33 protein-coding genes and 1 tRNA gene are annotated in these 47154 nt (G+C 69.6%); 12 read left to right on the top strand and 22 right to left on the bottom strand.

What is annotated here, in order from left to right; translation table 11 throughout:
* The first annotated feature begins 403 nt into the window (after window positions 1-403).
* On the top strand, window positions 404-1747 hold the full coding sequence (gabT, locus tag ACFXKA_RS14960; protein ID WP_379427617.1) for a 4-aminobutyrate--2-oxoglutarate transaminase: 1344 nt from the start codon (window positions 404-406) through the stop codon (window positions 1745-1747).
* Window positions 1748-1765: 18 nt separating this feature from the next.
* On the opposite strand, the gene ACFXKA_RS14965 is transcribed toward gabT, so the two are convergent.
* Window positions 1766-2743 (bottom strand): zinc-binding dehydrogenase, encoded by a 978-nt coding sequence (locus ACFXKA_RS14965; RefSeq protein WP_379427618.1) that lies wholly within the window; start codon window positions 2741-2743, stop codon window positions 1766-1768.
* A gap of 90 nt (window positions 2744-2833) precedes the next feature.
* The gene (locus tag ACFXKA_RS14970; RefSeq protein WP_379427619.1) at window positions 2834-3424 is read right to left on the bottom strand and encodes a TetR/AcrR family transcriptional regulator; all 591 of its coding nucleotides are present in this window, start codon (window positions 3422-3424) and stop codon (window positions 2834-2836) included.
* Between the two features lie 171 nt (window positions 3425-3595).
* Between ACFXKA_RS14970 and ACFXKA_RS14975 the strand changes: the two genes are divergently transcribed.
* Complete coding sequence (locus tag ACFXKA_RS14975; RefSeq protein ID WP_379427620.1) at window positions 3596-5092, top strand: cytochrome P450; 1497 nt, start codon at window positions 3596-3598, stop codon at window positions 5090-5092.
* A gap of 157 nt (window positions 5093-5249) precedes the next feature.
* Here the strand turns inward: ACFXKA_RS14975 and ACFXKA_RS14980 are convergent, their stop codons facing one another.
* The 3 genes from ACFXKA_RS14980 to ACFXKA_RS14990 form a co-directional block, all read right to left on the bottom strand.
* Window positions 5250-6185, bottom strand: a complete 936-nt coding sequence (locus ACFXKA_RS14980; protein WP_379427621.1) for a ParB N-terminal domain-containing protein — start codon at window positions 6183-6185, stop codon at window positions 5250-5252.
* A gap of 308 nt (window positions 6186-6493) precedes the next feature.
* Complete coding sequence (locus ACFXKA_RS14985) at window positions 6494-7510, bottom strand: GAF domain-containing protein (RefSeq protein WP_354835379.1); 1017 nt, start codon at window positions 7508-7510, stop codon at window positions 6494-6496.
* Window positions 7511-7524: 14 nt separating this feature from the next.
* On the bottom strand, window positions 7525-8484 hold the full coding sequence (locus ACFXKA_RS14990; protein WP_379427622.1) for an SDR family NAD(P)-dependent oxidoreductase: 960 nt from the start codon (window positions 8482-8484) through the stop codon (window positions 7525-7527).
* A 46-nt stretch (window positions 8485-8530) separates the two neighbouring features.
* Between ACFXKA_RS14990 and ACFXKA_RS14995 the strand changes: the two genes are divergently transcribed.
* Together ACFXKA_RS14995 and ACFXKA_RS15000 are read left to right on the top strand one after the other, a co-directional pair.
* The gene (locus ACFXKA_RS14995) at window positions 8531-9274 is read left to right on the top strand and encodes an SDR family NAD(P)-dependent oxidoreductase (protein ID WP_379427623.1); all 744 of its coding nucleotides are present in this window, start codon (window positions 8531-8533) and stop codon (window positions 9272-9274) included.
* Between the two features lie 270 nt (window positions 9275-9544).
* Window positions 9545-11347 (top strand): serine/threonine-protein kinase PknD, encoded by a 1803-nt coding sequence (locus tag ACFXKA_RS15000; protein ID WP_379427624.1) that lies wholly within the window; start codon window positions 9545-9547, stop codon window positions 11345-11347.
* Window positions 11348-11475: 128 nt separating this feature from the next.
* Here the strand turns inward: ACFXKA_RS15000 and ACFXKA_RS15005 are convergent, their stop codons facing one another.
* Together ACFXKA_RS15005 and ACFXKA_RS15010 are read right to left on the bottom strand one after the other, a co-directional pair.
* Complete coding sequence (locus ACFXKA_RS15005; protein WP_379427625.1) at window positions 11476-12396, bottom strand: alpha/beta hydrolase; 921 nt, start codon at window positions 12394-12396, stop codon at window positions 11476-11478.
* The gene (locus tag ACFXKA_RS15010) at window positions 12393-13469 is read right to left on the bottom strand and encodes a saccharopine dehydrogenase NADP-binding domain-containing protein (protein WP_379427626.1); all 1077 of its coding nucleotides are present in this window, start codon (window positions 13467-13469) and stop codon (window positions 12393-12395) included. Before ACFXKA_RS15010 ends, ACFXKA_RS15005 begins: the two co-directional genes overlap by 4 nt.
* Window positions 13470-13532: 63 nt before the next feature.
* Between ACFXKA_RS15010 and ACFXKA_RS15015 the strand changes: the two genes are divergently transcribed.
* Entirely contained in the window at window positions 13533-14141 is a 609-nt protein-coding gene (locus tag ACFXKA_RS15015; protein ID WP_379427627.1) for a TetR/AcrR family transcriptional regulator, read from the top strand.
* Window positions 14142-14500: 359 nt separating this feature from the next.
* Here the strand turns inward: ACFXKA_RS15015 and ACFXKA_RS15020 are convergent, their stop codons facing one another.
* Together ACFXKA_RS15020 and ACFXKA_RS15025 are read right to left on the bottom strand one after the other, a co-directional pair.
* Window positions 14501-14689, bottom strand: coding sequence for a hypothetical protein (locus tag ACFXKA_RS15020; RefSeq protein WP_379427628.1), 189 nt, complete (start codon window positions 14687-14689; stop codon window positions 14501-14503).
* Window positions 14690-14827: 138 nt separating this feature from the next.
* Window positions 14828-14903: transfer RNA gene (locus tag ACFXKA_RS15025), tRNA-Asn, on the bottom strand.
* 176 nt (window positions 14904-15079) lie between these two features.
* On the opposite strand from ACFXKA_RS15025, the gene ACFXKA_RS15030 reads away from it, so the two are divergent.
* Window positions 15080-15325 (top strand): hypothetical protein, encoded by a 246-nt coding sequence (locus ACFXKA_RS15030; RefSeq protein WP_354835413.1) that lies wholly within the window; start codon window positions 15080-15082, stop codon window positions 15323-15325.
* A 166-nt stretch (window positions 15326-15491) separates the two neighbouring features.
* On the opposite strand, the gene dnaG is transcribed toward ACFXKA_RS15030, so the two are convergent.
* On the bottom strand, window positions 15492-17405 hold the full coding sequence (dnaG, locus tag ACFXKA_RS15035; RefSeq protein ID WP_354835415.1) for a DNA primase: 1914 nt from the start codon (window positions 17403-17405) through the stop codon (window positions 15492-15494).
* 225 nt (window positions 17406-17630) lie between these two features.
* On the opposite strand from dnaG, the gene ACFXKA_RS15040 reads away from it, so the two are divergent.
* Genes ACFXKA_RS15040 through ACFXKA_RS15050 form a run of 3 tightly spaced genes read left to right on the top strand, consistent with a single transcriptional unit; the run spans window position 17631 to window position 19479 of the window.
* The gene (locus ACFXKA_RS15040) at window positions 17631-18221 is read left to right on the top strand and encodes an energy-coupling factor transporter transmembrane component T family protein (RefSeq protein ID WP_379427629.1); all 591 of its coding nucleotides are present in this window, start codon (window positions 17631-17633) and stop codon (window positions 18219-18221) included.
* 32 nt (window positions 18222-18253) lie between these two features.
* The gene (locus tag ACFXKA_RS15045; RefSeq protein WP_379427630.1) at window positions 18254-18802 is read left to right on the top strand and encodes a biotin transporter BioY; all 549 of its coding nucleotides are present in this window, start codon (window positions 18254-18256) and stop codon (window positions 18800-18802) included.
* Entirely contained in the window at window positions 18799-19479 is a 681-nt protein-coding gene (locus tag ACFXKA_RS15050; protein WP_379427631.1) for an energy-coupling factor ABC transporter ATP-binding protein, read from the top strand. The genes ACFXKA_RS15045 and ACFXKA_RS15050 overlap by 4 nt, the downstream gene beginning before the upstream one ends.
* An 87-nt stretch (window positions 19480-19566) precedes the next feature.
* Here ACFXKA_RS15050 and ACFXKA_RS15055 read toward each other — a convergent pair whose 3' ends face one another.
* The 4 genes from ACFXKA_RS15055 to ACFXKA_RS15070 all read right to left on the bottom strand — a co-directional run bounded on the left by ACFXKA_RS15055 (window position 19567) and on the right by ACFXKA_RS15070 (window position 22948).
* On the bottom strand, window positions 19567-20295 hold the full coding sequence (locus ACFXKA_RS15055) for a hypothetical protein (RefSeq protein ID WP_354835423.1): 729 nt from the start codon (window positions 20293-20295) through the stop codon (window positions 19567-19569).
* Between the two features lie 5 nt (window positions 20296-20300).
* The gene (locus ACFXKA_RS15060; RefSeq protein ID WP_354835425.1) at window positions 20301-21569 is read right to left on the bottom strand and encodes a deoxyguanosinetriphosphate triphosphohydrolase; all 1269 of its coding nucleotides are present in this window, start codon (window positions 21567-21569) and stop codon (window positions 20301-20303) included.
* A 3-nt stretch (window positions 21570-21572) separates the two neighbouring features.
* Window positions 21573-22151, bottom strand: coding sequence for a YdcF family protein (locus ACFXKA_RS15065; RefSeq protein WP_354835992.1), 579 nt, complete (start codon window positions 22149-22151; stop codon window positions 21573-21575).
* 119 nt (window positions 22152-22270) lie between these two features.
* Complete coding sequence (locus ACFXKA_RS15070; RefSeq protein WP_379427632.1) at window positions 22271-22948, bottom strand: MBL fold metallo-hydrolase; 678 nt, start codon at window positions 22946-22948, stop codon at window positions 22271-22273.
* Window positions 22949-23026: 78 nt separating this feature from the next.
* Here ACFXKA_RS15070 and ACFXKA_RS15075 point away from each other — a divergent pair, with 78 nt between their 5' ends.
* Window positions 23027-25021, top strand: a complete 1995-nt coding sequence (locus tag ACFXKA_RS15075; RefSeq protein WP_379427633.1) for a TPM domain-containing protein — start codon at window positions 23027-23029, stop codon at window positions 25019-25021.
* 162 nt (window positions 25022-25183) lie between these two features.
* Here ACFXKA_RS15075 and ACFXKA_RS15080 read toward each other — a convergent pair whose 3' ends face one another.
* The 8 genes from ACFXKA_RS15080 to ACFXKA_RS15115 form a co-directional block, all read right to left on the bottom strand.
* Entirely contained in the window at window positions 25184-25789 is a 606-nt protein-coding gene (locus tag ACFXKA_RS15080; protein ID WP_379427634.1) for a response regulator, read from the bottom strand.
* Complete coding sequence (locus ACFXKA_RS15085; RefSeq protein WP_379427635.1) at window positions 25786-27123, bottom strand: sensor histidine kinase; 1338 nt, start codon at window positions 27121-27123, stop codon at window positions 25786-25788. Before ACFXKA_RS15085 ends, ACFXKA_RS15080 begins: the two co-directional genes overlap by 4 nt.
* Window positions 27107-27877 carry an ABC transporter permease gene (locus tag ACFXKA_RS15090; RefSeq protein WP_379427636.1) on the bottom strand — a complete coding sequence of 257 codons (771 nt, stop codon included), beginning with the start codon at window positions 27875-27877 and terminating at the stop codon, window positions 27107-27109. The genes ACFXKA_RS15085 and ACFXKA_RS15090 overlap by 17 nt, the downstream gene beginning before the upstream one ends.
* Window positions 27874-28824: an ABC transporter ATP-binding protein gene (locus tag ACFXKA_RS15095; protein ID WP_379427637.1), complete on the bottom strand. Its 951-nt coding sequence runs from the start codon at window positions 28822-28824 to the stop codon at window positions 27874-27876. Before ACFXKA_RS15095 ends, ACFXKA_RS15090 begins: the two co-directional genes overlap by 4 nt.
* A gap of 89 nt (window positions 28825-28913) precedes the next feature.
* Entirely contained in the window at window positions 28914-30353 is a 1440-nt protein-coding gene (locus tag ACFXKA_RS15100; protein WP_379427638.1) for a molybdopterin-dependent oxidoreductase, read from the bottom strand.
* 84 nt (window positions 30354-30437) lie between these two features.
* Window positions 30438-43859 carry an amino acid adenylation domain-containing protein gene (locus tag ACFXKA_RS15105; RefSeq protein WP_379427639.1) on the bottom strand — a complete coding sequence of 4474 codons (13422 nt, stop codon included), beginning with the start codon at window positions 43857-43859 and terminating at the stop codon, window positions 30438-30440.
* Between the two features lie 10 nt (window positions 43860-43869).
* The gene (locus ACFXKA_RS15110; RefSeq protein ID WP_379427640.1) at window positions 43870-44580 is read right to left on the bottom strand and encodes a DUF6875 domain-containing protein; all 711 of its coding nucleotides are present in this window, start codon (window positions 44578-44580) and stop codon (window positions 43870-43872) included.
* 189 nt (window positions 44581-44769) lie between these two features.
* Window positions 44770-46161: a glycine--tRNA ligase gene (locus ACFXKA_RS15115; RefSeq protein ID WP_354835445.1), complete on the bottom strand. Its 1392-nt coding sequence runs from the start codon at window positions 46159-46161 to the stop codon at window positions 44770-44772.
* Between the two features lie 148 nt (window positions 46162-46309).
* On the opposite strand from ACFXKA_RS15115, the gene ACFXKA_RS15120 reads away from it, so the two are divergent.
* Complete coding sequence (locus tag ACFXKA_RS15120) at window positions 46310-46705, top strand: metalloregulator ArsR/SmtB family transcription factor (RefSeq protein WP_040861788.1); 396 nt, start codon at window positions 46310-46312, stop codon at window positions 46703-46705.
* Between the two features lie 3 nt (window positions 46706-46708).
* Complete coding sequence (locus ACFXKA_RS15125) at window positions 46709-47119, top strand: Fur family transcriptional regulator (RefSeq protein ID WP_354835448.1); 411 nt, start codon at window positions 46709-46711, stop codon at window positions 47117-47119.
* Window positions 47120-47154: the final 35 nt, after the last annotated feature.

A 47154-nucleotide genomic window follows, 5' to 3' on the forward strand; every position in this document is an offset into this window, starting at 1 on the left:
CGCGTCGCACCTGCCCCCCACCCTCTTACGACCGCGGGGGGGGGCCGCTGATGCGCGCCCCCGCCCCTCGTGTGCCGACAGTCTTGCGCGTGATGAGGGGTCCGCACAATCCTGCCGCCACGACGCCGTCCCCACGGCGCCCTCGGCCGCAGGTGGTCTACGGCCCGAGCTCTTTCTACGTATCTACTTAGTAGATACGTAGAAGATAGCAGCCCCCGCCCCGCCGATCAATCGGGTTCGGCGAGCAGGGCGAGAAGAAGTTCGGCTCGGGTTCGGACATTGTCGAGGTTGCGGTCCAATCAATTCCTGCCCGGCGTGTTGTCCAATTCGGCACGGGTGATCGCGGGCGCCGTGGCGCAGACTGATGACCGGTGCCACCGACCCTCGACCGGGAGAATTCCGCATGCCCTCGATCGACTACCGCCTGCCCCAGCGTCGCGATCTCGCCACCGAGCTGCCGGGCCCGCGTTCCCGGGCGCTCACCGCACGCCGGACGGCGGCCGTGGCGGCCGGGGTCGGATCATCGGTGCCCGTCTACGCGGCCGACGCCGACGGCGGGGTCATTCTCGATGTGGACGGGAATTCGCTGATCGATCTGGGCTCGGGCATCGCGGTCACCACGGTCGGCGCGTCCCATCCGGAGGTGGCGGCCGCGGTCGCCGAGCAGGTCGCGCGATTCACCCACACCTGCTTCATGATCACCCCCTACGAAAACTACATCCGCGTGGCCGAGGAACTGGCCGCGCTCACGCCCGGCGGCTTCGACAAGCGGACGGTGCTGTTCAACTCGGGCGCGGAGGCGGTGGAGAACGCGGTGAAGGCGGCGCGGCTGGCGACCGGCCGGCCGGCGGTGGTCGCGTTCGATCACGCGTATCACGGCCGCACCAACCTGACCATGGCGCTGACCGCGAAATCCATGCCGTACAAGGCGCACTTCGGCCCGTTCGCACCGGACATCCACCGCATGCCCATGTCCTACCCGTACCGCGACCAGCCGGGGCTGACCGGGGAACAGGCTGCGCGCCGGGTCATTTCGCGAATCGAGGTGCAGATCGGGGCCGATTCGCTGGCCGCGATCGTCATCGAGCCGATCCAGGGCGAGGGTGGATTCATCGTGCCCGCCCCGGGATTCCTCGCCACGCTGGCGAACTGGGCCGGCGAGCACGGGGTGGTGTTCATCGCCGACGAGGTGCAGACCGGATTCGCCCGCACCGGAGCGTGGTTCGCGAGCGAGCACGAGGGCATCGCGCCGGACATCGTCGCCATGGCCAAGGGCATTGCGGGCGGCATGCCGCTGTCGGCCGTCACCGGCCGGGCCGAACTGCTGGACGCGGTGCATCCGGGCGGGCTGGGCGGCACCTACGGCGGCAATCCGGTGGCGTGTGCGGCGGCGCTGGCCAGCATCGAGGTGATGCGGTCGCTGGACCTGCCGGCCCGGGCGCGGGCCATCGAGGCGGCCGCCGTGCCGCGGCTGCGGGAGCTGGCCGCCGCGACCGGCGTGATCGGTGACGTACGCGGCCGGGGTGCGATGCTCGCCATCGAACTGGTCCGGCCGGGCACCGACACCCCCGATCCGGATCTCACCAAAGCCATTGCCGCCGAGGCGCTCTCACGCGGCGTGGTGCTGCTCACCTGCGGCACCTACGGAAACGTCATCCGGCTGCTGCCCCCGCTGGTGATCGGCGACGACCTGCTCGCCGACGGCCTCGGGGTGTTGTCCGAGACGGTGCGGGATCTGACCCGCTGAGTTCGAAATCCGCCGAGTTCAGCCGACGGCAACCGTCATCTTGCCGCCGGCGGTCCCGGACTCCATCACCTCGTGCGCCCGCACGATCTCGTCGAAGGTGAAGGTGCGCACCGGTTTCGCGTGGTACACACCGGCTTCGGCCTTGGCGACGAGGTCCGCGAGCGGGACCGCCGAGAGCGGGAATCCGGGTGTCCCGAAGACGAAACTGCCGAAGAAGGACAGCTGGACTCCGCTGGGCAGGTCGGCGATCGGGTTGAACTCGGGCACCGGGGCCAGGCCGCCGAGGAATCCGGCCTGGCAGACGCGCCCGCGCGGCCGCACGGTGGCGACCGAATCACGCAGGACGGAGTTGCCGACCAGGTCCAGCAGGGCGTCGACGACGAATCCGGCCGCGCGCACGCGCTCCGACAGGTTGCCTTCCTCGGTGAGAACCATTGCCGCACCGATCTTTTCGAGCAACGCCGCATTCGCCTGCGATCGGGTGGTGGCGATGACCGTGGCCCCGAGATCGGCGGCGATATTCACCGCCGCCTGTCCCAGTGCCGAGGTCGCGCCGCGCACCAGCACCGTCTCGCCGTCCGTGACGGCGAGATTGTCGTGCAGGGTGGTCCACGCGGTGGCGTAGACCTCCGGTACTGCGGCGAGATCGGTCCAGGCCAGAGCGGTGCCGACCGCGACGACATTGTCCGCGGGCACGGTGACCAACTCGGCGTAGGAGCCATTGCGGGTGCGGCCCATGCCACCCATGATCGCGACGACCGGGGTCCCCGGGGCCAGCTTGCCCGAAGGGTCGGCGGCGACGACGCCCGCGGCTTCGATACCGGTCACCTGGGCGACATCGCCCCACTGCCCCGACCGCATGTAGGTTTCCGCGTGGTTGAGTCCGAAAGCCTTGACCTCGACCAGGATTTCACCTGCGGCCGGTACCGGATCGGGCAGTTCGGTCACGGTGAGCACCTCGGGCGCACCGTAGTGGGAGATGGTGATCGCCTTCATGACATACCTTCATTCTTGAGTGAGTGTTCAAATATTGGCGGGAAAGAGGGGCCGTCCACAAGGACGGCCCTGCAACGGTTTTCGCCGCGCCTAACCGGGTGACAGCCCGGCGAAGGCATTGTCGACAATCGCGAGCAATACCTGCTCGTCGGGATTCGCCTTGCCGACCACCATCAGCCCCTGCGAGGTGGCCACCAAGCCCTTGGCCACGGTGACGGGATCGACGTTCGATCGGACCTCCTTGCGACGCACGGCATTCCGCAATGCGTCCCGCATCCGGTCCTCCAGCCGCGCCAGATGCCCGCGCACCACGGCAGCGGCCGCGTCATCGGTGGCGGCGTTCTCGACGGCGGTGTTCACCAGCAGGCAGCCCATCCGCCCCTCCGGCGAGAGCAGGTCGGCCACCAGGCCGTCGAAGTAGCCGCGCACTTGCGCCAGCGACGCGTTCGGATCATCGAGTTCGCCCAATTTCTGGGGCACGATCAGGTCCGAGTAGCGCCGCAGCGAGGCCAGGAACAGCGCGTGCTTGCCGCCCGGGAAGGCGCTGTACAGGCTGCCAGGTTTCACGCCGGTCGCCTTGACCAGGTCCTCCACCGAGGTGGCCCGATACCCGCGCTCCCAGAAGCGGCGCATGGCGGCATCCACCACGTCATCGGGGTCGAATTCGCGAGTGCGGGCCATACGTGCATGGTACTTGAATGGTTGTTCAAGAATCAAGAGTGAAGCTGTGACCGAACCCGTGACCCGCGGACGCGGATACCCCACATCGCCTGCGCGAACTCCTACTCACCAGTAGCATTCGACCGTAAGCCCCACGGGGCGAACGACTTTCGATCGCACGGGATGGTCCCCATGACAGCACCGGCCACAGGAAGCACCGAACTCCACCCGCCGCGGTGGCAGCCCGCACCGATGCGCTGGCACAACACGCCGGTCACCTGGGGGCAGTCCTGGCGGCTGGCGCTGGGACTGCCCGGGCGGATCCGGGAGCGCACCATCATGCAGTACCTGGCGGCCGAGCTGCCGGGTCAGGACGATGTGCTGATCGCCCGCCTGCCGATGGCGAAGTACGTCGTCGTGCGCAGTCCGGAGCTGGTCCGGCACGTACTGATCGCCAACCACGAGAACTATGTGCGCGGCGCCGAATTCGACATGCTCGCCGTGGTTTTCGGCCAGGGCCTGGTGACCCAGCGCGACGATCGCCTCTACTACCGCAACAAGCGCCTGGTGCAGCCGATCTTCGCGCGCAGCGCCATCGACCAGTTCGATGTGCCCATGGTCGAGGCGGCCCAGGAGACGGCCCGGCGGCTGCGGACGGCCGGGGCGCTGGTCGACGTCGGCGCGGAGATGACCCGCCTCATGCTGGATATCGTGGCGCGCACCATGTTCGGCACCGACCTGGACGGGCCCATCTCCAAGATCAAGCTCGAGCGGCTGCTCAAATTCTTCGGCGTGGGCGTGGTCACCAATGTGAGCCGGACGCTGCGGCCGCTGTCCATGTGGCTGGTGCGCCGCACCGAGAAGCCCGAGAAGCAGGCGGGCTCACGGATTCCGATCCGGGCCATCCGCGCCGCCTCCTGGATGGTGGCCCCGCACATCATGTTCGAGCTACGCGGCATCGAGAATGCCGTGGCCGGAATCATTTCCGATCATCGCGAGGGCCGCATCACCCGCAAGGACAACCTGCTCGGCCTGCTGATGGCGGCCACCGATCCGGAGACCGGGCACAGCTACACCGATCTCGAAATCCGGGACGAGCTCATGACATTCATCGGGGCGGGCATGGAGACCTCGGCCACCGCGCTGACCTGGGTGTGGAAGCTGCTCGCCGAGCATCCCGAGGCCCGGCAGCGCCTCCACGAGGAGCTCGACACCGTGCTCGGCGGGCGCGCCCCCACCGCCGCCGACGTGGACAAGCTGGTGTGGACCAAGGCCGTCTTCCTGGAGACGATGCGGCTGTACCCGCCGATCATGGCCTTCAGCAAGGTGGCGCTGGGCGAGGACGTGCTGGCGGGCTATCGCATCAAGCCCGGCACCACCATCATGATCAGCATGCACGGGGTGCACGGCAATCCGCGGGTCTGGGATCGGGCGGGCGAGTTCGATCCGACGCGCTACCTGCCGGAGAACATGACCCGGCCGCATCGGGAGGCGTCGCTGGCGTTCGGGGCGGGCAAGCGGATCTGCATCGCGCAGAACTTCGCGACCATGGAGGTGGTGTTGTCGATCGCCACCATCGCCCAGCAGCTGGATCTGCGGATCGCCACCGGCGAGCCCATCCGCCCGCAGCTTTCGTTCATCGGCGCGCCGGACAAGCCGCTGCTCATGCGGGCGGTGACACGGGACTGATCAGCGGGTGCGGGCAGTGCCTCCGGCGGCTGTACCCACCCAGTCTTCCACGTCCCACACAGGCAGGTATGAAGCGAGCCAACGCCTTCGACGGCATCGGCACCCGTACGCGGCGCCGACCGTCACCGACCCGATCGAACGCGGTCGGATCGAGCCGTCACGCGGCAGTGGTCTTCTCGGCCGCGGCGGTGCGGCTGGCGGATCGGGCCAGTGCGGCCCAGTGCCGGGCCTGCTGGGAGGCCAGTTCGGCGACCAGGGCGGCGCAGTACGGCGGGAGATCATCGGCCAGGTCCGCCCAGGCCACGGGATCCGCGGGCAGCTCGTCGAACAGGCGTAGGAGTTGCCTGCCGGATTCGGTGCGGGTCAGCGCCGGGTCCGAGCGCAGATTCCACAGTGCGCGAGCGGGATACGACAGGTCTTTCGCGGCAGCCCCGGGACCGGCATGGGGACGCTCGTCGCGGATTCGCTCGGTGTGACACTGGCGCGGCTGTGGCACGGGAGCCGCGAGTGCGCGCCGGGCGAGGTGGCGGCCGGGGCACGCCGCCGACCGCTTCCGGATGGCGGCGATGGTCCGCTCGGGCAGGCCGATCACCTCGGCCAGCTTGCGGTCGGACCAGTCGGGATAGAACGAGAGCGCCTGTTCGGCCGCGGCTTTGCGGTCGGCCGCGGACAGGGGCAGGCCGTGCCTGCTGTTCAGCCGGACCGCGAGCAGCAGGGCCTGCCCGTCGTCACCGTCGAAGTAGACCGCGTCGATCCACTGGGACCCGCTGCACATTGCCGCGCGCACGCGATGGGCGCCGTCGATGACCGTCATGTGCGATCGGTGCACGACGATCGGCGGCAGGGTCGCGGCGACCTCCGACAGCGCCGTGACATGCCGGGAGTTCTCGCCGGATTGCCGGATCGTGGTGTCGATGTGCAAGCGGTCCAGCGGAATTCGCACGATATCCGTGGGATTGGGCTCCAGCAGCGGGAAATTCACATCCAGGCGCGGCCGCGCGTAGTTCTCCCCCACTCGGATCGCCCGGGTGACGATCCACTGCCAGATGCGGCCGCGCGGGTGCACCCACCACGCGTATGTCGGTCCGAGCACTGCGCCGCCTCCCAACGCCGAGCAGCCCCGATTCCCGGAGCGCTCCACGAGCGTTCCCGGGCAGGGCGTTCCTACGACGCGACAAGCGGCATCACACGGATCACCGGCAAGATTCCCGCTCACGCGGGTGCGTGTACGCGGCAGTGTATCGACGCGCACACAGTGTGATCAATTGAGCAAATCGTGTGCCTGCCTGCGTATTTACTGACGAAACACGCTGACCTGGAGCAGCAGCCCGGGACTTGTTCGTACGGTGTTACATACACAACAAACATTGCCGCCGGTCTGTTTGCTGGCGGTCGGGTGACCTAGTCCACCTCCGGCATATCCGGATCCCGGACAGTGACCAGCGCGGCCGTCGTGTGCTGGTCCAGCGCCATGAGCACGGCCCGGGCCCGCACCGATTTCCAGCCCCCGTCGAGCGTCCGGAGCCGCAACCGCCCGGCGGTGCGGGAGTGAGCGAGGTTGCGGCTCATGGTCTTCGCCGTCTCGATATCGTCCGGGTGGATCGCCGGCTCCGGTTCACCCGCCAGCGACTGCCACGCGATGCCCGGCATGGGCGGACCCATCCAGCGCAGCAGCCGCAGGGTGCGCAGGTCGACAATGGCCCGGAAATCGCCCTCCGCGGCGGCCGCGTCGAGCACCCGGTGCTCGAGGATCACCGGCGGCGGCGCGGCGCTGACGTCGGTGGCATCGCCGATGTCATGGGTGACCCCGCGCATGAACACCTCGGAATTCCCGGCGGCATCGGTCTCTTCGATGATGCGACACGAGAAGTGCGCCGCCCGCAGAGCGCCGTCGTCGCGGCGGACCGTCCACACCGCCTGATGCTCGGTGCCCGGCGCCGACCGGACCACCTTGGCCAGGGCGTCGGACTCGTCGCTATTGGTGATGACGCGGGCGAACACGCCCGCGATGGCGTGCTCGCGCGCCCGATTCTCGGGCGCGACACCGTAGAGATCCAGCAGATCGTCCGAGCGCGTGGACTTCGAGGTGGACAAGTTGAAGTACCACGCCCCCACCGGATCTCGCGGCGGCACCGTCTCCTCCGCCGGACCCGACCACACCAGCACGGCGTGCATACGCTCCGGGGTGATCAGCAGCGGCGCGGTGAGAGTCCGACGGCGGCCGCCGTCGCTCATGACCTCCACCGGCGCCAGCGCCTCCGCGGTCGCCGCCACGGCCCCGCGGATGGTCGCCAGCGTTTCGCGCTGCCGGAAGATCTGCGTCAACGGCACGAACTTCCTTGGCGCACTGCCCAGTCCGATGACGGTCGGCTCCCCGCCGCCGAACGTCTCTATCAACAGCCATCGTGTACCGGCCATCGCGTCTTCCCCTCTTATCCCCTGATCACGAGCCGAATCAGCTTCTCGTACCGTCCGCCCGCCACCCTGGCGGCGACTTCGGCAAGGATCGCGTCGGGTCCTATCAGTACACGACTCTTCCCCCGCGCGACACCACGCAGAATCACCTGCGCCGCAACGCCGGGATCGGTGCGGGCCACATACCGGTCGAACCGCTGCGCCGCCCGCTCGGCGTCCACCCCCGCCGCCGCCAACGCCGACCAAGCGATCCCGGTCTTCACTCCACCCGGAAACACGCAGCTGACAGCAACATTCGGCTGCCCGCGCAATTCCGACCGGAGCGACTCGGTGAAGCCGCGAATCGCGAACTTGGCCGCCGTGTAGGGCGCGGCCCCGCCGAGCCCGATCAACCCGTACGCCGAGGAGAGATTCGCGATCCGCCCCTCGGGCGACTTCACCACGTACGGCAGAAAGGCTTTCGTACTCGCCACGGTCGCACCGAAATTCGCCCGCATCACCGCCTCGAAGTCGCCCGGCTCGGACTCCGACACCCCACCATAGAAAAGCTTCCCCGCATTGTTGATCAACACATCCACACCCCCGAGCCGCCCCACCACCTCGGCCGCAACCTCCCCCATCCGCTCCGGATCAGCGACATCGGCCACCAGGCCCACCACCTCCCCATCCCCACCCCTGACCATCCCCGCCGTCTCCCCCAGCGCCCCTTCATTCGTGTCCAACAGCACCACCGACGCCCCTTCCCGCCCCAGCCGCACCGCCAGCTCCCGCCCGATCCCGGCCCCCGCCCCGGTAACCACAGCAACCCGACCCGCATAGAAACTACGATCCATACCCGTGAGTCTGCACAGACCACTGGCATCCCGCGAGACATGTTCCGCGCCAACCCATCCGATCACGCAATGCACCTGCGCCGAGGGGTCCGACCGTGATCTCGATAACCCGGGGCGCCCATCCCACAGTGTCAGGCGCTGCATGAAGTAGCTTCAGCCTGAATATGATTCATCGACCAGGGGAGGAATGATGACGCGACGCGCGATCGTCACCGGCGGCGGCACCGGAGTCGGGAAGGCAGTGGCGCGACGCCTGGCCGCCGACGGCGTGTCGGTGACCATCATCGGACGCCGTCCAACCGTGCTGGAAGCCACTGCCAAAGAGATCAACACCGGCATCGGGGCCGACCGCGTCACCACCGCGACCGCCGACCTCACCGCGCCCGATCAAGTCCAGTCCCTTGCCGAACAGATCACGGCAGATGGGCTTGTCGACATCCTGGTCAACAACGCGGGCGGTAACCCCGCGCACACACCCGGCGACCTGGACGGCCTCGCGGCCGCCTACACCAACACCTTCCAGCTGAACGTGCTCACCGCAGTACTGCTGACCGAAACGCTGATCCCGCACATGACCCGCCCCGGCGGCCGAATCGTGTCGGTGAGCTCGATCGCCGCACTACGCGGAGCAGGCCCCTACGGGGCCGCGAAAGCCGCCCTCCACGGTTGGGCCCTGGGCCTCGCACAACAGCTCGCCCCACAAGGCATCACCGTCAACACCGTCGCCCCCGGCTTCGTCCCCGCCACCGAATTCTGGACCGACCGGCTCACACCGGAACTCGAAGCCGACCGAATCTCCCAAATCCCCCTCGGCCGCGCCGGCACACCCGACGAAATCGCCGCAGGCATCGCCCACCTCACCTCCCCCGAGGCCGGCTGGACTACCGGCCAGATCCTCCAGATCAACGGCGGAACCCTCCTCGGCCGCGGCTGAAAAACCGCTGCCGCACCCCAGATCGTTCCCTTTGCCGGTTCGAGGGAACGATTCACCAACGCGCGCAAGAACTCCGTCCAGTTCGCGCCTGTCTCAGCAAGCCCTTGGCAAGATGGCGGAGACCGGAAACCGGCACCTTTCATTCGAGATGGCCCCGCCTCCGAGTGGTGCTGGACTGCCGGCTTCTTCACGAAGTTGGTCGTATGGCTCAGAGGTACGCTGAATTTGCGAATACACCGTTTGCCAGTTGGGTGGTCACGGGACGGCGCAATGGATGACAAGTCAGTGCCTGGCGTGGACGCCACCTGGGCGCCGGAGCAGACGTTCGGACGCTATCGGCTGCTGTCGCTGCTGGGTCAGGGCGGCATGGGCCAGGTGTGGCGGGCGCATGATTCGCTGACCAACCGGGTGGTGGCGCTCAAAGTGCTGCCCGAGCGCTTCGCCGATGACGAGCGGCTGCGCGAGCGCTTCCGCCGGGAGTGCCGGGCGGTGGCACAGTTGACCGAGCCGCATGTGATCCCCATCCACGACTTCGGCGACATCGACGGTCGGCTCTATCTGAATATGCGGCTGATCGACGGCACCAATCTGCGCAAGATGATCACGCGAGAAGGGGCCTTGTCGCCGCAGCGGGCAGTAGCGATCATCACGCAGGTGGCCGGCGCGCTGCAGGCAGCCCACGACGCCGGGCTGGTCCATCGCGATGTCAAACCCACCAACATCCTGCTGGCGGCCGATGAGTTCGCCTACCTGATCGATTTCGGGATCGCCCACGCCGCCGACGACCGTACGCTGACCGCGATCGGCGAGACCGTCGGCACCGTCGCGTACATGGCACCGGAGGAGATCGGCGCGGAGGTCAAAGCCGATGCCCGAGTGGACGTGTACGCGTTGACGTGCGTGCTGCATGAGTGCCTGACCGGCCGGCCACCGTTTTCGAGCTCATTGGGCATGGAGGGTGTGATCGCCCATCATCTGCACACCCCACCCCCGCGTCCCAGCACCACTACACCCGATGTACCGACCGCGTTCGATGCGGTCATCGCCAAGGGAATGGCCAAGAACCCAGACGATCGTTACCAGACCATGCGCGAGCTGGCCGCAGCGGCCCGCGCCGCGGTCGGCGATTCCGCGGTCAGCACCACCGAGGCCGTGGCTGCGCGCCATGGGCGGCGAATCAGATTGTCGCCCAAGACCGCCGGACTGCTCGCGGCCGCGGTCGCGGTTGCGGTGGCGGCCGCCCTAGCTGTCATCATCAGTGTCCAACGGGGATCAGGCGGCGGTGGCAACTCGCCCGCTCCTATCGCCCCGGCCTACTCGTCACAGACTCCACTGCCGTTCACCGGCGTCAGCCTGCCCACCGATGTGGCGGTCGACGCGGCGGGCAACGTATACGTGACCGACATGGGTAACGATCGGGTGGTGAAATTGGCGGCGGACGCGTCGACGCCGAGCCCGTTGCCGTTCACCGGCCTGAAGAATCCCCAGGGTGTGGCGGTCGACCCGGCGGGCAACATATACGTCACCGACACGAGTAACAACCGGGTCTTGAGATTGGCGGCGGGCGCTTCGGCGCCGACCACGTTGCCGTTCACCGGGCTCAAAGATCCCCGGGGTGTGGCGGTCGATACAGCGGGAGACGTGTACGTCGCCGACCGGGCCAATGATCGGGTGGTGAGGTTGGCGGCGGGTGCCGCGGCACCGACGACGCTGCCGTTCACAGGGCTCCAAGATCCCCATGGTGTGGCGGTCGATACGGCGGGCAACGTATACGTCACCGAGCTGGGTACCGAGCGGGTGGTGCGGTTGGCCGCGGGCGCGTCGGCACCGACCACGTTGCCGTTCACCGGGCTCAAAGATCCCCGGGGTGTGGCGGTCGACAGGGCGGGAGACGTGTACGTCGTCGACTGGGGTAACGAATCGGTGGCGAGGTTGGCGGCGGGTGCGTCGACGCCGACCACATTGCCGTTCACCGGGCTCAAAGATCCCCAGGGTATGGCGGTCGACACGGCGGACAACGTATACGTCACCGATCGGGGCCCCGACACGGTGGTGAAACTCCCGGTCGGCTGAACATTCCGCACAACAATCCCACGCCCGGCATGGTTTCGGGTCCCTTGCAGCCAGCGCCCACGGCGGCCGGACGAGACCCCGGCCCCGTTGATCTTCAAAGGTGTTGCGCGGCCGATTCGAACCGCTCGCTACGAGGAGGTTCGGCGTGCCGGTCGGGCGTGCCTGGTGAGGAATTCCAGCTCTACTCGGAGCACGTCGGAGTGGTCGATCCCGCCGTCATAGACGTCGTAATGCCCGCCGCGGCTGCGGTAGAGCTCGCCGCGGGGCGCTCGCGCGGCGGCCTGGGTGGCGGGTCCGGTGGGGGCCATGGTGTCGGATTCGGCAACGACCATCAGCAGGGGACATTGGACTCGGTGGGCCGTTCGGACGGGGCGATGGACAGCGATGTCGAGCAGTGATCGCGCGGTGATGCGGTTGGGCCAGGGCTCGCCGTCGGTCGGGGTGAGTCGATGTAGTCCGGTCAGTGAGTCGTTTGTCGCGATCACGCCGAGGCTGTCGGGTCCGACGCTGAGCGGCAGGTATTTCGGCGGGTTGCCGACGACGCCCGAGAGCGCGTCTGCCACTGCGGTAGCGGTCAGGCGCAGCGCGCGCAGTGGAGCCACATTCGCCATCCCGGCCAGACCGTCGACGAGGGGGCATTGTGCGATGGCTCCGGCCAGTGCCGGATCGGTGGCGGCGATATCGAGGATGTGCATGCCGGCGAAGGATGTTCCCCAGATGAACAGGCGATCGTTGTCGAGCGAGTCGTGGCGACGTGCCCAGGCCAGGGCGGTGCGATAGTCCTCTCGCTGGCGGCGGATCGAGAGGAGTTCGCGCGGTGTGCCGCCGGATCGGCCCCAGTGGCGGTAGTCGAATACGAGGGCGGCAAAGCCGTTGTCGGCGAAGAACTCCGCGAACGGGGCCAGGCCGGCGGCTTTGACTCCGCCGATGCCGTGGGCCATCACCACCGTCGGGTGCGGCTCCGGTGACGACGGGAGGTAGAGCCAGCAGTCCAGTTCGGTGTCTGCACCTGCCGGGATACGCACGTGCTCTCGGGTGATGTCGGTCATCGCAGGTCCTTCGCGGTCGAGTCGAGGGTGATCGTGGCGCCCGCCGATCGGGCGAGATCGGCGCCGAACAATGCGCCGGGAGTGAACGCGCCGGGGCGGGCATCGCCTTCGGCCAGGCGGGACGCGACCATGGCCGCGACGCGGCTGGTGAACGCGTAACCCTCACCGGTCCGCAACCATGCCTGGCGTGTTCCCCCGCCCTCCCATTCCGCGGATGCGTATGCCCACGACACCTCACCGGGGGTGGCCGGTGGTGTCAGTTGCCAGCGGTCGATGAGTCGGATCACGATGCGCCGCAATGCTTCTACCCTCAGTATCGCGCCCACGATCGGTAGCGCGGCCCGAGCCACGCGGCCGGTGGGGACCTCACTGGAGGTCGCGATCACGTCACCCGCGCCCGAGCCTCGGAGTGCGGCTTCCAGCTCGCCGGTGGGTACCGCCACCGTGGCACGCGTCGTGCCGTCGGGCAGCGGAATGCGTTGCAAGTGAGCGCCGAGCCGGGTCCGCACCAGGTGGCCGTCTCGGTAGATCAGCCCGCCGGTCGCCGCCGAATCCATCACACTGGCCAGCACCGCCGGTCCCAGGCCATCCACGACGGGCATCGCCGCCACCCGGACGCGGATCGGGGACGGGCGCCCGGCGCACAGCTCGTACACCAGCGCCTCGCTGGCCAGGGTGCCGAATCCCGCACCGGTGACCAGTGTCGACCCCGCGGCCCGAGCCGCGGAATCCAGCTCCAACAACGAACGCACAGGCTGGAATTCGTTGGCCAGATCCACGTAGTGACTGCCCGCGGCCACACACGCCTGCGCGGTCGGAACCGTCGTGGTACCGAACGGCCCGACCGTGTTGACGACGACATCCGGTCTGCCCGCAGCGATTTCGGCGAGCGGATCATCGGTGACCAGCGTCCGTGGCGATACCCCGCCCGCCGCCTCGATCGTCGCCGCGGCCTCGGCCAGCCGCTGAGTATTGCGGCCGACCAGCACGATCCGATGCCCACCGGCACGTAATTCGGCGCTGATGTTTCGCCCGGCGCGGCCGGTCGCGCCGATGATCCAGATTTCAGCCATACACATACGCTACGTTGTGTATCGTATATGTGGCAAGAGTTGATCCGATACAATCCGTAGCGTATGTCTGACACGGGTAAATCCGCCGGGATGGGCCGCCCCCGCAATACGGCCCTCGACGCCGCCATCGCCACCGCCGTCGAACAACTGTTGCTGACAGACGGTTACAGCGCAGTCACCATCGACCGCGTCGCTACCGTGGCCGGTACCACGCGCACCGCGCTGTACCGCCGCTTCCCAGGCCGCGTCGCCCTGATCGCCAGCGCCCTGGCCGGGCATTTCGGCACCGATCCAGCGCCCGACACCGGCACCCTGCGCGGCGACCTGATCGAGCTGCAACGCCTACAGGTCGAGTTCTTCCGCACCCCGGTCGTCTCAGCAGGCATCGCCGGCCTGCTCGGCGACCTCAGCGGCGACCCGCAATGGAGTGCGATGTTCCACGAGGCCTTCATGGCGCCACGCCGCCGATCGACCCAAGCAATGTTCCAACGCGCCGTCGACCGCGGTGAGATCCCACCGTTCACTCATCCCACCGTGGTCTCCGACATCCTGACCGGCCCCCTGCTGCTGCACGCAATGCTCCCAGCCACCGGCCCCCTCGACGACACCCTCGTCGCCGCCACCGTCGACGCCGCCCTGCACCTCCTCACCGTCGGCATTCGCGACGCGTAATCCGCCACATCCCCGGAGCGTTCGGTCCCCGCAGCCCAATCTTCGAGCCGACTCGCCGCTGCCTACGCCGGTCGAGCAACTGAGCCGCGCGTGGCTGTCACGCGACGCAGCAGATCAGCCGAACGCGCGCCCTTCGGCTAGCCTGCACTGCGGGCGGTTGGGCAGGTGCCCGGAATGCCCACGGCCCGTTGATCTTTCGAGGTGGGGCGCTGGCCGGTTCGGTCTGCGCGGTATGCGGTGCGGTCTCAATGGGTCAGCGCAACACTGGGTTCGTCCTGGTGAACGGGGACGTGATGCGCGATGGACTCGCCAAGACCGTCGTCGGAGAAGCGAACACCGCTGACCGAGGCCGAGTTCGGTCATCTGCTGCGAGAATCCGCTGGCTTCAGGCACATCGGAGCATCGGAGTTCAGCGAGCCGGATCCGTCGTTCCAGAACTGGATGTGATGACCGTCGGGTGTAACGATCACGATGGCCGCGTACGGCAGCGTGTGGAGCACGCAATCCAGGCGTTCGGTGAAGTCATCCCAGCGCGTGCGGTAATGCACGGCCCCGATGATACTGAGCAAGATCGGGATGAGAGCGGACGTGCTCGGAGTTTTTGGACACTTTCTGGACCATAGGCGGTTCCAGAAACGAATTCGGCCCCTGCCCGGCGAATTCTCACGCTGGTCAGGGGCCGAATTTGGCTCCCCCATCTGGACTCGAACCAGAAACCTGCCGATTAACAGTCGGCTGCTCTGCCAATTGAGCTATAGGGGATTGTTTCCCTGGCTGGCCCTCTCGGACCGGCCGGGGAAAACTTTAGCGTATCGGTTGTACAGTTCCCAAATCGCGGCTCTACCTGCGGGGATGTGGGTGGGGTGCCGGATCGACAGGTGGGGGTGGGGTCGGGCAGGATGTGGGGGCAGGCTGGTCTATGGGAGGAGCTTCTCGGGATGCTGCGGTTGATCATCGGTGTTGCGGCCGGGTATGTGCTGGGCGCTAAGGCCGGGCGGGCTCGGTATGAGCAGATCAGTAAGACGACCCGTGCGATCAGCGAGAGCCCTGTCACGCGGAAGGTCGTGATGATGGGGCGGCAGAAGCTCGCGGACAAGCTGAGCACCCAGCCGAAGCTGGAACCGATGGTGCCGCTGGACGAGCGCACCACCATCCTCGTGCCACAGGATCAACTGCGGCGCTGAGGGATTGGGGCCTCCCCAACCCGAACTCGAACCCCGAAACCTGCCGATCCACAGTCGGCAGGTCTATCGGTCGTGCCTCGGGACGCACCACGTCCCTGACTCGGGCGGCGAGCCTCGCCGCCTGCCACCCGGGTGAGAGCCGCCTACCGCTGGGACGAGAGCGGGGTCAGCTGCTTACGAAGTCGCCCGAGTTGCCCATGGCCTGGGTCAGCAGGCTCTTCCGGTACTGCTCCAGGGCGACCAGGTCGCCGAACAGGGCCATGTAGCCGTCGGGCTGTTCGGTCGAGGAGATGCGCTGGAGCTTGGACTTCAGTTCGGCGATCTGGCGGCCGACCCAGGACTCCTGCGTGCGGGCCAGGACGCCGGTGACGAAGCGGGGGATGTCGTCGGCGGACTTCACCGGGAGGGGCTCGGCGGCCAGTTCGGAGACCAGGGCCCGCAGGGTGAGGTCTTCGGTGTTGTCGGCGACCGTGGCGACCCATTCCGCGCCGGACAGACCGCTGGCGGTGCCACCGGCCTCGGCGATGGCGGCGCGGACGGCGATGTAGGCGGGCTGGGTGAAGGCTTCCGGCTCCAGGGCATCGAAGACGGGGCCCGCGAAGGCGGGGTATTGCAGTGCGGCGGCCAGGGTTTGACGCTGCGGGAGCAGGGTCGGGTCGTGCGGGTTGGGCCGGGCCGCGGGGTGCTCGGTGACCTCTTGGCGCGCTTGACGTTCGGGGATGCCGGGTTTGGCGCCGGTGCGGGCGCCCTTGCGGGCTTCATCGCCGACGCGGCGCACGACCTGCTGGATGTCGTCCCAGCCGACCCAGCCGGCCAGTTTGGTGGCGTACGCCTTGCGGAGGGCGAAGTCCTTGATCTGGGAGACGACGGGGACGGCGCGGCGCAGCGCCTCGACCTGTCCCTCGGGGGAATCCAGATTGTGTTCGGCGAGCAGGCCGCGGATGACGAACTCGTACAACGGGACTCGGCGGGCGACCAGGTCGCGGACCGCGCCGTCGCCGTTGCGCTGGCGGAGTTCACAGGGGTCGAGGCCGTCGGGGGCCACGGCGATGTAGGTCTGGCCGGCCAGTTTCTGGTCGCCGGAGAAGGCCTTCAGGGCGGCGGCCTGGCCCGCCTCGTCGCCGTCGAAGGTGTAGATGATCTCGCCGCGCCAGAAGTTGTCGTCCATGAGCAGGCGGCGCAGGATCGCGAGGTGCTCGTCGCCGAAGGCGGTGCCGCAGGAGGCGACAGCGGTCTTGACGCCCGCCATGTGCATGGCCATGACGTCGGTGTAGCCCTCGACGACGACGGCCTGGTGGCCCTTGGCGATCTCGCGCTTGGCGTGGTCGAGGCCGAACAGCACCTGAGACTTCTTGTACAGCAACGTTTCCGAGGTGTTGATGTACTTTGCGGTCATGGTGTCGTCGTCGTACAGACGGCGGGCGCCGAAGCCGATGACCTCGCCGCCGAGATTGCGGATGGGCCACAGCAGGCGGCGGTTGAAGCGGTCCATGGGGCCGCGCTGACCCTGCTTGGACAGGCCCGCGGCCTCCAGCTCCTTGAAGTCGAAACCCTTGCGCAGCAGGTGTTTCGTGAGCGTGTCCCAGCCGCCGGGGGCGTAGCCGCAGCCGAACTGGCGGGCGGCGTTGTGGTCGAAGTTGCGGTCGGTGAGGTACTTGCGGGCCGCTTCCGCGCCGGGCTCGCCGAGCTGGGAGACGTAGAACTCGTGCGCGGCGGCATTGGCGGCGACCAGGCGGGAACGGGTGCCGCGATCGCGCTGGACGGAAGTGCCGCCACCCTCGTAGTTGATCTTGTAGCCGATGCGGTCGGCCAGCTGCTCGACCGCCTCGACGAAACCGACGTGCTCGATCTTCTGCAGGAAGGCGAAGGCGTCGCCACCCTCACCGCAGCCGAAGCAGTGGAAGACGCCGTGATTGGGGCGCACGTGGAAGGACGGGGACTTCTCGTCGTGGAAGGGGCACAGGCCCTTCATGGAGTCGGCGCCGGCGCGCTTGAGAGTGACGTACTCACCCACGACATCCTCGATCCGGACACGTTCACGAATCGCCGCGATATCGCGGTCAGGAAGTCGGCCTGCCACGGAGCGAGTCTAGCGCTCCCCCGCCTCCCCGAAACTTCAGCGCACAATCCCGCCTCCCCGGAACTTCAGCGCACGGCTAGGAGCCGTTGCCGGTTCCACACGCGTGCCGGCGGTCAGGTACGACGAAAATTTCGGACGTACCCGACGAGTTACCCCACTCGCAGCGAAATCAGTTGTCCCGTCCCCAACGACCAACTAGGAAACGGGGGTGCGAGGATCTACCGGGTGCTCAGCCTCTATCACGATGCCCGGACGCCGGTGCATGCCGTGCCCGCCGGGGTGAAGGTGCTGGTGCTGGCGGTCGCGGGGACGGCGTTGTTCTTCGTGTCGTCGATCGTGTGGGTGGGGGTCGCGCTGGCGGTGGTGCTGGGTTTGTATGCGGTCGCGCGGATTCCGTGGCGGACGACCGGGCGGCAAGTACTCGGGCTGGCACCGTTTCTCGTATTGATCGTGGTCGCGCAGGTGATCTTCACCGGTTGGCACACCGCGATCCTGGTCGGCGAGCGACTGCTCACGCTGGTCCTGCTGGCCAATCTGGTGACACTCACCACACGCACCTTCGCCATGGTCGAGACCATCGAACGGGCGCTCGGTCCACTGCGGCCGCTGGGCGTCCGCCCCGAGCGCGTGGGGCTGCTGGTCGCCATGACCATCCGATTCATCCCCGTCATCCGTGACCAGGCCGAACTCGTCCGCTCGGCGCAGCGCGCCCGCGGCATCGAACGCAGCACGGTCTTCCTGGTTCCGCTACTGATCCGCACACTCCGCATGGCCGACGGGGTCGGCGAGGCGCTGGACGCCCGCGGCCTGGACTGAAGGGTCCGAACCGGGCCATTTAGGATGCCTCGGTGCGTAGTAGGGATTTGGCGCAGATCGCGCTGTTCGCGGCAATCATGGTGGTGTTGGGATTCTTCCCGCTCATTCAGCTGCCGGGAGCCTTCGCGCCGTTCACCTCGCAAACCCTGGGCGTCATCCTGGCCGGGTCGATTCTGGGCGCCAAGCGTGGTGCGCTGGCCATCCTGCTGTTCGATGTGCTGGTCTTCGCCGGCCTGCCGGTGCTGCCGGGCGGGCGCGGCGGGCTGTCGGTGATCATGGGCCCGACGGGTGGCTTCGTGATCGCCTATCCGATCGGCGCACTGGTGATCGGACTGCTCACCGAACGCCTGTGGCGGTACTACAACCTGCCCATCGCCCTGCTGATCAACTTCCTGGGCGGCGCGATCGTGCTGTACGTCATCGGCATTCCGTGGATGGCCGCCGCCGCGCACATCTCGCTGGGCAAGGCGATCACCACCTCGGTGGCGTTCCTGCCCGGCGATGTGGTCAAGACCGTATTCGGCTCGCTGGCCGCGGTGGCGGTCCGCAAGGCGTATCCGATGATTCCGGCGCGGGCATGATCGAACTCGACGGCGTCTCGCATCGGTTCGGGGAGCGCGCGGTGCTGCGCGACCTCGATCTGCGCCTGAGTGAGAACCGGATTGCCGTCATCGGTTCCAACGGGTCCGGCAAGTCCACGTTCGCGCGATTGCTCAACGGGCTGCAGGTGCCCACCGACGGGCGCGTGCGGGTCGACGGGCTCGATACCCGCAAGCAGGGCAGGGCCGTTCGCAAACTGGTCGGATTCGTCTTCCAGGATCCGGATGTGCAGATCGTCATGCCGACCGTCGCCGAGGATCTGGCCTTCGGGCTCAAGCACCACGGCGTCGCCAAATCCGAGATCCCGGACCGCGTCAGCGCGACCCTGGCCGAATACGGCCTCACCGAATTCCGCGACCACCCGGCGCATTTGCTCAGCGGCGGGCAGAAGCAGCTGCTCGCGATCGCCGCGGTGCTGTCGGTGGGGCCGAAGTACGTGGTGTTCGACGAACCCACCACGCTGCTCGACCTGCGCAACACCCGCCGTATCTCCCGTCTGCTGCACGAACTTCCGCAGCAGCTGATCGTGGTCTCACACGATCTGGACCTGCTCGCCGAATTCGACCGGGTGCTGGTCTTCGACGAGGGCCGCATCGTGGCCGACGGCCCGCCGGGCGAATGCATCGCACGGTACGTGGCCATGCACACCGCGAACTGATCGCGGATTCCCGATTCGGTCAATGCGGACGGATTTTCAGTCATTCCGGACAGATTCGCACGACCCGCGAGACCCGATGGGTCGGCATCACTCCTCGCGCCCGAACAGATGCCGCCGCACATGGGCATTGAGCCGTTGCCCCGGCCGCGAATTGAACGCCATGTGCACACTCACCCGCGGAATCTCCCCCTGCACCGGTGTCACCCGATGCCGTGATCGCCGCCCGGCGTGCAGTACCAAGGTCCCCGGCACGGTCGGCAGCATCTTCACCATGTGCCGGTGCCGCATGGGCAGCCCGCCGCCGCGCTCGATGAAAGCCCCGGGCAGCGGAATGTATTCGAGCGCCCCGCCCCGCTCCGGCGCGACGATGTGCAGCATCACGGTGTAGTCGGACATGTCGTAGTGCCAGTCCTGCACATCCCCGTTCTCGTGGATCTGCACCGTCATGGCCCCCAGCTCGTCGGCCGAGCGGTAGGCCTGCTCCCCCACCAGGTGGGACACGAACTCCCGCAATGGTTCCCAGTGGTAGAGCGCCTTCAGCGGCGAGGAATCCGGAATCCGGTCGCAGGCGACCGTGTACTCGAACCGCATGGCGTCGCCCAGCCCGTCGGAGAGCACATCCGCGGCCATCTCGGTCACCGCGGCGGGGCGCAGGAATTCGGGCAGCACGGTGACACCGCTGACCAGGAAGTCCGCCTGCGCCCGCTCGATCACCTCGCGCAGCCGTGCCACCGACCTCCGGTCCAGCGGGTACCGATCCAGGTCGACTATGCCGTCCACCTCGCGGGTCATCGCGCCCCCTGCCGCCGGTTCCACCGGATTCAGGGTATCGCGGCGGCGACCCGTTCCAGGCGGCTCTCGGTGTAGGACGCGATCTGGTCGACGATCACCCGCACCCGTGCGGTGTCGTCGACGGCCGCCTCCCACCACGGCAGCAGCAGCCGGTCCAGCCCGTGCGGGGCGGCTTCCAGCAGCCGGTTGGCGACCAGCAGGATGCGTTCGCGCTGCCCGGCCTGGCGCACCCGGTGGATGGGGTCGGAGAGCACGTAGCGCAGCGCCATGGTCTTGAGCACCGCGACCTCGGCGGCCGCGATGCGCGGCACCTCCAGATCGGCGGTGTAGCGCGATAATTGGCGGCCACCCCAGGCCGCGCGGGTCGCCTCGACCGCGGCGGTGGCGAAACGGCCCACCAGGTCGCTGGTCAGTCGTTTCAGGGCCACGGAGGCGCGCAGGGAGCCGTCGTATTCCGCGGCGGCGGAGACCACCGGCATCTCCGAGAGCCGCTGGGCAGCGGCGACCAGCTCCTCCAGCGCCAGCGAAGGATGCTGGCGCGCACCGAGTTCCGCGAGCGCGACCTGTTCGACCGGGTCGGCCAGCGCCCGCAGATCGATGCGGCCCACGATCACCCCGTCCTCGACATCGTGCACGGAGTACGCGACATCGTCGGACCAGTCCATGATCTGCGATTCCAGGCACTGGCGGCGATCCGGCGCACCCTTGCGGACCCAGTCCAGGCGGTCCATGTCGATGCCGTACGCGCCGAACTTGGAGCGGGGACCCGTTCTGCCCCAGGGGTATTTGATGACAGCGTCCAGTGCGGCCCGGGTCGGGTTGAGCCCGAAGCTGACGCCCTGATCGTCGATGACCTTCGGCTCCAGCCTGGTGAGGATGCGCAGGTTCTGCGCATTGCCCTCGAATCCGCCGTGCGCGTCGGCGAATTGGTCGAGCGCCTGCTCGCCATTGTGGCCGTAGGGCGGATGCCCGATATCGTGCGCCATCCCGGCCAGATCCACCAGATCGGGATCACAGCCCAGACTGTCGGCGATGCTGCGGCCGATCTGGGCGACCTCCAGCGAATGGGTCAGCCGCGTGCGCGGGGTGTCCCCGTCGCGCGGCCCCATCACCTGCGTCTTGTCCGCCAGCCGTCGCAGTGCCGCGGAATGCAGCACCCGCGCCCGATCCCGCGCGAATTCACTGCGCCGGGCCGGGCACGGCGACCAGCTCAGTCCCGCGGTCCGCTCGGTTTCGGGCACCATGCGCTCCCGATCGGCCTCGGAGTACACACCGTCATAGTCGATACGCGCGTTCATCGCTCACTGATCCGCCGTGTATTTGAAATCCGCCGAGAAATGGGTCAGCTGGTACCAGAGCAGGGCGAAGGTCTCCCGGAAGATGCCGTGCGCCTGCGATTCCCGGGTGTACACCGCCGGGCCGGTGCGGGTGGGCGCGGTCCAGGCGGCCAGCCCGGCATCACGCATCATGGTGCGGGTGCGCAGTGAATGCCAGGGGTCGCTGACCAGCACCACCGACGACTTACCGCGCGCCAGTAGCGCTCTCGACACCGCCTCCACGCTCTGCAGGGTGTCGGAACCGGTTTCGACGGCCAGGATCCGATCCTCCGGCACGCCACGGTCTTTCAGATAGTTCTTGCCCGACGCCGCCTCGGTGTAGTTGTCACCGACCTGCTTGCCGCCCACGGTGACGATCATGGGCGCGATCTGCTTGCGGAACAGCTTGTACGCCTGGTCCAGTCGCGCCTCGAACACCGACGACGGTGTGCCGTCGTACTGAGCCGCGCCCAGCACCACGATGGCGTCGGCGGGCGTGTAGTCGTCGATGCGGGCCACCTGCCAGACCCGCACGGCGGTACCGCCCACCACCAGGACGCCCATGAGGAGCGTACCGATGAGCAGTCGCCGGGCCCAGCGCAGCACACCGTGTCCGCCCGGGGGGTTGACGGCGGTGATGTCCCGGACCAGACAGTCCGGTTCGGTCGGGCGGTTCCGGAGTTTCACCAACCGCGTCGCCGCCACTCGGGCAACTGCGGGCGCTCCACTCCGAGGGTGGTGTCGTCGCCGTGGCCCGGGTACACCGCGGTGTCGTCCGGGTAGCGGCCGAAGAGTTTGGTCTCGACATCGCCGAGCAGCGAGGTGAACTGCTCCGGCGAGAGGGTGCGGCCCACGCCGCCCGGGAACAGCGAATCACCGGTGAACAGGTGCGCGCGGCCGGCACCGTCGGTGAGCGCCAGCGCGACCGAGCCGGGCGTGTGCCCGCGCAGGTGGATGGCTTCCAGCTCCAGCTCACCGACCTGGACACGGTCGCCGTCCGCGAGCAATCGGGCCGGGGTGACGGGCAGTGGGTCGGCGTCCAGCGCGTGGGCGGCGGTGGGGGTCTCGATCGCCTTCACGACATCCGGCAGCGCGATCCAGTGGTCCCGGTGCTGATGCGTGGTGACGATGAGTTCCACCCGGTCCGGCGCCTCCTGGCCGATGAGCTCGAGAATCCGGTCCGCCTCATTGGCGGCATCGATGAGCAGCGTCGCGCCGGTGGCGGCGCACTGCACCAGATAGGTGTTGTTGTCCATGGCGCCCACCGACATTTTCACGATGCGCGCACCCGGCACCTCACGCTGCTGCGGGTTGGAGCCGGGCGAGACGTGTCCCGTGTAGGGCGAATCGATCGTGATCACTCCCCGATCGTAGTCATGGCCCTCGACACAGTGTGCAGAAGAAACCGACCCTCAGCGTTCCAGAGTTAGATTCGGAGCATGCGGCTATCGAAGCAGCTGTTCCTCCTCGTGATCGGCTTGCTCCTGGCCTCGGCCCTCGTCGGCGGGCGGGCCGCACCGGCCACGGCCGACGCGCCGCTGCGGTTGCCCGGCTATGTGAGCGACAATGCCGGCGCGCTCGATCCGGGGCAGACCGCGGAACTGCAGCAGGCCATCGACTCGCTGTACTCGCGCGACCACGAGCGGCTGTGGGTCGTCTACGTGCGGAATTTCAATGGGATGGACTCACATTCGTGGGGTGAGCAGACCGCGGGGCTGTCCGGGTTCGGGGATCGGGACGTGCTGCTGTCGGTGGCCGTGGACGATCGGGCCTACGCGTTCACGGGCACGCTGCCCAAGTCGGTCAGCGACAAGGACCTGGACAAGCTGCTGATCGACCAGGTCGAACCCAAGCTGCGGGCCGGGGATTGGGCCGGGGCCGGGCTGGCCGCGGCGAGTGGGCTGTCGCACGCCATGAGCGGGTCCGGCGGTGCCGGGCTCGGGCCGCTGCTGATCCTGGCGCTGGTGGTGGTGCTGGCGGTGCTGGGTGTGTGGCTGTGGTCACGGCGGCGCAAGACACGGCGCGAACGCTCGGTGATGGAGTCGGCTCGCAAGACCGATCCGACCGATACCGCGGCCTTGGCAGCCCTCCCCCTCGTGGTCCTGGACGCGCTGTCCAAGGAAACCCTCGTCGACACCGACAATGCCATTCGCACCAGCACCGAGGAATTACGGCTGGCCACCGACGAATTCGGGACCACCGCCACCACGCCGTTCACCGCCGCGCTCACGGGCGCGAAGAACGCGCTGGCCAAGGCCTTCTCGATCCGCCAGCAACTCGACGACGACATTCCCGAAACACCCGACCAGCAGCAGCGCATGCTGGTCGAGCTGATCAGCAGCTGCGGCAGCGCGAATCGGGAACTCGACGCCAAGGTCGGCGAATTCGACGCCATGCGCGATCTGCTCATCAATGCCGGGGAGCGGCTGGACGCGCTGACCCGGGCCATGGTGGAGCTGACCGCGCGGCTGCCGACATCGCAGGCCACGCTCGCTCAGCTGGTGGCCGACCACCCCGCCTCGGTGCTCGCGCCCATCCGCGACAACGTGAGCATGGCGCAGGAGCGAATCGGCTTCGCGGAGAAGACGATCGAGGACGGCCGGGCCGCGGTCGCCAAACCCGTCGGCCGGCAGGGCGCGGCGGTCGCGGACATCCGCACCGCCGAATCCGCGGTGGACGCCGCGCGCACGCTGCTCGACGCGGTCGATACCGCCGCCACCGATATCGACCAGGCCCGCGCCGGATTGCCCGCGATCATCGAGGAACTGCGCCGCGACCTCGCCACCGCGTCCGGACTCTCCGAACACGGCGGGACCGAATTGCGCAGCGCCACAGCGGCTGCCCGCACCGCGCTGGATCAGGCCACCGCCGACGCCGCCACCAACCCGCTCGGCGTCTTCCGGCAGGCCATCGCCGCCGACATCGTCCTCGATCAGGCCATCGCGTCCGCCACCGACCGCAAGCGGGCCGCCGACGACCTGCGCCGCCGCCTCGACCAGACCCTCACGGCCGCTCGCAGCCAGGTCAATGCCGCGGCCGACTTCATCAGCACTCGCCGCGGCGGCGTGGACGCGGAACCCCGGACCCGCCTCGCCGAGGCCCAGCGCAGCCTCGAGCAGGCCGAGCAGCTCGCATCCGCCGACCCGGATCGCGCACTGCAATCCGCCCAGCGCGCAGCCGAACTCGGCGCTCGCGCCCTCCACACCGCCCAGGCCGCCGTCCGCGACTGGCAGGCCCAGCAACAGCGCGTCAGCTCCGGCTCCCAAACCGGCGCCATCCTCGGCGGCATCCTCATCGACGGCATGCTCCGCGGCATCGGCAACGAATACCGTCGCGGCGGAGGAGGTTTCGGCGGCGGAGGCAGCAGCTACGGCCCCGGCTCCTTCGGCGGCTCCGACGGCTCCCGCCGCATCAGCCGCGGCGGGAGGTTCTGAGCACCTACGGTCAGCGACTGCGGAGCCTGTGGTCGGCCGCTACTTGCGAATCACTGGCCGCCGAAGTCGATTCCCGCGGCCTTCGCCTTGAAGATCAGCCACCGGTGATCCGCGAATCTGGCTCTGCGCGCGATGATGTGCGGCTTCGAAGACTTCCGAAGGTCAGAGCCAGCCGAGGCGTTCGGCGGCGCGGACTGCTTCGGCACGGGTTCGGGTGCCGGTTTTGCCTATTGCGGCGGAGAGGTGGTTGCGGACTGTGCCTTCGGACAGGTGGAGTTGTCTGGCTATCGCGCCGGCGGTGGCGCCGTTGGCCGCGGCGGCGAGGACTTCGCGTTCGCGGGCGGTCAGGGGTGAGGTTCCGGCGGTGAGGGTTTCGGTGGCGAGGGCGGGGTCGACGACGCGCAGGCCCATGTGGACGCGGCGCACGGCATCGGCCAATTCCCGGGCGGGCGTGTCCTTGACGACGAAGCCCGAGGCTCCGGCGTCGATGGCGCGGCGGAGGTAGCCGGGGCGGCCGAAGGTGGTGACCATGAGGATGCGGACTTCGGGGTGGGCCGCGTGCACCTGCGCCGCGGCCGAGATGCCGTCCTGGCCAGGCATTTCCACGTCCAGCAGGGCCACATCGGGGGCGGTGCGTGCGACGGCCGCGAGGACCTCGTCGCCCCGGCCCACCTCGGCGACCACCTCGAGGTCGGGCTCGAGGCTGAGCAGCGCGGCGAGGGCGCCGCGCACCAGGGCCTGGTCATCGGCGAGCAGCAGTTTGATCATTCCGGCTCCTTGATGGTCGCCGGAAAGCTTGCCAGCACCCGCAATCCGCCCTCCGGCCGGTTGGCGAGGGTGAGGGTGCCGCCGGTGGCCTGCACCCGCTCGCGCAGGCCGGCCAGGCCGGAGCCGGAGCGCGCCGAATCGCTCATGCCGACGCCGTCGTCGGACACCTCGATGCTGGTGGGAGTGACCCGTACCCGGCAGTGGGCCGCGCCGCTGTGCCGCACCACATTGGTCACGGATTCGCGCAGCACCCAGCCGAACACCACGCTGTGGCGGATCGGCAGATCGTCGGAATCCGGTAGCTCGGCCTCGATCTCGGCGGCGCGCAGCGCCGTGCGGGCATTGGCCAGCTCACCCGCCAGCGACACCTCACGCAGGCCGCCGACGGTGGAGCGCACCCCGGCCAGCGCCTCCCGGGCCAGCCGCTCCACATCGGCCATCTCGGTTTTCGCCCGGTCCGGGTCGAGATCGACGAGTCGTTGCGCCAGTTCGGTTTTCACCGTGATGACGGTCAGCGAATGGCCGAGGATGTCGTGCACGTCGCGCCCGACCCGCAGCCGTTCCTCCGCCACGGCCAGCTCGGTGAGCTGCTTGCGGGCCAGGTACAGCTGGTGATTGCGCACCAGGATCACGCGAATCCCGCCGACGGCGAAGCCCGCCAGCGCGATCGGCTGGATGAGCCCCCAGTTCGGTGGCTGACCGGTGACCAGCTGCGGCACCACCCCGAACGCCACGATCAGCACCAGCTCGAGGGGGATGGCCCACCGGACCGGCGCGCTGAAGCCGATGTAGGAGGCCATGTAGACGCTCATGCCCAGCATCGAGGAGTGCAGGGTGATCGCGGCCGCGGCGATCAGCACCGCCTGCATGACCAGGGGAACCAGGACCGTGCGCGGTTCGGGGTTGGGCGGCCACGCCCCGCCTACCGGCCGGTCGCCCCGCACGATCCGCCAGTAGGACCAGATGTAGCAGGCGCCGAAGGCCATGATCACCGTGAGCGTGTACACCCGGGCCACCGGATTCTCCAGCTCCCAGCCCCGCCGCAGCGGCTCGATCAGATACACCGCCCACACCGCCGCGAACAGCGCCCCGAACCGCCGCCGTCGCCGAATGCCCTCTTCCTCCGCGTCCACAGAGCCGGACGCTACACCGAACAGGATCGGTCGCGGCGACAGTCGCGGACCGGCTGTGCCGCGGACGGCTCGCTCCGTGTCCTCCGGGCCGCCGTCGTCCGCGGAGCCGCTCCACACCGCGCGGACCGACGCGCCGAGGCCCGGCCGGGCGGTGCGCTCAGCCGGACCGGCGTCCAATGGTCGTTCAGCGGGCGGTGTCACGGCGGAAGAGGTAGGCGGAGCCGAGGGTGAAAACGGCGGCCCAGGTCACGACGTTCACGATGGCCAGGACGATGCCCGCGGCGCTGGGCTGGGCGAAGGGGGCGCGGGCGAGGACGGCTATTCCATTGGTGGGCACCAGTTTCGAGACGATCTCGAACCAGCCGTGCAGCGGGTTGAACAGGCCGCCGGCGAAGGACAGCAGGGCCAGGGAGACGCCGAGCAGCTGCATGACGTTCTCGGCGGGCAGCAGGTAGCCCATGAACAGGCCGAAGGCGGCGAAGACCAGCGAGCCCAGCCAGGCGATCAGGAAGCAGCTCACCCACGCCGACGCCGGCAGGTATGCGCCGAAGACGGCCCCCGCTACGAAAACCACTGTCACCGAGAGCAATCCGAGCACCATGGCCACCAGGATCTTGGTGGCGATGTAGGCCAGCGGGTGCAGCGGGGTCAGGCGGAGCTGGCGGCTCCAGCCCGCCGCCCGCTCGACGGCCACCCGGGCCGCGCCGGTGGAGGTCGCCAGCAGCGCGCCGTAGACGGCCATGGAGACCATGACGTAGCCGGTGGCATTGCCGGTGCCGAACCCCTCGCTTCGATAGCCGGCGCTGGTGCCGAAGATGATGAAGAACAGCGGCGGCATGACCAGGGCGAACAGGACGGTGCGCTTGTCGCGCAGGGTGCGCCGCAGTTCCAGGCGCAGGAAGGCGGGCCGGAAGCCGCCCAGCGGTCGTGCGGGCCGGGTGTCGAGGGTGATCATCGGTGGTCTCCCGTCGTGGTCAGGGCGAGGAACGCGTCCTCCAGGTTGTGTCCGGAGATCTCCAGGTCGACGGCCTCGGTGGCGGTCAGCAGGTAGCGGGCCACCACGTCGGAGTCCTTGGCGCGCACGATGATCCGGCTGCCCCGCTGCTCCACCTGGTCGACGCCGGGCAGGGCCAGCAGCCGCGCCGGATCGGCGGCGGGCAGGGTGGCGCTGATGGTGCGGCCCGCGGCCAGGCTCTTGATCCGGGCGGCGCTGCCGTCGGCCACCACCCGCCCGGCTCGCACCAGCACGATGCGGTCGGCGTAGGCGTCGGCCTCGTCGAGGTAGTGGGTGGCGAACAGGACGGTGCGGCCGCGGCGGGCGTCGTCGCGGATGGCGTGCCAGAAGTCGCGCCGCCCTTCGACATCCATGCCGGTGGTGGGTTCGTCGAGCACGACGAGGTCGGGATCGGGCAGCAGGGCCAGTGCGAAACGCAGCCGCTGCTGCTGGCCGCCCGAGCATTTCCCGACGGGCCGGTCGGCGATGTCGTCGATCCCGGCCCGCACCAGCACCTCCCGCACCGGGCGCGGGCGCGCGTGCAGGGTGGCGATCAGGCGTACGGTCTCGCCCACGGTCAGGTCCGGCAGCAGCCCGCCGGACTGCATGACCGCCGAAACACGTCCTCCGGCAATGGCTTCCGCGGGTGCCGTGCCGAAGACCCGCACCTCCCCCGCATCCGGCCGGGCGAGGCCGAGCAGCATGTCGATGGTCGTCGTCTTCCCCGCGCCATTGGGCCCGAGGAAGGCGACGATCTCACCCGGCCGCACCGTCAGATCCAGTCCGTCCACGGCGCGCACCGTCCCACCGGGTGCGGCGAAAGTCTTGACCAGCCCCCGTATCTCGATGGCCGGGGCAGTCCCGTGCCCGGACCGCTGGACCGCGATGCCATCAGCAGTAGCGTTCATAGCTCTACTGTCGGCCGCCGGGGTCCGCGGCACCTCCGTCGTCCGTCACTACTCGGCCATGACAGATGTCATGGCCGGTGCGCGGTGGACTAGGCGGTGACCGTGATCGTGTGCAGGCCGCCCGGGCCGAACGGGAAGGGCGGACGTTCGGCCGAGTCCTGGACCTCGCCGGAGCGGCTGATCACGCGGGCCTGGAGGGTGTGGGCGCCCGGCGGGAGATCGACGAGGGTACGCCAGCGCCGCCAGGCGGCCGGCGCCATTTCCGAGCCGAGTTCGACCGGGAGCCATTCGGTTTCGTCGACGCGGATCTCCACGCCCGCGACCCCGTGGGGCGGGGCCCAGGCCACGCCCGCGACCGTGAACTTGCCGGAACTCGTGCCGCCGCAGGTCGCCACATCGATGCGGGCCTGCGGGCGCACCCACAGCGGCTCGACCGGCCAGCCGCGCTTGCACCAGTAGTCGACATGGGTGTCGTCGGCGAGTTCGAGCTCGGTGATCCACTTCGCCCCGGAGTACTGTCCGTAGATGCCGGGCACGAAAACCCGTGCGGGGAAGCCGTGTTCGGGCAGCAGCGGTTCGCCGTTCATGCCGATGACCAGGTAGCCGGGCCATTCGCCGGTGCGCAGCGGTTCCAGCGGCAGCGAGATGGTGTAGCCGTCGGCGGCGCGGGTGACCAGCCGGGTCGCCCCGGCTTCGGGGACGGCGTGGTCGAGCAGCGCGGTCAGCGGGACACCGAACCAGCGGGCATTGCCGCAGCGGCCCGAGCCGGCCGTATTGTGCACGCACACCATGACGGCATCGAATTCCACGGCCTGCTCGGCCAGATCGGCCAGCGACAGCCGCAGATGATGGGCCACCCGGCCGCCGATGGCCAGCCGCCACTGGGCGGGATCGATGCGCGGCGGCCGCGAATTCACGTCCGCCACATAGAATTTGCCCGCGGGTGTGATCAGGGGCGACAGTCCCGGTTCCAGCCCGAGACCGTCCTCGGGGACCGGCGCGTGCGCACCCCACGACCCGGACCGCCGCGCCACCTCGCGGTACCGCTGGTCCTCGCGGCGCACCAGCACCTCGGCGGCGGCGAGCATTCCGGTTCCCGCTGCCGCCCACAGCAATCCGTGACGGGGCGCGGTGGAGCGGCGCAGCCCCGCGCGCAGTAGCGCCGCCGCGGCCACGCCGCCCGCCGCGCCGGGCACCGACCGGTTGGCGCTGCGCAGTGCGGCGGCCGCCGCTCCCGCACCGAAGGCCACCGCTGCCGGGGTCCGCAGCCGCGGCGGCAGCAGGGCCATCCCGGCGGCCGCGGCGATGCCGCCGAGGGCCACCCCGAGGCGGGTCATCTCCTTGTCGTGCTCCCCGGCCTGCGCCACCATGGTCTCGACCACCGGCACGGGCGCGTAGTCGGCGGCCAGCCGCCCGATTCCGTCGAGCACGGACCCGCCTCTGGCCGCGGCGAGCAGCTCGCCCGCGCCGAGCGCACCCAGCCCCACCGCCGCCGCGCCCAGCGGCCGCCGTTTCCCATTCACCGACACTTGCCCGAACCTTCCGTAGCCGACCGGGTTTCCAGCGCCCATTCTTCCCCAGCGGCGGCGTGAGATCGCACCCTTTGCCCGGCATCACCGGCGCAGGTAGGCGTCCACGAGGGGTCCGATGACGGCCAGTGCCTCGGCGGTGATCATCTCGTTGTGGCGGTACGGGAGCGGCCGATCCTCGATGCTGCCGCCGATATACGGCCGCCAGGTGGTGACGTTCGGGATGGGGTCCGGGTTGCGGGCGGCGGCGAAGAAGAGCAGGTCGCCGTCGAAGACCTCGTGCTCGTGGGCCGTGATCTGGCGCAGCAGGTGTTGCAGATCGCTGTAGAAGTTCTCCAGATCGGTTGCGGTGAAGGTGATTCCGGACGCGGCCAGCAGATCGGCCGCCTGGGCGGGCGTGAGGTGCTCGAGCTCCGGCGGGATGTCGATGCCACCGAATTCGGCCAGCAGCATCGACAGGGGCGGGAGGGCGCTGTCGTCGCGCACCGCGACGTCGGCGCGCGCGTCGATCATGACCAGGGACGGCACCTCCGCACCGCGGCGGCGCAGTTCGACGGCCATGGCGTGCGCCAGCGGCCCGCCCGCCGAGTACCCGAGCAGGTGGTACGGGCCCTCGGGCTGGACGTGGAGGATCTCCTCGACGTACCGGACGGCCAGTTCGCGCACGGTGCGGTCGGCGGTGCCGCCGTCGGTGACGCCGGGCGACTGGATACCGTAGATCGGGCGGTCACCGTCGATGTACTGCACCAGTCCGCCATAGCACCAGGCCAGTCCGATGGCCGGGTGCACGCAGAACAGGGCCGGCGCGTCGCCCTGCGGGCGCATCGGCAGCAGCACCCGCATGGACGCGTCCACCCCCGGCTGGTCGGCGGCCTCGACCAGGCGCTCCGCCAGCGCGGCGGGCGTCGGGTCGAGGAACATCCACTGCAGGGGCATGGGGATGCCGGTGTGTTCGCGCACCAGGGTGACCAGGCGGACCGCGCCCATGGAGTTGCCGCCGATATCGAAGAAGTTGTCGTCCACGCCGATTCGCGGGGATTCCAGCACGGTTACGAAGGCGTCGACGAGGATGCGTTCGGCGTCGGTCCGCGGGGCGCGGTAGGCCCGGTGGGCCGGAGCGGGCTGCGGATTCACCACGGCGGTGGCTTCGTCCTGGGGATGCACGGCGAGCGCGGGCAGCGGGGTTCCGTCGGCCGACGTCACAGCGAGTGTGCCGATCGCCCCCATCGGGGCGGCGGTCGCCGCGTCCAGCAGTGCGAGGAAGCCGTCGACCATGGTGGCGGCGGTACCGCGGTCGAACAGGTCGGTGGTGAAGGTGAGGGAGGCGGTGATGCCCGCCGGTTCCCCCGCCGCCCCGAACTGCTCGGCGAGCATCCATTCCAGATCGAACTTGGATCCGGGTGCGGGCGCATCCAGGGGTCGAATCTCCAAGCCGGGCAGCGTGGTTGCCTCGGTCTGCAGGTTCTGGAAGGCGAGCAGCACCTGGAACAGCGGGTGGTGCGCGGTGGAGCGGGCTGGGGCCAGCGCCTCCACCAGCCGCTCGAACGGCAGGTCCATATTGCCGTAGACGGCGAGGTCGGCCTGCCGCACGGCGTCGAGGGTGTCGGCGAAGCCGGCGGCGGGATCGAGCTGCGAGCGCAGCACCACGGTATTGACGAACATGCCGACCAGGTCGTCGAATTCGCCGTCACCGCGGCCCGCGACCACCGAGCCGATCGCGATGTCGGTGCGGCCGGACAGCCGCGCCAGCAGGACCGCCAGCGCGGTGTGCACCACCATGAACGGGCTGGCGCCGTGGTTGCGGGCGAGTACCTGGATGCGGTCGTGAACCGTTGCGGGAATGGTGAATTCGATGCGGTCGCCGGACCCGGAGGGAGCCTCCGGGCGCGGGCGGTCGGTGGGCAGCGCATGGACCTCGGGCACACCGGCCAGGGTGGTACGCCAGAACTCCAGCTGATGGCTGGCCAGGCTGTCGGGATCGCGGTCGGAGCCGAGCAGCTCGTGCTGCCACAGCGCGTAGTCGGCGTATTGCAGCGGGAGCGGAATCCACTCGGGCGCCACCCCGGCCGAGCGAGCGACGAAGGCGTACATGACATCCCGGGCCAGCGGGGCCATGGACCAGCCGTCCGCCGCGATGTGGTGCACGGCCATGGCCAGCACCGTACGGTCCGGCGCGACGCGGAGCACGCAGACCCGCAGCGGCGTCTCGCGAGTGATGTCGAAGCCGCGGGACAGCTGGGTGATCAGGGCCGCCGCGATGTCCGCCTCCGCCACCTCGAGTTCGGTGATCGGCAGCGAACCCGCTGTCGCGGGCAGGATCTGCTGGTACGGACGCCCGTCCGGCCCGACCGGGTAGATGGTGCGCAGTGTCTCGTGCCGGGCGATGACATCGTCGAGCGCCTCACGCAGCGCCGAAATATCCAGTGCGCCGGTGATTTCGAACGCTCCCGGGATGTTGTAGAGCGGCGAGGCGGGGTCGTAGCGGTTGAGGAACCACATGCGCTGCTGTGCCGCCGACAACGGGATGCGCTCCGGGCGTGGGCGCGGTCCCGGGCGCGGACGATCCGACGCGCCACCGGAGGCGACCAGCGCCGCCAGCTCGCCCACCGTCGGGGCGTCGAACAGGGCGCGCACCGGGACGGCCGTGTCGAGCGCCGCGCCGAGCCGCGCCACCACCCGGGTGGCGATGAGCGAATTGCCGCCGAGGGCGAAGAAATCGTCGTCACGCCAGACCTGGTCGACGCCGAGGACCTCGGCGTAGGCCGCCGCCACCGCCGTCTCGACGGGTCCCTCGGGCGGTCGCTGTTCCCCGGCCACCAGCCGCGGTGCGGGCAAGGCGTCGAGGTCCAGTTTGCCGTTGGCGGTGCGCGGCAGGTCGGGCAGCACCGTGATGGCAGACGGCACCATGTAGGACGGGAGTCGTTGCGCGGCCGCCTTCTTCAGAGCCACCGGTGCGGGTTCCGTGCCAGCCGCGGCGACCACGTAGGCGGCGAGCATGCCGCCGCGCCCGTCGTCGCGGACCACCGCGACCGCGCGCGCGACCGTGGGCTCCGCGGTCAGCGCCGCCTCGACATCGCCCAGCTCGATGCGCAGGCCGCGCAGTTTGACCTGGGTATCGGTGCGGCCCAGGTACTCCAGGTTCCCGTCGCGTTGTCGCACCAGGTCGCCGGTGCGGTACATGCGCCGGCCGGCCGGGCCGTGCGGGTCGGCCACGAACCGGGTGGCGGTCAGGTCGTAGCGGTCGAAATAGCCACGCGCCAAGCCGATTCCCGCGAGGTACAGTTCGCCGACCACGCCGTCCGGGACCGGGCGCAGCCGGTCGTCGAGGACGAGGGCCCGCATGCCGGGTGCGGCCCGGCCGATGGTGATCGGCGCACCGGGACGCACGGGCGCGCCAGCGGCCGTCACCGTGGCCTCGGTCGGCCCGTAGTCGTTGAAGTGGTTGCGGCCCTCGGCCGCCCACGCGGCCACCAGTTCCGGCGGGCAGGGTTCGCCGCCGGTGACGATCAGGCGCAGATCGTCCAGGCCGGACGGATCCACGGTCGACAGCGCCGAGGGCGTGAGCGCGATGTGCGAAACCCGTTCGCGTGACAGCAGTTCGCCGAGCTCGGGTCCGGCGAAGACGGTGGGGGGCGCGATCACCAGGGTGGCGGCCGCGCCCACCGCCATCAGCAGTTCCACGACGGAGGCGTCGAAACTCGGCGACGCCACGTGCAGGACCCGGGATTCCGAGGTGAGTGCGTCCCGGTCCCGCTGCGCGGCAGCGAGATTCGCCAGACCCGCGTGGGAGACCACAACCCCCTTCGGTGCGCCCGTCGATCCCGAGGTGAAGATGACGTACGCCGGATGGGCTGTGTTCCTGCTGATTTCACGAACCGCGACCGGATACTCCTCCGCGTCACGGTCGTCCAGGCACCACCATTCCACCGTGCCCGGAAGTCGGTCCCACTGCGCGCGCACGGTGAGACCGAGACATACCCCCGAAACGTCGATGATCCGGGCGATCCGATCCGGCGGATAGGCCGGATCCACCGGGACGAAGGCCGCCCCGGCCCGCGCGACGGCCCAGACCGCCAGCACCGATTCGATGGACCGCGGGATGCCCACGGCCACCAGTGTTTCCGGTCCGGCGCCGGCCGCGGTCAGCCGCCGCGCCAGCTGCTCGGCCCGGGCGTCGAGCTCACGGTAGGTGAGCCGGCGGTCCCCGCAGATGACGGCGAGGCCGTCCGGGTTGGCCGCGACCGCGTCGGCCATGAGGTCGGCCAGCGCACGCGGGGACGCGACGGGTTCGGCGGCCGCGTACAGTCGCTCGTGCTCCGCGGCGGTGAGCAGGTCGAGGTCCCCGATCGGGCGGGCGGGTTCGGCCGTGATCTCGGCCAGTAGGCGCACCAGCCGGCCGGTGAAGTCCGCCATGGTCGACGCATCGAAGAGGTCGGTGGCGTAGCAGCACCGCAGTTCCATGCCGTCGGCGTCGCCGATGACCGTGAGACTCAGGTCGAAACGGCTGTTGGTCTGCGGCAATTCGAGCGGGGACACAGTCAGCCCGGGCAGCTGGAGCTCCGGCATGGCCAGGTTCTGGAACACCAGCATGACCTGGACGAGCGGGTGCCGCGACTCCGACCGGGCCGGGGCCAGCACCTCCACGAGCCGCTCGAACGGCACGTCCGCGTGTTCGAAGGCGGCGAGATCGGTATCCCGCACCCGATCGAGCAGCGCGGCGAAACCCTCCTCCGGGCGGACACCGGTGCGCAATACCAGGGTGTTCACGAACATGCCGACCAGGTCGTCGAGTTCGCGCACGCCGCGCCCCGCGACCGGGGTGCCGACCACCACGTCCGTGGTGCCGCTGAGGCGGGACAGCAGCACGGCCAGTGCGGCGTGCACCACCATGAACGGGGTCGCCCGATGCGCGCGGGCGCAGCGGTCGATCGCGGCCGTCAGATCCTGGTCCACGCGGGCGGTGCATTCGGCCGCCCGATGCGAGGCGCGGGCCGGACGCGGCCGATCCGTCGGCAGCCCCAGGTGATCCGGCACCCCGGCGAGGGCGTCCGACCAGTATTCGAGCTGCCGGGCCGCCAGCGAGTCCGGGTCCGCCTCGGAGCCGAGCCGATCCCGCTGCCACAGCGTGTAATCCGCGTACTGGACCGGCAGCGGCTCCCACGCCGGCGCCTGCCCGGCGGCCCGCACCGCATAGGCGGCGGCCACATCGCGGGTCAGCGGGGCCATCGAGAAACCGTCCGTCGCGATGTGATGTGCGACCAGCACGACCACATGCTCTTCGAACTGGCCGTCCGTCGTGGCTCGCGGGCCGTAACTGGCTGCGGCCGAGCTGATTTCGCGGTCGTCGACCACGAACACCCGGACCCGGAGCGGAATCGCCGAGGTGACGTCGAACCCGCGGCCGATGGTGTCCGCGACGACCTCGGGTAGCCGGTCGAGGGGCACCGGCACCGGGTCGAGGTCGAGCGGGACGTCCTCGGCGGGGAGCACCCGCTGCATGCCGACACCGTCGATATCGGGGTAGACCGTGCGCAGCGTCTCGTGGCGGGTCAGCACATCCCGCAGCGCGGCGCGCAGGGCGTCCTGGTCGAGATGGCCCGAAAGACGCAGCGCCACCGGCACGTTGTAGGCCGGGGAGGCCGGGTCGTAGCGGTTGACGAACCACATGCGCTGCTGGGCCGGGGAGAGCGGGACCAGGTCGGGGCGCTCGGTCCGGGTGAGAGCGGGTGCGGCGGTGTCGGTCTCGGCGGCCGACAGCCGCACGGCCAGGTCGGCGACCACCGGGGCCTCGAAGAGCAGGCGGACCGGGACGGTGCGGCCCAGATGCGCGGTGAGACGGGCGGCGACGCGGGTCGCGATGAGCGAATCGCCGCCGAGCGCGAAGAAGTCGTCGCGGGCACCGACGCGATCCAGTCCCAGTACCTCGGCGTAGGTCTCGGCGATGGCCACCTCGGCGCCGGCCGGGACGACGTATTCGGCCTGTACCAGTTGGGGTTCGGGCAGGGCGCGCAGGTCCACCTTGCCGCTCGCCGTCAGCGGCAGCTCCGGCAGCACCTGCAGGGTGGCGGGCATCAGGTAGCGCGGCAGCCGGCCGGAAGCCCAGGCCAGCAGTTCCGGCACCGAGGCCGGATCCGACAGTGCGACATACGAGCACAGCGTCATCGCGCCGGCGGGATTGCGCCGGGCGACGGTCACCGCGGCCTCGATGCCCGGATGCGTCAGCAGGACGGCGTCGACCTCGCCCGGCTCCACCCGGATGCCGCGGATCTTCACCTGGAAGTCGCTGCGACCGGCGTACTCGAAACCGTCCGCGGTGCAGCGCATCAGGTCGCCGGTGCGGTACATGCGCTGCCCGGCGGTGAACGGGTCGGCGACGAACCGGCTCGCGGAAAGCGCTGCGCGACCGGCATAGCCACGCGCCAGCCCCGCACCGCGCACATACAGTTCGCCGACCGCGCCCAGCGGTACCGGGCGCAGCCAGGCGTCCAGCACGAGCAGGGTCGTCCCCGGCACCGGGTCGCCCAGCAGGGTCGAGGTGCCGGCCGTCATCGGGTCGCCGAAGCTCGCGGCGATCGTGGTCTCGGCCGGGCCATAGGAATTCACGAACGCGCGACCCTGGCCCAGGCGTGTCACCAGCGCGGGCGGGCAGGGTTCGCCACCCATGACGACCGTCCGCACGCCGTGCAGGTCCGCGGCATCGAGGGTCGCGAGCACGCTCGGCGTACACGTCAGGTGGGTGGCAGCGCCCGCGCGGATGACGGCCGCCAGCTCCGCACCCGCACTCGCCTCCGGCGGTGCGACGACCAGCGTCGCTCCGGCGGCGAACGCGGACATCCACACCAGCATGGCCGCGTCGAAAGCCGGGTTGAGGCAGTGCATCACGCGCGAATCGCGATCGATGCCACCGCGTTCCGCCATGGCCGCCGCCATATTGGCCAGCCCGGTGTGCGAGACCACGACACCCTTGGGCGTGCCCGTGGACCCGGAGGTGAACACCACGTAGGCCGCATGCTCCGGGCGCAGGGGCGCGAGCCGGTCGGCATCGGTGACCGGCTCGGCGGACCACGCCGCGCATTCGGCGACCAACTCGTCGCTGTCCAGCCGCAGCCATGCCACGTCGCCGGGCAGATCCGTCACCTGATCCGAGGTGATCCCCAGCACCGCACCGCATTCCGAGGCGATGGCGCTCGTCCGCGCCGCCGGCTGCGTGACATCCACCGGCACGAACGCCGCCCCGGTCTTCGCCACGGCCCACACCGCGACCATCGACATCACCGACCGCGGCAGAGCCACCAGCACCGCGCGCTCGGGCCCGGCGCCGGCTTCGATCAGCCTACGAGCCAACCGATTCGACGCGGCCGCCAGCTCGGCGTAGGTCAGCTCGGCGGCGCTGCCGGCCGGTGAGGCTGCGCTGACGATCGCCGGTGTATCCGGGTATCCGGTGGCGGACAGGAGATCCGGGAGCAGCTGCGCCTCGCGGGACTCGGCCCCGGGTCGGGTCGAGACCCGCGCGCCGGGGTCCGTGCCCCGCAGCCCGGCGGCGCGGCGGCGCGAGTCGCCGGTCAGGTCGGTCAGCAAGCGGGACAGCGCCGCCGCCAGCGCATCGGCTTGGGAGGCGTCGAAATAGCGTGGGGAGCGGGTCAGTTCGAGGCGGAGGCCGTTGTTGGCGTAGGCGGCCAGCGAGAGGGGGTAGTGGGTGCCGTCCTGGGCGCGCAGGGACGTGACGGTGAGGTCGGCCTGGCGGGTGGCGGCGGTGAGGGTCGCGGCGTCCACCGGGTAGGACTCGAAGACGGTGGCGGTATCGAAGAGCGGGCCCAGGCCGGTGGCGGCCTGGATCTCGTCGAGGCCCAGATGCTGGTGGTCGGCCAGGGCGGCCTGCTCGCGCTGCACGCGGGTGAGCAGGTCGGCGATCGATTCGGCCGGGTCCAGGGCGATACGGACCGGGACGGTGTTGACCAGCATGCCGACCATGCGCTCGGCGCCGGCCAGTTCCGGCGGGCGGCCGGACACCGTGGCGCCGAAGACGATGTCGGAGCCGCCGGTCTGCTCGGCCAGCAGCAGCGCCCAGGCCACCTGCACCAGGGTGTTGACGGTGACCTGGCAGGCCGCGGCCGTGCGGCGCAGGGCGTCCGGGAGGCCGTCAGGCAGGGGCACCTCGTGGGCGACCGGGGCGGTCGCGGCGTCGGCGCGCGGCGCGGTCGGGGTGATCAGGGTCGGGCCGTCGAGGCCGGACAGGGACTGCGCCCAGGCTTCCCGGGCCAGGTTGCCGTCGCGGGTGGCCAGCCACTCCAGGTGCGTGCGGAAGGGGGCCGGGGTCGCGAATCCGGTGTCGTCGCCGGAGGTTTCGTAGAGGGCGATCAGCTCCGCGAACAGCATCGGCATGGACCAGCCGTCGAGGATCAGGTGGTGGTTGGTGATGACCAGCCGGTAGCGCCGCTCCCCCGCCTCGATGCACAGGAACCGGATCAGGGGCGGGTGATCGACCGAGAACGGCTCGCGCAGTTCGGCCGCCGCGATCTCGTCGAGCTCCTCCGGCGTGGCGCCGATCGCCTCGCGATAGGCGCACGGCACGGCGACCTCGGCCGGAATCACCTGCACCGCACCGGTGTCCGAGGCCAGGAACCCGGCACGCAGCACATCGTGGCGGCGGACCAGCGCCTCGGCGGCGGCCGTCAGCCGGTCGCGATCGAGGTCGGCCTCGACATCGATGATCGCCTGCACCGAGTAGCCGTCCGGGCCGCCCGCGGCCAGTTGCGCCTGGAAGAGCAGGCCGCGCTGCAGCGGCGTCAGCGGCCAGGCATCGGCCAGGCGGCCGAACGCCCGCTCCCATGACTCGATCTCCGGCTGCGCGACGGTCAGCAGCGGCAGATCGGCGGGGGTGAGGCCACCGGCGTCGGGTCGCCGCACCAGCTCGGCGATCTCACCGACGACCGAAAGCCATTCCCGCGCCAGCGCTTCCACGTCACCGGCCGCGACCGCGTGGCCGGCGAACTGCCACACCGCCCGCAGCCGCGGCCCGCTCCCCGACTCGAGCATGACCGCATCCACCGAGATGACCGCCGCCAGCGGCATATCCGGATCCGCGTGCCCGCCCAGCCGGTCCCCCATCGCGACCGGCAGCCAATCGCCTGCGGCGAGCTCCGGAATCTGCCCGAGGTAGTTGAATCCGAGCTGCGGATCCGGCAGTGCCGCGAGGTCCGGGGCCGTCGGTGTGTTCAGGTAGCGCAGCAGCCCGTAGCCGAAGCCGCCGCGCGGCACGGCCCGCAGCTGTTCCTTGACCGTCTTCAACGCGCGGTCCACGTCGGCCGCGCGCGAATCTCCGTCCACGGCAACGGGCCCCAGCCGCACCGGCACCTGTGTGGTGAACCAGCCGACCGTCCGCGACAGGTCCGCCCCGGGCACCGCGGCCTCGTCGCGGCCGTGCCGCTCGACCGTGACCACGGTGCCTGCGGCGGCCGCATCCTGCCCGTCCCGCCAGCGCCCCAGCGCCAGCGCCAGGGCCGCCAGCAGCGCGTCCTCGACGCCGCAGCGGTAGGTGCCCGCGAGCCGGGCGATCAGCGCCGCCGACACCTCGGCCGGCACCTCGATATCGATCCGCCGGGCGGTCCGATGGGTGTCCACCGCCACGTCCAGCCGGCGCCGCCCGATCAGGGCATCCGGGGCCAGTACGTCACGCCAGTACCCGAGTTCGCTGACCGGCCAGGGCGATTCGACAGCGGCCGAACCATCGGCCGGCGTGCTCGGGATGTCCGGTGACGCCAGCGCCTCCAGCGCATACGCCCAGGTGCGCAGCGAGGTGCCAGTCTCCCGCAGCTCGGGCTTCGTCCCCGCCGCGGCCTGCGTCCAGGCGGACATCAAGTCGGGCAGCAGGATTCGCCACGAGACCGCGTCACAGGCCAGGTGGTGCACCGCGATCGCCAACCGGCCCGGCCGCGCCGGACCGGCGTCCAGCCAGTTCAGTGCGATCATCACACCCGCACGCGGATCCAACCGACCGGCGGCATCGGTCAGCGCTCGGTCGACCGCCGCCCCGGATACGTCGGCCGCCGTCCACTCGAAGTGTGTCAGCAGCGTCGCCGCCTCGATGTCATCGGCCGGCGGAACGTCCAACCGGAGCCCGTCGTCGGTGTCGACCAGGCGGGCGCGAAGCACATCGTGGCGGTCGAGCAGCGCCTGGACGGCGCGCAGCAGCACCGGGAGTTCGATCCCGGCCGGCACCTGGACCACCATCGACTGGGCGAAATGCCGCCAGCCGGGACGGCCGAGCAGCCAGGCCGCGATCGGCGTCAGCGGCAGGCGGCCGACGCCACCGCCCGCCAGTTCGGGCAGCCGCTGCGGACGGTCCTCCAGCCGGGTGACCACGGCCGCCAGGGCGGCCGGGGTGCGGTGCTCGAAAACCTCACGGGCGGAGAAGACCAGGCCCGCGGCGCGAGCGCGCGACACCAGCGTGATCGCCATGATGGAATCGCCGCCCAGGGCGAAGAACGAGGTGTCCGGACCGGTCTCGGTCCCGAGAACCTCCGCGAACAGGACGCAGAGCAGGCGTTCGGTGGCGGTGGCGGGCGCGCGAGCGGACATCGATTGCGCCACGACAGGTTCCGGCAGCGCCCGGCGATCCACCTTGCCATTGGCGGTGAGCGGCAACGCGCCCAGCACCGTGACGGTCGCGGGCACCATGTACGGCGGCAGGCGGTGGGTGGCGTGGTCGAGCAGCTCGGGCTCGGTGATCACCTGACCGGCGTGCGGTACGACATACGCCGCCAGCACGGTGCCGCCGCCGGGACCGGGCCGCGCCACCGTGACCGCGATCTCCACCGACGAGTGCGCGTTGAGCACGGCGTCGATCTCACCCAGCTCGATCCGCATACCGCGCAGCTTCACCTGGAAGTCGCTGCGACCCACGTACTCGAGTACGCCGCTCTCGGTCCAGCGCACCAGATCTCCGGTGCGGTACATGCGGGCCCCGGCCGGACCCGAGGGGGCGGGCACGAAACTCTCGGCGGTCACCCCGGGACGGCCGACGTACCCGCGCGCCACCCCCGGCCCGGTCACGTACAGCTCCCCGGCCACCCCGATCGGCACCGGCCGCAGCCAGCGATCCAGCACCAGCATCCCGGCGCCCGGAATGGGGTCGCCGAGCCCGGCATTCACGCCCGGCACCAGCCCCCGGGTGTAGGTGACGGCCACCGTGGTCTCGCTGGGACCGTACGAATTCAGCAGCTCCCGCCCGATCCCGAAGCGCGCCACGATATCCGGCGGCGTCGGCTCCCCGCCCGACGACACCGCCCGCACCCCGTCGAGCGCGTCCGGCTCCAGCGTGGACAGCACCGCGGGTGTCGAACACACCTGGGTGATGCCGAAATCCCGGACCAGCCCGGCCAATTCGGCGCCCACCACCGGATCCGATTCGGCCACCACCAGGGTCGTGCCCGATGCGAACGCCATCAGCCATTCCAGCACCGACGCATCGAAACTCGGGTTCAGGCACTGCAGGACCCGCGCACCGGGCGCGACCCGGTACGCCGCCACGATCGCCGCGGCCAGCCCGGCCAATCCGGCATGGGTTACCGCCACACCCTTGGGCACCCCGGTCGATCCGGAGGTGAACACCACGTACGCCGGATTGCCGGCCCGCGGCCGCCCCCGCACCTCCTCGGCGGTGAGCGGCGGATCGGCCGGCGCCACGTCCTCGTCGAGCAGGTCGTCGAGGGTGATCCAGTGGACCGAATCCGGGAGCGCGGCAGTCGTTTCCGCGAGGCTCAGGCCGATCCTCGCGCCCGCGTCGGCGGCAATGCGCGCCACGCGGTCGGCGGGCAGCGCGGTACCCAGCGGCACGAACGCCGCGCCGGTCTTGGCCACCGCCCACAGCGCGACCATCGCCTCGATCGAACGGGGAAGCGCCAGCAGCACGGTCGATTCCGGTCCGACGGCCGCGGCTTCCGGTATCCCGGAACCGGAGTCGGCAGCGCCCGCTCGCATCGCGCCCGCCCGTATGATCCGGCGCGCCAGCCGATTCGACAGCGCGTCCAGCTCGCCGTAGGTCAGCCGCCGGTCGCGGCCCATGACGGCGACCGTCTCGGGTCCGGCGCGGCGCAGGCCGTCCGCCAGGATCTCCGGCAGTAGCCGCGGCTGCGGCGCCGCCGGCCCGTGCGCGCCCGCCAGCACCGGCTGCTCGTCCGCCACCGTGTAATCCAGTGCCGCGACCGGTGTTCCGGCCTCCGCCTCCAGCAGCGAATCGAGCACGGCGAGGAATCGCCGGTGATGCCGGTTCAGCGAATCCTCGTCGTACAGGCGCGGATTCGCGGCGAAGTCGACATGGATCGGCGCGTCCGCACCGTGCTGGTAGAAGTTGACGAACAGGTCCTCGATCGGGCCCGAGGTGACCACGTGCAGGCTCGACTCCACGCCCTCGAAGTCGATCCCGGCCGGGAACATCATGATGTTGATGACCGGCCCGGTCATGCCGCGCCCGAACTCGTCCCGGTCGCCCTCGTCCCGCATGTCCTCGTGGCGGAAGCGCTGATGCCGCAAGGCCCCCGACGCCGCCACCCGCACGGCATCCAGGACATCCCCCACCCGTCCCGCGCGCGGCACCGGAACCCGCAGCGGCACCACATTGGCGATCATGCCGCCGGAACGCCGTAGCACCGCGGTGGTGCGGCCGGATACGGGCAGGCTCAGGACGACGTCCTCGGTGGCCGTGAGCCGGGCGTAGTACAGCGCGACCGCGGCCATCACCACGCCCGCCGCACTGGTGTCGAAACGGCGGGCCGCGCTCGCCAGCCGCTCGGCCGTCCGCTCCCCCAGCTGGGCGCGCGCCTCGCGGGCCAGCGCGCTCGCGGGCGCGGTGGCCCCGACCAGGCTGCACCGGTCGGGCATGCCCGCGGTGACCTCGCGCCAGTAGCGCTCGTCGGTGGCGTACCGGCTCGATTCCCGGTACGCCATCTCCGACTCGTGCACGTCCAGCAGCGAGGCCGCGGTGCCGGGAGGCGCCGTTTGCCCGCGCACCGCGGCGTTGTACAGCTCGGCGACCCGATACAGCGTGGTCATCGAGCCGAATCCATCGATGAGGAGGTGGTGTGCTCTGGTGTACCACAGGTGATGGGACTCACCGACCCGGATCACGGTGGATATCCCAGCCTGTGCGCCGAACAGCTCGATCGGCGCCGCCACATCCGCGCGCATCCACTCCAACGCGTCCGCAACCGGGTCCGGTCGGTCCTGGAAGTCCAGGAAGCCGACCGTCGCGTCCAGTTCGGTATCGACCACCTGATACGGCCGATCCTCGATCTCGACGAATCGAAGGACACCGGAACCGAATTCCCGCGCTGCCTGCGCACCCACGAGCCGCAGCACCGCGATATCCAGCGGTCCGTGCATCTCGATGTACTGGGCCTCCGACAGCGGCACCGCCGGATCCAGTTGCTGCGCATAGAACATCCCCAGCTGAGCCGGGGAGAGCGGGAAGACGGTGGCGGTCCGATCCGCCGCGATCTCACGCGTCATAAACCACTACCTAACTGCTGGCCGAGAAGGATGCGTCGTCGACGGCGCCCACCTCGTAGGCGGGCACGAAGGCCGGATGAGATGTCAAGCGCTCCACCATGACCGAGCGCACGTGCGCGGGCAGCCCCGGCGCGAACTTGCGCACGAAGGCGTCGGCCCACTCCGGTCTGTCGAGCAGGAACGGAAAATCGGTCGTCATCATGCTGCGCACCACCAACATCGGCATCGGTGCGTCCAGCGGCCGAAAATCCTTGTTCCACAGGCCCGCCTGGTCACAGCCCGGATAGAACTGACCGAGCATGATGCCGCGTTCCACGAATTTGCTCTTGAATTCATCGTGGATCTCATCGATCAGCGAACAATCCGTCAAATTCGGGAATACGGTGATCAATGCGCGCAGCACGGAGGTGGAACTGCCGTTCCCCGTGGGCAGTCCGGAATAGGCCTCCAGCGCGTCACGAATGATCGCGCGCACCCACGTCGGGCGCGGCTCCGCCGCTCGAACCTGCGCCAGCCACATCAGATCTCGCCGCATGGCCGGTCGTACATACGGGCAGACCGGTCCGTCGCGGCCCAGTTCGTCACTGGGTTGGGTCAGATAGGAGTCGGCCCATGATCGAAATGCCGCCACCGTGGATCGGGCGGCAGGGCACGATGATCCGGTGTCCCCCAATGAGACCCATTGCAGCCCCGAGCGGGGGCCGATAACACGCTCGCTCATGACTCACCTCGGATGATCGAGCTACGGCAGAGATGCGCCGTTGCCCACATCCTTAAATAGTGCTCCGGTCATGGGCCGTTAACGTGAGTAGTCGGTTACCCAATTTCGTGACACCGCCCCGAATTTCGGGGGCAATGAATAAAGAAAAGACCGGTCAGGCATTGACCGGTCTTTCCTGTGAACCTGGGGTCAGGCGCCGATGAGGCGCGCCGCCAGGTAGCCCTCCACCTGGTCGAGAGCGATGCGCTGCTGAGCCATCGAGTCCCGCTCACGCACGGTGACGGCCTGGTCCTCCAGCGTGTCGAAGTCGACCGTGATGCAGAACGGGGTGCCGATCTCGTCCTGACGGCGGTAGCGACGGCCGATCGCCCCGGCGTCGTCGAAGTCCACGTTCCAGTTCCGGCGCAGCTGCGCGGCCAGGTCCTTGGCCTTCGGCGACAGGTCCGCATTCCGCGACAACGGCAGGACAGCCGCCTTGACGGGCGCCAGGCGCGGGTCCAGGCGCAGGGTGGTGCGAGTCTCCATGGTGCCCTTGGCCGTCGGCACCTGCTCCTCGTGGTACGCGTCGACCAGGAAGGCCATCAGCGAGCGGGTCAGACCGGCCGCCGGCTCGATCACGAACGGGATGAAGCGCTCATTGGTGTTCTGATCGAAGAAGCTCAGATCCGTGCCGGAATGCTCGGAATGGGTCTTCAGGTCGAAGTCGGTACGGTTGGCGACGCCCTCGAGCTCACCCCACTCGGAGCCCTGGAAGCGGAAGCGGTACTCGATGTCCACCGTGCGGGTGGAGTAGTGCGAGAGCTTGTCCTTCGGGTGCTCGAACAGCCGCAGGTTCTCCGGGTCGATGCCCAGGTCGGTGTACCAGGCCAGGCGGGTGTCGATCCAGTACTGGTGCCACTGCTCGTCCTCGCCCGGCTTGACGAAGAACTCCATCTCCATCTGCTCGAACTCGCGGGTACGGAAGATGAAGTTGCCCGGGGTGATCTCGTTGCGGAACGACTTACCGATCTGCGCGATGCCGAACGGCGGCTTCTTGCGCGCGGTGGTCTCGACGTTCTTGTAGTTCACGAAGATGCCCTGCGCGGTCTCCGGGCGCAGGTAGTGCATGCCTTCTTCGGACTCGACCGGGCCCAGGTAGGTCTTCAGCATCATGTTGAAGTCCTTGGGCTCGGTCCACTTGCCCACGGTGCCGCAGTCGGGGCACACGACGAGTTCCATGGACACCGAGTCCGGGTTGTCGATCTTGTTCTTCTCGGCGTACGCCTCCTGCAGGTGGTCCTGCCGGTGCCGCTTGTGGCAGTTGAGGCATTCCACCAGCGGGTCGTTGAACACCGCGACGTGGCCCGAGGCCACCCACACCGGACGCGGCAGGATGATCGACGAGTCCAGGCCGACCACGTCGTCACGGCTGGTCACCATGGACCGCCACCACTGCCGCTTGATGTTCTCCTTGAGCTCGACGCCCAGCGGACCGTAGTCCCAGGCCGACCTCGTTCCGCCGTAAATCTCACCGCTCGGGTACACGAGACCCCGACGCTTGGCGAGATTGGCGACGGTGTCCACCTTCGACTTGGGTGCCACTGAACAGTTCTCCATCCGTGTCCGGAAGATTGCAAAGGATTCGGTCCAGACTATCTGCCGTGTGCTACGGGTTTAACACCGTGTCGCGTTTGACATGCGTACACGTGCATATAAGAATGGCATCGGTTTCCAATAAGGAGTTGGTTCGATGACCACGGACAGCGGCGCGCCCCTGCGGCGCTCGCACGTCGCGACGGAGACCCCGGCCGCGATCCCCCACGACCCGTACCCCTACCGGTCTCCCCAGCCGCCGGCCGTGCCGTCGCGCACCATTCTGGACTCCGCCGGAGAACTATTGCGCGCACTGGCGGCGCCCGTCCGCATTGCCATCGTGCTCCAGCTCCGCGAGTCACCGCGCTGCGTGCACGAACTGGTCGATACCCTCGGAGTGACCCAGCCGCTGATCAGCCAGCACCTGCGCATCCTCAAGTCCGCCGGGGTGGTGCGCGGTGAACGCACCGGCCGCGAGGTCATCTACGAACTGGTCGACGAACATCTCGCGCACATAGTCATCGACGCGGTCGCACACGCCGAGGAAGGGTGATCCGTGGGAACAAGCGAGAAGACCGTGGGGGTCCGCAGCACCCGTCAGCGCAGTGCCATCGCCGCCCTGCTCGCGGACATCGACGAATTCCGCTCCGCACAGGAGCTGCACGACGAACTTCGCAAGCGCGGTGAGGGCATCGGGCTGACCACGGTGTACCGCACCCTGCAGTCGCTGGCCGACGCCGGGATGGTCGACGTGCTGCGCACCGACACCGGCGAATCGGTGTACCGGCAGTGCTCCACCGGGCACCACCATCACCTGGTCTGCCGCCAGTGCGGCCGGACCGTCGAGGTGGAGGGGCCGACCGTGGAGGCCTGGGCGGACTCGATCGCCACCGAGCACGGGTTCACCGATATCAGCCACACCATGGAGATCTTCGGCACCTGCCAGAACTGCTGCCACAAGAGCTGACAGCGAGAAGCCGCGCGCCCCTTGCCCATCGGGCG

Origin of the sequence: Nocardia sp. NPDC059228, assembly GCF_042754245.1 — a bacterium.
In the GTDB taxonomy this organism is placed as follows: domain Bacteria; phylum Actinomycetota; class Actinomycetes; order Mycobacteriales; family Mycobacteriaceae; genus Nocardia.

What these genes read in the sequence shown, in the direction of transcription:
- gabT (WP_379427617.1), top strand. Translation starts at nt 404, where the DNA reads ATGCCCTCGATCGACTACCGCCTGCCCCAGCGTCGCGATCTCGCCACC.
- ACFXKA_RS14965 (WP_379427618.1), bottom strand. Translation starts at nt 2,743, where the DNA reads ATGAAGGCGATCACCATCTCCCACTACGGTGCGCCCGAGGTGCTCACC.
- ACFXKA_RS14970 (WP_379427619.1), bottom strand. Translation starts at nt 3,424, where the DNA reads ATGGCCCGCACTCGCGAATTCGACCCCGATGACGTGGTGGATGCCGCC.
- ACFXKA_RS14975 (WP_379427620.1), top strand. Translation starts at nt 3,596, where the DNA reads ATGACAGCACCGGCCACAGGAAGCACCGAACTCCACCCGCCGCGGTGG.
- ACFXKA_RS14985 (WP_354835379.1), bottom strand. Translation starts at nt 7,510, where the DNA reads ATGGCCGGTACACGATGGCTGTTGATAGAGACGTTCGGCGGCGGGGAG.
- ACFXKA_RS14990 (WP_379427622.1), bottom strand. Translation starts at nt 8,484, where the DNA reads ATGCAGCGCCTGACACTGTGGGATGGGCGCCCCGGGTTATCGAGATCA.
- ACFXKA_RS14995 (WP_379427623.1), top strand. Translation starts at nt 8,531, where the DNA reads ATGACGCGACGCGCGATCGTCACCGGCGGCGGCACCGGAGTCGGGAAG.
- ACFXKA_RS15000 (WP_379427624.1), top strand. Translation starts at nt 9,545, where the DNA reads ATGGATGACAAGTCAGTGCCTGGCGTGGACGCCACCTGGGCGCCGGAG.
- ACFXKA_RS15005 (WP_379427625.1), bottom strand. Translation starts at nt 12,396, where the DNA reads ATGACCGACATCACCCGAGAGCACGTGCGTATCCCGGCAGGTGCAGAC.
- ACFXKA_RS15010 (WP_379427626.1), bottom strand. Translation starts at nt 13,469, where the DNA reads ATGGCTGAAATCTGGATCATCGGCGCGACCGGCCGCGCCGGGCGAAAC.
- ACFXKA_RS15015 (WP_379427627.1), top strand. Translation starts at nt 13,533, where the DNA reads ATGTCTGACACGGGTAAATCCGCCGGGATGGGCCGCCCCCGCAATACG.
- ACFXKA_RS15030 (WP_354835413.1), top strand. Translation starts at nt 15,080, where the DNA reads ATGCTGCGGTTGATCATCGGTGTTGCGGCCGGGTATGTGCTGGGCGCT.
- ACFXKA_RS15050 (WP_379427631.1), top strand. Translation starts at nt 18,799, where the DNA reads ATGATCGAACTCGACGGCGTCTCGCATCGGTTCGGGGAGCGCGCGGTG.
- ACFXKA_RS15060 (WP_354835425.1), bottom strand. Translation starts at nt 21,569, where the DNA reads ATGAACGCGCGTATCGACTATGACGGTGTGTACTCCGAGGCCGATCGG.
- ACFXKA_RS15065 (WP_354835992.1), bottom strand. Translation starts at nt 22,151, where the DNA reads ATGGGCGTCCTGGTGGTGGGCGGTACCGCCGTGCGGGTCTGGCAGGTG.
- ACFXKA_RS15075 (WP_379427633.1), top strand. Translation starts at nt 23,027, where the DNA reads ATGCGGCTATCGAAGCAGCTGTTCCTCCTCGTGATCGGCTTGCTCCTG.
- ACFXKA_RS15080 (WP_379427634.1), bottom strand. Translation starts at nt 25,789, where the DNA reads ATGATCAAACTGCTGCTCGCCGATGACCAGGCCCTGGTGCGCGGCGCC.
- ACFXKA_RS15090 (WP_379427636.1), bottom strand. Translation starts at nt 27,877, where the DNA reads ATGATCACCCTCGACACCCGGCCCGCACGACCGCTGGGCGGCTTCCGG.
- ACFXKA_RS15095 (WP_379427637.1), bottom strand. Translation starts at nt 28,824, where the DNA reads ATGAACGCTACTGCTGATGGCATCGCGGTCCAGCGGTCCGGGCACGGG.
- ACFXKA_RS15105 (WP_379427639.1), bottom strand. Translation starts at nt 43,859, where the DNA reads ATGACGCGTGAGATCGCGGCGGATCGGACCGCCACCGTCTTCCCGCTC.
- ACFXKA_RS15110 (WP_379427640.1), bottom strand. Translation starts at nt 44,580, where the DNA reads ATGAGCGAGCGTGTTATCGGCCCCCGCTCGGGGCTGCAATGGGTCTCA.
- ACFXKA_RS15120 (WP_040861788.1), top strand. Translation starts at nt 46,310, where the DNA reads ATGACCACGGACAGCGGCGCGCCCCTGCGGCGCTCGCACGTCGCGACG.